Origin of the sequence: Halomonas sp. A3H3, from assembly GCF_000982975.1 — a bacterium.
Lineage (GTDB): Bacteria > Pseudomonadota > Gammaproteobacteria > Pseudomonadales > Halomonadaceae > Vreelandella > Vreelandella titanicae.
Genome location: NZ_HG423343.1, coordinates 4,306,672 through 4,363,579 on the forward strand (window position 1 = coordinate 4,306,672; position 56,908 = coordinate 4,363,579).

Below are 56,908 nucleotides of genomic sequence, written 5' to 3' on the forward strand. Positions count from 1 at the left end.
GATGACTTGGGCCACTTTCCGCCATTAATGCTGGAAGACATCGAGCGCCTGGATCTGGTCGCCATTGATGACCTGGAGTGTGTGATTGGTCGCAAGCGCTGGGAGGAAGCGCTGTTCCATGCTTTTAACCGGCTAAGAGATGCTGGCAAGAAATTAGTGATTGCCGCCAGTGCTTCACCGCGTCAATTAAACGTGGTGCTACCGGATTTGGCTTCGCGCCTGACCTGGGGGGTAACGTTTCATGTTCACCCTTTGGAGGATGACGAAGAGCGTTTGGCAGCGCTAAAGCTGCGCGCCAGTGTGAGAGGGATGCAACTCCCCGATGATGTTGGGCGCTATATCTTGCATCGTGGCCCCCGCGAGTTAGGTGAGCTGTGTCGCGCGGTGGAGACTCTGGATAAAGCATCGCTCTCAGCCAAGCGCAAGCTTACTATTCCCTTTGTGAAATCCGCCCTCGGTTGGTGAAACGGCTGGTACAGAAATGCTAAAGGCAACGACTAAAACGCCCCTGTCAGCGAGAGCCGACAGGGGCGTTTTATAAAACATGCTTGCTAGCTTACTGTTTCAATAAGCGATTAAGCGGTTAAGCGGTTTTGTTCAACTTGCTAGCAGCGGTTTGCGCCTGCTTAACGTTGTCTTCGGTAATTTTCTGGCTTTTCTGGATAAAGTCCTGCTGCAGAGATACGACTTTATCGGTATCGCCTTTAACACGCTCAGCCAACTCTTTAGCTACTTTTTGCTGGCCTTCCATGTAACTACGCAGGCCCTCTGCGTCTTTTACTTCCATCATTTGGCGCATTTGCGCAATGCCGGTGTTGGCATAAGCTTTGCTGGCGTTCATCTGAGCGTTAATCATTTTTTCGCTGTAATCGATGCTCAGCGCCATGTAAGCGCGTACTGGCGCCATGAACATGTTGTCAAACTGCTGAGTCATTTCGTTAGTATTTAATGTACGCATCGTCATACCCTCCTGGGGTTAGTCTTACCAAAAGCAGCTATCCAGAGGTTGGCGCTGCTTATTTAATTGGGTAGCTTTATTTATAAGCTATCTTGCAGTGCAGCATAGCAACTGTTTTTGTGCAGTGCAACATTTGGTTTTTGGCATTTTAAAGTGCACGGGGCAAGAGCCTGTTTACCCCTATGGTCTAACCAGCTAGCTTGAAGGCAGTGGATGTGGCTTTAGCGAGTGAACGATAGGTCGGCTATGCGCTCAGATAAGCATCACCATTAATCTTACTGATGGGAGAAAGAGCAATGGCAACACGGATGGAACGCGATAGCATGGGCGAGTTGGAAGTGCCTTCTGAGGCTCTTTATGGGGCACAAACCCAGCGGGCAATCAATAACTTCCCTGTCTCTCATTCGCCCATGCCCCCGGCCTTTATTCACGCTGTCACGCGTATCAAGCTAGCGGCAGCCCGGGCTAATCAATCGCTAGGAAGGCTTGATAGTGCGCGGGGGGAAGCGATTCAAAAAGCGGCGCGGGAAGTGTTAACGGGCAAGCATGACCAGCACTTTCCTATCGATGTGTTTCAAACTGGCTCAGGTACCTCCACCAATATGAATGTCAACGAGGTGTTGGCTACATTGGCAAGCCGTGAAGGCGTTGAGGTAACCCCGAACGATCACGTCAATATGGGGCAGTCCAGCAATGATGTGATTCCCACGGCCATTCACCTGTCGGCTGCCATCGCGGTGCACGAATCGTTGCGCCCAGCCCTTGTCCACCTGCGTGACACTATCGACAAGCGGGCCAGTGAGCTGAGCCATGTGGTAAAAACCGGTCGTACTCATCTCATGGACGCCATGCCGCTGCGTATGGATCAAGAGCTGGGTGCTTGGTCTAGCCAACTAGGTCAGGCCATTGAGCGCTTTGATAGTGCCATGAAACGGCTGTGCCGATTAGCTCAAGGTGGTACGGCCGTGGGGACCGGCATTAACGCTCCTATCGGTTTTGCTGAGCAGGTCGCCCAAGAGCTGAGCGAACAGACCGGGTTGATGTTTACCCCTAATGACAGCTTCTTTGCCAGCCTCTCGTCTCAGGATGCGGCGGTAGAGCTCTCGGGGCAGTTGAAAGGCTTAGCCTGCGTGATTATGAAAATAGCCAACGACCTGCGCTGGATGAATTCGGGGCCGCTGGCGGGGCTGGGCGAGATTGAGCTCGAGGCGTTACAGCCCGGTAGCTCAATTATGCCTGGGAAGGTTAATCCTGTTATTCCTGAGTCAGCCGCCCAGGCCGCTGCCCAGGTTATTGGCCTGGATACCGCGATTACCGTGGCCGGGCAGAGTGGTAACTTTCAACTGAACGTGATGTTGCCGTTGGTGGCTTCCAACTTATTAACGTCTATAAGCTTGATGAGTAATACCGCTCGATTGCTGGCTGATCGTGCGATTGCCACCTTTAAGGTTCGTGAAGATAACCTGGAAGGCCCGCTGGCCAGAAATCCCATTTTGGTAACGGCGCTAAATGGCGTGATTGGCTATAACGCCGCCGCCGCTGTCGCCAAAGAGGCTTACCAGGCGGGGAGGCCAATTATTGATGTGGCGGAGGAGAAAACTGACCTTGATCGGGAGACGCTAGAGCGGCTGCTGGATCCGGTCGCGTTAACGCACGGAGGCATTCCTGAGTAACACGTTTAAGGTCAGCTATCTTTAGGCCAACCGCGTTCAGGTTTCCTGCTTTTCGGTTTTACCTTCCTGAATCGTTTCGCTGGCCTCGCTGCGCTCCTCAGCATCGGCTTCGGGCGTTTCATGCTCATCTTGACGCGAAGGGCGGTAGCAAAAGGTGGCCAGTATCGGGAAGTGGTCGGAGCCGAAGTAACTCAGGCGCTGCATGCCGACTAAGGTGAAGTGTTCGGTCACAAAAATGTGGTCAAGGGGCCAGCGCAACACGGGATATTTGGCGTGGAAGGTGCTGAATAAACCACGTCCCCGGCGTGGGTCGAGCATGCCGCCAACGCGGCAGAAAAGTCGCGTAGTGCGCGACCACGCTACATCGTTCAGATCCCCGGCGACCAACGTTGCTTGGGGATCTTCATGAATTTTCTTGCCGACCAATAGCAGTTCAGCATCCCGCCAAAGGGATTTTTCACTCTCACTGGGGGCCGGTGGACGGGGATGTAACGCGTAAAAGCGAATGCTATCGCCGTTAGCAAGCGTCACTCGGGTGTGAATAGACGGGATGTCGTCCTGAATTAGCCACTCCACCGAGGTGTTAGAGAGCTCCAGGTGCGAGTAAAGGTGCATGCCGTAAAGGTTGTCGAGCGGGATTTTAACGCTGTGCGGCCACTGCTCTGCGAGAGCCGGATCTAACTGATCTTGCCACCACTGGTCTGACTCCAGGGTCAGTACTATGTCGGGCTGATGCTGTTTAATCATATCGATCAGCGCTTGGGCCTGCCGGTTAGGGGTCAGTACGTTAGCGATCAGCAGCGTGATCGTTTTATCTGAATCGTTACTCTTCGCCGCCTTGACCTGCACCGGCCACAGCGGTGTCCAGGGCAGAATATAGTAGACTTGAAACAGTAAAGTGATGCCTGAGGCGAGCAGGGCTACCCATAGCCAAGGGCCAGGCTCAACGAAGATAGCGGCTAATAGCCAAGTGATTAAAGCTAGGCAAGCGATCTGCAGGCGTGGAAATTCAAAACTGCGGATCCACCACCAGTGTAAATGTATTCTTGCAATCAGCGTCGCCAATAACAGTACGATCGCTATGCTTCCTAGCAAAATACCCAGCATGGTTTATCTCCCTATAGAACACCCAGCACCTTGAAGCGCTAAGCCTAGCGCTAGAAGGTCACAGGTGTCGAATTGAGCCTCTATTCGTAATGGGTTTAAGGCTGGCGGGAGAGGGCGCGCAATGGAAAAGAACTTGCAATTCAGTGATAAGAGCGTAAGATATGCATCCGTTGCAAGGCGCGCGGCTATCCAATAGCCCATCTCAGAAAGTGCAATAGAACAGATAGCGCAATAGAACCATAGCTCAGTTGGTTAGAGCGCCACGTTGACATCGTGGAGGTCGGCGGTTCAAATCCGCCTGGTTCTACCAGCCTTATGCCACACCCCTTTTCAGGACCATAGCTCAGTTGGTTAGAGCGCCACGTTGACATCGTGGAGGTCGGCGGTTCAAATCCGCCTGGTCCTACCAGCTTTTATCAGAAACGCCCCAGGCAGTGATGCTTGGGGCGTTTTTGTGTGGGTGTTATATGGCGTTTTTTATTTTGTAGACTATAGCTTTTAACTAGCTCTTTTGAATTAGGTCGGGTAGGTCAGTTTGGCGCATAAACGTTGCTACCAGGGCCTCAATGCCTGCTTGGTCTTGTTGTGTGAAGCGCGCCTCCAGCGGGCTATCCAAATCCAGTACGCCCCATAGGTTGTCATCGACTACGATGGGAATCACCAGTTCAGAGCGAGAGTTGGCGTCGCAGGCAATATGGTCGGCAACCGCGTGTACGTCGTCCACTCGCTGGGTAGTTTGTTGGCGAGCAGCCGCGCCGCATACGCCTTTGCTAAAGGGAATCGGGTGGCAGGCGGGCTGCCCCTGAAAAGGGCCTAGACCTAACACATCAGGCTGGCGTTGAAGGTAAAAGCCTACCCAGTTTAAGTCGCTAAGCTGTTGGTGAATAAACGCACAGGTTTGCGCGCTGTTGGTGAGCCAATCACGTGTATCGAGCAGCGCTTCAAGCTGTCGATTGAGAAGAGGGTAGTCAACACTGTTTTGCATGAGGGATCCTTTGCTACAAACGCAACAGGCCGACACTTTTGCATTTGGGGTTACCTATGCGTGTCGGCCTGACGTCATCTATTGATGGCTTGCGGTATTACTCGATCCAGCCAGGAACTGCTGCGCCTTTGAATAGTTCTTCGGCTTTCTCGATCACTTCATCACGCTGATAGGCGTCGACCAGTTGACGAATCTCTTCACGCTCTTCGTCACCGCCGCGAACCGCGATCAGGTTGACGTAAGGAGACTCGGGGCCCTCTTTGATTAAGGCGTCATCCAGGCTTAGGCCAGCAGGCTGAGCGAAGGTGTTGTTGATGAACGCCATGTCGACATCGGGCAGCACGCGGGGGAGCTGGGCGGCTTCAATTTCGCGGAAACGGAAGTCGCGGGGGTTTTCAGCGATATCGATCGGTGTTGATTCGAGAAATTCTGGATCGTTAAGGGTGATCAGGCCTTCGTTGTGCATCAGGATCAGCGCGCGACCTTCATTTGAAGGGTCATTGGGCAGTGCGATTTGTGCGCCGTCAGGCAGGTCGTCGATACTGTCGTATTTTTCTGAGTAAGCACCAATCGGGTACACGAAGGTGTAACCAGCGATTGCCAGGTCATAGCCACGATCGTCGACCATCGACTGCAAATAGGGCTCATGCTGGTAGGCATTGGCATCTAGGCTGCCGTCTGCAAGGGCTGCGTTCGGGGTAACGTAGTCAGTGAACTCGATGATTTCTACATCAAGGTCGTACTCTTCTTTGGCAATGCGCGCTGCAACTTCCATCACTTCTGTTTCAGGGCCCGCAACGGTGCCCATTTTGATGCTGCGCGTTTCAGCATTGGCGACGTTGACGGCAAGCGCCAGGGCGGTAAGGCTGCCAATAATCAGTTTTTGCATGAATCTCTCCAGTGGCATTTTGATAGATGGTGCAATGATGCGGCAATAAAAAACCGTTGTCTAATGCATTTTGGTTATAATGGATGACAAATAAACGAGTGGCTATTTGCGATCGCTTTTGCGTACCAAGTAGTCGCCCAGACTCTGAAAACCCTGCACCATGACGACCAAAATCACCACGGTAATCAGCATGATGGTTGGGTTGAAGCGGTTATAGCCGTAGCGGATACCTAAGTCGCCGAGACCGCCGCCGCCCACTGCGCCGGCCATGGCTGAGTAACTTACCAGTGTGACAACGGTAATGGTTAAGCCCGTCATGATCCCGCCGCGAGCTTCCGGAATCAGTACCTTGCGAATAATTTGCCAAGGCGTTGCGCCCATAGCTTGGGCGGCTTCAATTAATCCTGGCGAGATTTCATTAAGTGCAGCCTCGACAAGCCGAGCGACAAACGGAATAGCGGCAATCGTGAGCGGTACCGACGCGGCATTAATGCCAATCGAGGTGCCCACCAACATGCGCGTAAAAGGAATGATCGCTACCATCAAAATAATAAACGGGATGGAGCGACCAACGTTGGTAATAATGCTCAGTACTTGATTAAGTACGGGCTTCGCCAATATTTGCCGTGGGCGTGTAACGTACAGCATTACCCCAAGGGGCAAGCCGACGAGGGTAGAAATAAGCCCTGAAACGGCCACCATATAAAGGGTATCCAGCGTGGCCTGTAAAATGAGATCAATCATTGCGCTGGACATGGCCGAGTACCTCCACTTGCAGTTGATGAGATTCGAGATAGTGCATGGCTTGCTGGGTTTGCGTCGGAGAGCCGAGTAGTTCCGCAATCATCAGGCCCAGGGTGCGCTCCTGAATCGACTCTACTTTTGCTTGTAAAATGCTGACATCGACCCCGCACTCTCGAGCAAGGCGGGAAATCAGCGGCGTCGAGACTGCATCGCCAGAGAAGGTTAGGCGTACCACAGGGTGGGTGTTTTCGCCTGGGGCATCAAGGAGTCTCTCAATCAGCTCTTTGGGCGGTGTTAGCTGGAGGAAGTCGTTAAGAAACTCACGACCAAGCTGGGTACGCGGAGCGGTAAAGAAGTCGCCGACTTCAGCGTCTTCCACCAGTTCGCCGTCCGAGATCAAACTCACCCGGTGGCAAATCGATTTGACCACTTCCATCTCGTGGGTGATCAGCAGGATGGTAATGCCCAGTTGGTGGTTAATATCGCGCAGCAGTTCCAGTATTGAACTGGTGGTTTGTGGGTCTAGCGCAGAGGTTGCCTCATCACAGAGCAACACCTGCGGCTTGCTGGCTAGCGCCCGGGCGATCGCCACACGCTGTTTTTGACCGCCGGAAAGCTGAGCAGGGTACTGGTTGGCCTTATCTGCCAGGCCTACCATCTCCAGGAGCGGAATAACGCGATCGCGGACGGTGTGGCGTTTTTGCCCCATTAGTTCTAGAGGCAGGGCAACGTTGTCGAACACCGTGCGTGTGGTCAATAGATTAAAGTGTTGAAAAATCATGCCAATACGGTGACGCGCACGATTAAGCGCGGCGTTACTCAGCTGGGTCATTTCCTGACCATCGACCGTGACGCTGCCGCTCGTGGGGCGCTCTAAGAGATTAACGCAGCGAATTAGCGTTGATTTACCTGCGCCGGAGAGGCCGATGACGCCGTGAATAGTGCCTTTGGGCACACTGAGAGTGGCATTTTTGAGTGCATGAACGGCATTTGCGCCGCTGCCCTTGTTGTTACTGAAATAGGTTTTACTGACGTTGCTAAGTTCAATCATAGCGTCTGCCTTAACGGTAGGCCGAAGACGGAGTGCGGGATGCGAGCTGGGGGAGGGCCAGTATCGAATAGAAAATAAAAAAGGCCACCCCAATGGGTGGCCATCAACGCTGGACACACCCGTTTAGCTGCACTTCACTCAATCAGTAGGCTAAATACTAAGCCATAGACTAGGTGGACGCCCGCAATCTGGGTACAAATCGGCGTCATTACATTTGCGGCAAAATTTTAGAGATAGGTCGCTGCCTTGTCAATTTTATCCATTTGATTTTATGTTGTAAGTCGCCAAGTCAGCATTATTTTCTGATTTTTATAAATATTTAAGTTTTTAGTTCTGTGCGTGCGTTTTTAAAGATGTGCAGCTGGATGAAGTTACCTTGAGTTGAAAGCAGCCATAGAAAAGTCAATGGCGTAGAATGGCGGGATCAAGAAACCCTCAAGGCAGAATGCACGGCGGTGAGGGAGCAGTAGGAAGATTGCGCCATTCATTGAGCGCTTTTGCTACTTGCTCTTTACGACTTATTTGAATTACACGGCTTTTTTATTAGATGAGGAGAAAGCGCCTTATGTTTACTGGCATTGTGCAAGGGGTAGCCAGGGTTGTGGCGGTACGCGAGCTGGATGATTTTCGCGTGCATGTGTTGGAAATGCCCCCCGCGATGCGCGAAGGGCTTGAGGTCGGAGCGTCTGTTGCTCATAACGGCGTTTGCTTGACGGTAACGGCCATAGAGGGGGATAGCGTTAGTTTTGATTTGATGCGTGAAACGCTGCGATTGACTAATCTTGGTGCAATCACCCCTGGGCAATGCGTCAATATAGAGCGCGCGGCGCGCTTTGGTGATGAGATAGGCGGACACTCCATGTCAGGCCACATCATTTCCATGGCAGAAGTGGTGGCCATCGAAGAGGCGCCCAACAACCGTCGGCTATGGTTTTCGCTGCCGGAACGACTAGGCCGATTCGTGTTTGAAAAGGGCTATATCGGGGTGGACGGTATTAGTTTGACCATTGGGGATGTACGCCCCACTGAAAGTGGGGATGTGGAGTTCAGCGTCAATTTAATTCCTGAGACACTGTCGCGTACCACGCTTCAGGATCGAGCCCCCGGGGATCAGGTCAATATTGAAATTGACCCGCAAACCCAGGTGATCGTTGAAACCGTTGAGCGAGTGCTTTCTCAAAAAAGCGGCGTTTAGTAAGTGACGCGGCAATGGCAATAATCAGCTTTTTTGGTTAATGGGTTGACCGATCGGTTAGTTCATGGCCTAAAGATTGCTAGACATTAGGCGGCGGGCGATTTCCGCCAACATTGGTCGCTACGCTGAGGCGCTCGCATCACAGCGAGCGTTTCGGTAGTATGTGCGGCTTTTCTCAGCACCAGAACGCATACTCATGCGGTGTTAGCGCTAAGGATAAAAAGATTCATGAAACTTCTGGATAACTATTTCAAGCTCTCCGAGCACAAAACCAACGTGAAGACAGAAGTTATCGCCGGGATCACCACCTTCCTGACGATGGCCTATATCATCTTTGTCAACCCGAGCATTTTGTCTGAAGCGGGGATGGACTACGGCGCAGTGTTCGTCGCCACTTGCCTAGCGGCAGCGATTGGCTGTTTCGTCATGGGGATGTGGGCTAACTACCCGATAGCTCAGGCGCCAGGCATGGGTTTGAATGCCTTTTTCACCTACGGCGTGGTGCTGGGGATGGGCTATACCTGGGAAGCTGCGCTGGGGGCGGTGTTCTTCTCAGGTCTAACGTTCTTCTTGTTGAGTATTTTTAAAATTCGCGAGTGGATCATTAACTCCATTCCTATGACGTTACGGTTGGGGATCGCCGCTGGTATTGGCCTTTTCCTGGCAATGATAGCGCTTAAGAACGCCGGTATCGTGGTTGCCAACCCCGCGACCTTTGTTTCCTTAGGTGATCTTTCCCAACCCGCGGCTATTTATGCGCTGCTGGGCTTCTTTGTGATTACCGCGCTCTCTTACTTGCGAGTGACTGGTGCCGTCATGATCGGGATTTTGGGGATTACTATTGTTGCAATGGTGCTCGGCCATAATGAGTATGGGGGCCTGATGTCGATGCCACCCTCTATTGCACCTACCTTTATGGCGATGGATTTGATGGGCGCGCTGGATGTGGCGATGCTTAGCGTGATCTTTGCCTTCCTGTTTGTGGATCTATTTGATACCTCCGGCACCCTGGTAGGCGTTGCTCACCGCGGCAAGCTGTTGGACAAGGATGGCAAGTTACCGCGCATTGGTCGCGCCATGATGGCCGACAGCACCGCGTCAATGGCGGGTGCCGCCTTGGGTACTTCCACCACCACAAGCTACATTGAATCGACGGCGGGTATCGCTTCGGGTGGCCGTACTGGGTTAACGGCGGTAGTGGTTGGTGTTCTGTTCCTGATCAGCCTGTTCTTCGCTCCGCTGGCGGGTTCTATTCCGGCCTACGCTACCGCAGGTGCGCTGCTGTATGTGGCGGTATTGATGGCAGGAAGTTTGGCTCACGCGAACTGGGAAGACCCCACCGACGCCGCGCCGGTACTGATTGCCGCCCTGGCGATGCCGCTGACGTTCTCGATTGCCGAAGGTATTGCGCTTGGCTTTATTAGCTATGTAGCGATCAAGGCGTTGTCGGGCCGTTTTGCCGACCTGAATCCGGCGGTGATTATTTTGGCGTTGCTGTTTGCGACAAGATACCTTTTCTTGGTTTGATTGATCATTACCACTTTTTATTACTCAATGAGAGACGCGATGAGCATCTACGGCGACTACATTAAGTCCGTCATTCGCACGGTTCCCGATTGGCCTGAACAGGGCGTGAACTTTCGCGACATCACCCCGTTGCTGCAAAATAGCGCGGCCTTTCGCAAGCTGATCGATAGCTTCGTTCACCGCTATCAGGAAATGAACCTGGATGCCATCGCGGCCATTGATGCGCGTGGCTTTATTATTGGTGCGCCGCTCGCTTATGAGTTGGGTTGCAGCTTTGTACCGGTGCGTAAGAAGGGCAAGCTGCCTTTCAAGACCATCAGCGAGACTTATAAGCTTGAGTACGGACATTCAGAAGTGGAGCTGCACTCCGATGCGTTCCAGAAAGATGACCGTATCCTGCTGATGGATGACCTCATCGCCACCGGCGGCACCATGCTGGCCGCGGCCAACCTCATTCAGCGCAGCGGTGGTCAGGTGGTTGAGACCGCCACCATTATTGATCTGCCTGAGCTGGGCGGATCGCAGAAAATTCGCGATGCTGGTTTCAGTGTATTCGCAGTTTGTTCTTTCAACGAAGACGAGTAATGCCCCATGAGCAGCGATCGCTACCACCAACACTTCACTGTCTCCTGGGATCAGTTGCACCGTGATGTGCGCACCCTATGCCATCAAATGATCGAGCGTGATTTTAAAGGCATCGTAGCGATTACCCGCGGCGGTTTAATTCCCGCCGCGCTGATTGCTCGGGAGCTTAATATCCGGCTGATCGATACCGTGTGTATTAAAAGCTATGACCATATGGATCAGGGCGGTCTGGATATCATGAAGGGCGTCGATCATGACGGTGAAGGTTGGTTGCTGGTCGATGACTTGGTGGATACTGGCAAAACAGCGCGGGCAGTACGTAAAATGCTGCCTAAAGCTCACTTTGTGACTATCTATGCCAAGCCGGATGGTCGTCCCTTGGTGGATCAATACCTGACCGAAGTTGCCCAGCAGTGCTGGATTCAGTTCCCCTGGGATATGGGTGTTGCATACGTTGAGCCGCTTGTTGATCAAATGAAGAGGTAATAATGGCCAATCCACTTCCCGACGATTGGAGTCAGTGGCTGGGTAATGAGTTTCAGGCTGACTATATGCTGGCGCTAAAAGATTTTTTGGCGCAGCAAAAAGCTGCGAAGAAGATCATATATCCCCACTCAACGCAGTGGTTTCGTGCCTTTGAACTGACCCCGTTGAACGAAGTGAAGGTGGTTATTTTAGGCCAGGATCCCTATCACGGGCCCAATCAGGCTCACGGTTTATGCTTTTCCGTGCAGCCCGGCGTACCCGTGCCACCGTCGCTGGTCAATATCTACAAGGAGTTGGCCACTGATGTTGGTTTTACCCCCGTGCGCCACGGCCATCTGGAAGCATGGGCCAAGCAGGGCGTGTTGTTGTTAAACACTTCGCTGACTGTGGAGCAGGGCAATGCGGCATCTCATCGCGGTAAGGGATGGGAGCCCTTCACTGACCGCGCGATTGAAACCGTCAGCCAGCACGCGCCGCCGTGTGTGTTTCTGCTGTGGGGTAGTCATGCGCGCCAGAAGAAGGCGTTAATCGACCAAAGGCGCCATTTAATACTGGAAGCCCCGCACCCATCACCGCTCTCTGCGCATCGGGGCTTTTTTGGTACCCGGCATTTTTCCCAAGCCAATCAATTTCTTCAGGCGCAAGGGCGAGCACCTATCGAATGGCAATTGCCTGAAACCCCTTAACCTCGTAAGTGGTTGCGGGTAGAATACGCGCAATTTTGTGCCTAGCTGATGCAACCTTGGTTGCCATTCTGAATCCCCTGCAGTGAGGAAGTCCCATGAGTGTTTACGCCATTAACCATCCGCTTGTACAACATAAGCTGGGTCTGATGCGCGAAGTTGACCTGAGCACTAAGAGCTTTCGTGAACTGGCAGGTGAAGTCGCCAAGCTGCTGACCTATGAAGCAACTAAAGGTCTTGAGCTGGAAGATCATGAAATCCAGGGATGGAACGGTGAGCCGATTGCAACGCGCCGATTAAAAGGTAAAAAAGTCACCGTCGTACCGATTCTGCGTGCCGGGCTCGGCATGCTGGAAGGCGTAACGGATCTAATCCCGAGTGCGCGGGTAAGCGTTGTAGGTCTTTATCGCGATGAAGAGACGCTACAGCCGGTGCCTTACTTTGCCAAGTTTGCCAACGATATCGAAGAGCGCATGGCGATCGTGATAGACCCCATGCTGGCCACCGGCGGTTCGATGGTAGCAACACTGGATATGCTCCGTGAGCGTGGCTGTGAGCATATGAAGGTGATCGTTCTCGTCGCCGCCCCTGAGGGTATCAAACGGGTGCAGGACGCTTACCCCGATATCGAAATTTACACCGCCTCGATCGATGACCGCCTCGACGAAAATGGCTACATCGTCCCCGGACTAGGTGACGCTGGCGATAAGATTTTCGGAACGCGCTAAGCGTCCTTATATTGATTGCCCCTTACGCTTAGCGTCAGGGGCATTTTTTTGCACACCTACAATCGAATAATCACTAGGAATTCACTTATGCGTGAAGCTGCCAGTCAGGCTGAGTCGTGGCCAAAAGTCATTTTAACCGGCGCACAAATGCTATTTGTGGCGTTTGGCGCCTTGGTGTTAGTGCCGCTTTTGACAGGACTCGACCCAAGCGTTGCGCTGTTCACGGCTGGGGTGGGAACCTTGGTATTTCATGGGGTCACCAAGCAGAGCGTGCCGGTGTTTTTAGCCTCATCGTTTGCCTTTATAGCGCCTATTCAAGGCTCTGTGGCGAGCTTTGGCGTTTCGGCAACCATGGGCGGGCTAATGGCAGCGGGACTGGTCTATGTGGCGATCTCTCAGGTTGTGCGCTTAAAAGGCACCGCTTGGCTGCATCGCTTGCTGCCCGCTGTGGTGGTGGGCCCGGTGATTATGGTGATTGGCCTGGCGCTGGCGCCGGTGGCAGTAAGCATGGCGACCGGTGAAACCAGCGACAATATCGGCTATGGCGCGGCGATTTTCTTATCAATGACCAGCTTGCTAGTCACTCTTGTGTTGGCCGTTTTTGGTCGCGGGCTACTTCGCCTAGTGCCGATTATGGGGGGCATTATCACCGGCTATTTTTTAGCGTTGCTGATGGGGGTAGTCGACTTTACGCCAGTGCATGAGGCGGCTTGGTTATCGATACCCGGCTTTACCGCACCCAGTTTTCACTGGGCTGCCATTCTGTTTATGATTCCGGTCGCGATTGCCCCAGCGGTAGAACACATTGGTGATATGGTGGCCATTGGTTCGGTGACCCGCAAAAACTACCTGGAAAAGCCTGGCCTGCATCGAACTCTGTTAGGCGATGGGCTGGCGACCAGCGTAGCAGCGCTGTTCGGCGGGCCGCCGAATACTACTTACTCGGAAGTCACCGGGGCGGTAACGCTTACTCGGGCATTTAATCCCAAGTACATGATTGTTGCCGCGATTATTGCCATTGTGCTGGCGTTTGTGTCCAAGCTTGGCGCGTTGCTGCAGACCATTCCTGGCCCGGTAATGGGCGGTATAATGACGCTGTTGTTTGGCTCCATTGCGGTGGTCGGTATGAACACACTGGTACGTGCCGGACAGTCGCTGACGGCGCCGCGCAACTTGGTCGTGGTTTCGCTGATACTGGTGTTCGGGATTGGCGGCATGCAGTTTGGTGGAGGCCAGTTTACGCTGCAGGGCGTTAGCCTGGCCGCTTTGGTGGGTATTGCGTTGAACTGGCTATTACCCCGTGAGCAAGAGGGCGAGTAGAGTCATCCTCTATAACGCTGTGTGAATCGTTAGAATGGTAGCGTGAGTGATCATCAGGAGTTTCGGCAGCATGGAAAACGAACTAACCGCACCTTTTCCCATACTGGGGATTGCTGCCTGGAGCGGTACCGGAAAAACGACGCTGCTAGAAAAGCTGTTGCCACGATTAGGGGCGTATGGCTTGAGCGTCGCTGTCATCAAGCATGCGCACCACTCGTTTGATGTCGACCAGCCCGGCAAGGATAGCTATAAGCTGCGTAGCGCAGGTGCCGCACCGATACTGGTGGCTTCCCGTCAGCGCTTTGCGCTGATGCAGGAAACCCCTGACCAGGAAGAGCCTGATTTAGCCCAGCTAATTGCCATGATGGTGCCGCACAAACCTGACCTGGTGATTGTCGAAGGCTTCAAGGCTTGGCCGATTCCCAAGCTGGTGCTATACCGCGAAGGGGTTGGCGATGTGGATATTTTAACCGGCCGATGGGTTGAGGCAGTCGCGCTCAGCGCACCACCGCCTATCGACCTGGCGGCTTCGGTGGCTCAGTTAGATCTAGACGATAATGAAGCGATTGCACAGTGGGTAGTGACCTGGTTAAGCGCTAAAAACGATACGATGTCTTCAAAAAATACGTCTTCAAAACATATGTCTTCAAAACAGCAATGGTGACAACATGCATCTGACCCACCTTAATACCCGTGGCGAAGCCAATATGGTGGACGTCGGCGATAAGCTGGAAACCCGCCGCGAAGCAGTCGCCTCCGGGCGCATTATAATGCAGCCTGAAACGCTGAAATTACTTAGCGATGGTGAACTGCCCAAGGGCGATGTGTTGGCCACCGCGCGTATCGCTGGTATCCAGGCGGCCAAACGTACTCATGAGCTGATTCCTCTCTGTCACTCACTGGCGCTCTCCAAGGTTTCTGTTGAGTTCGATATTGATGTGGCCGAATCCTGCGTTCATGTGACCTCGCTGTGTCGCTTGAATGGACGCACCGGGGTCGAAATGGAAGCCCTTACCGCTGTCTCGGTAGCCTGTTTGACGCTTTACGATATGTGCAAAGCGGTCGATAAAGGTATGCGTATCGAGGCTATACAACTCGACAGCAAGCAAGGTGGTCAGCGTGGCGACTACCAACGTATGAGCACCCAGGCGCCGATTGTTACCGGTGACGGCGTAGCCGGAGAAGTCAGCTTGGGGGAGCGCTGCCCTTCACCCTGTGTGCGGGTTAAGTTTTTAGCCGAACTGCGCGAGCGGGTAGGCGAAAGTGAGACCGTCGTGAGCCTCGATCAACTGGCTAGCCGCGACATTAGCGGATTAAAAGCCGCGCTGGCCGAGCAGGATAGTCGCTTTAAACAACTCACCGACCAGCGTACGCTGTGTGCGATTAACCAGGTCATGGCCAATGACCAGGCGTTAGTGACCGATGATGACGAAGTGGCGTTTTTCCCGCCAGTAACAGGGGGGTAAGGGTGGATAATAAGCTGGATATTAAAGTAACGATTCAAGCAGCCCCGTTTCCAATGGACTACGGCTATGACGATGCCTTGGCTGGGCGTAGTGATATTGGCGCGGTGGTGAGTTTTACCGGCTTAGTGCGTGATTTTAATGAAACGCCGGACGTCACAGGGTTAACGCTGGAACACTATCCGGGAATGACCGAGCGTACGCTGACGGAGATTGGTGAACAGGCTTGGCAGCGCTGGTCGCTCCAAGCGGTGCGGATTATTCATCGTGTCGGTTACCTGGGGCCAGGCGATACGATTGTGCGCGTACTCGTAGCCAGCGCACACCGGCGTGAGGCGTTCGAAGCCTGCGATTTTATTATGGATTACCTGAAAACCCAGGCGCCTTTCTGGAAGAAAGAGCACTCTGCCCAGGGCGAGTATTGGGTCAAAGAGCGTCACTCTGATCAACAGGACGCAGCGCGGTGGGAGTGAAGTGCCGCGTCACTGTGCTTGTTGCACTGACACGAAACTGTCATTGCGAACGCAGTGAAGCAATCTCGGGGGTAGGCGCCACCGCTGGTTGAGATTGCCGCGTCGCTGCGCTCCTCGCAATGACATAATAAGAAGGCTCCTCGCAGTGACACGAAACTGTTATTGCGAACGCAGTGAAGCAATCTGGGTTTTATAGCCGTCGTTGAATGATGCCGCTCTAACGGTTAGCGGCACTTTCATACGCAGCAGGTTCTGGCATTTCGGCGGCCATAATCTGTAGATGCACGTCGGGCAGGTGCTGCATATGCTCCGCCAGCCACTGCACCATGCGAGGCTGTAATGCTTGGCGCAAGTCGGCAAGCGTCTCTGCTGCAATCTCCTCAAGCTGATCATCCAGCCAATCATTAAAGCTATCTTCATCTAGCGGGCTGGCCCCCGAGGCATCCAGCATCAAACGGCCAATACGCGCCCATCCAGTGTCAGTAGCCGTCACCGGCAGCGCTAAGTATAAGCTGCCGCGACGGGCCTTGTTGGCGTCGTGCACCTCAAGGCCAGGGTGGGGCACCACGCTGTTTTGACTGACTATGCAGGGCGGCTGCGGATAGCGCGACTCACAGCGCAGCCCGTGACTGTCAAAGCAAATTAGATCGCCATTCACCGGTGCCAATGGAGCGCTAATGCCTAGCTGTTTGGCAATAGTCTGATGAGCCTGCTGATGGCGTGCTTCGCCATGCACCGGTATGAGATGTTTTGGCCTGACCCACTGATACAGCTTGATCAGTTCATCCTGGGCGGGGTGCCCGGTAGCGTGCAGCTCAGGGTGGTTGAACTCGTCGTAGAGGTTGACACCTAAGTGCGCCAAACGCTTTTTAAGCTGTTCAATGGGGCGTTCATTGCCAGGAATGGCTTTAGCCGAAAAAATAACGTTATCGCCCGGCTGAAGATCCACAAAAGGGTGGCGACCCTGGGCGAGACGCTGTAGCGCAGCACGGGGTTCGCCCTGGCTGCCGGTGGCGATAATCACCACTTCATCCGGGGGGAGGTAGCCTAGGTCATGATTGGGCACCAGCGGCGGTAAATCATCCATATAGCCGAGCCCCCGGGCAACGCTGACCATGCGCTCCATTGAACGGCCCATCAAGCTAATGCGTCGGCCACACTTCTGAGCGGCGCGCCCTATCGCTAACACCCGGGCAAGGTTACTGGCAAAGCAGGAGACTACCACCCGGCCCTGGCAGTTGCTGAGGGTTTTTGTCAGGGCGCGGGCGACGTCCCCCTCGCTGCCGGAGTGCCCGGGCATGGGGGCGTTAGTGGAATCGCCCACTACCAAGTCAACCGGGGCAAGGGACTTGAAGAGGGCTGCACTGATCGGCGTGCCGATAATCGGTTCAGGATCGAGTTTCCAGTCGCCGGTATGTAAAACGCGATAGCCACCGGCCATCATTATTAGCGCACAGCTTTCGGGAATGGAGTGGGTTAAAAGTAAATAGCGCAGCGTGAATGGCCCGCTCTCTAGGGCCTCGCCAGGTTCAATGACATGGATAGCCGCACTGCTAAGCTGATGCTCGGCAAATTTTAGCCGCAACAGGCCTGCCGCCAGCGGGGTGGCGTAAATGGGGCAGTTCCACATCGGCCATAGCCAGGCTGCGGCACCAATGTGGTCTTCGTGACCATGGGTGATAAATAGCGCTTTGGGCACGATCTCTAGTGCTTTCGGCGTATCAAGATTGGGTACCTGCAGTGGCGAGTTGGGAAGATCCTGGCGGATCATCATGCCGCAGTCCACGGCTATCCAGTGATCGTCATAGCCGTATAGCGTTAGATTCATTCCAATCTCACCGCATCCCCCCAGCGGCAACATGCGCAGCGGTGGACGACGACGGGGACGAATTTGAACGCGTGGTGAATGCATCTGTTATGAAAAACCTAAAAAGTAGTGACTTAACTATACGGGAAGGCAGGGGCAGCTAACAATCATCCATGGCCTTCCGATACACTATGCGACCTAAGCCGCTGGTTTGTCATAATTAACTTAGCAATAGGTCAAGAGTAGCTCACATGTCTCATTATTATCGTTTAGTAGTTTCCTGTCCTGACCGGGTGGGTATTGTTGCACGGGTATCGAGCTTTATTGCCCAGCAGGGCGGCTCCATTACCGAAGCCAGCCAGCACTCCGATTTAGAAACCGGCTGCTTTTTTATGCGCTACGAAATTCTGGCGGATTCGGTAGGTATGTCGGCGGAAGCGCTGAGCGCGGCATTTGAACCGATAGCCAGCGAATTCAATATGCAGTGGTCGCTGGTGGATACCCAGCAGCGTAGGCGCGTAGTGCTGATGGTGTCGCGGGAGTCACATTGCTTGGTAGATCTACTTTACCGCTGGCAGGCGGGGGAACTGGATTGCGACATTGTCGGGGTTATCTCCAACCATGATGATATGCGTTCGCTGACGGAGTGGTACGGTATTCCTTATCACCATGTACCGGTCGACCCCGACAATAAGCAAGCATCGTTTGCCAAGGTTCAGGCCGAAATCGACAGTGCCCGCGCCGACTGCGTGGTGCTGGCGCGCTATATGCAAATACTGCCCCCTGAGCTGTGCGCGCGTTATGCGGGGCGAGTGATCAATATTCACCACAGCTTTTTGCCCTCTTTTGCCGGGGCTAAGCCCTACCACCAGGCCTACCAGCGGGGGGTTAAGCTGATTGGCGCTACCTGCCACTATGTGACCGAGGAACTCGACGCAGGCCCTATCATCGAACAGGATATCCATCGCGTTAGCCACTGCCATACACCCACGGATTTAGTGCGCTTTGGACGTGATGTAGAAAAAGCCGTGCTCGCTCGCGGTTTGCGCTGGCACTTGGAAGACCGCGTGCTGGTGCACGGTAACAAGACAGTGGTATTTAGCTAACGCTCATCAACCTGAGAGGCAGCCATGTCATTCGCGCAAAGTGTATTAGCGCCCTGGGCGCTGCTGCTCACCTGGCTACTCTCGTTAGCAGTGATCGCATGGGCGCTTTGGGGGCGGCCCTGGCAGGTGTTGATAGCGGATTCAGCGCTTCAGCACCGCTGGCTGGGTGCTACGCTGGCGGTGATGCTGATGTGGCAGCTTCGTGCCCAGGCTGTTGATTGGCTAACGCTACACCTTGTTTTTACAGTATTGATGACACTCGTTTTTAAAGCGCCATTAGCGCTGATTAGCAACGTGCTGATCAACATTGCCATGGTGGTGATTGGCAGCAATGAGTGGATGTTGCTGGGGGCAAATGTGCTGGTTACCGGGATCGTCCCGGCGGCCGTTATTGGCACGGTATGGCGGCTGGTAGATCGCCGCCTGCCGGATAACTTGATGGTATTTCTGTTTGCCTGCGGCTTTTTTGGCGCGGCGCTGGCAACGCTGGGAGGAGGCTTGGCGGCGGTAGTGCTGATTATCGTCGCGGGTACAGACCCTGAGGCGATCTATCTCGCCCAGGAGTATGCGCGTTTTTTACCACTGCTAATGCCTTCAGAGGCATTTATTACTGGCATGCTGCTGAGCATCCTGCTGGTCTATCACCCAAACTGGGTGGCCACCTTCAATGACCACCGCTATATCGACCTGCAGTAGCGGATTTATTAGCCGAGTGCCTGGCCGTTGCCACCACGAATTACGCCGACTCCAACGCCTTCAATATCGAGCGCTTGAGAGCGCAGGTCGATTTCAATGGGCGCAAAATCAGGGTTCTCTGCAAACAGCGTCACTTGGTGCCCCTGGCGTTTGAAGCGTTTAACCGTTACTTCATCGTCCAGGCGGGCAACCACGATCTGGCCATCGCGAACCCGGTCAGTGCGATGAACCGCCAGTAAATCACCTTCCAAAATGCCAATATCCTTCATGGAAAGGCCGCGTACGCGCAGCAGATAGTCAGCTTTGGGAGTGAAGTACTCGGCCGGTAGCGGGCAGTAGCGATCAATATGTTCGGCGGCCAAAATGGGGCTGCCGGCAGCTACTTCCCCGATCACAGGCAGGCCAGTGGGTGGGGCTTCCACGTTGGTTGTGGGTAAGGCGGTGACTGCGCTATCCAGGACTTCTTGAGGTTCCTGGTTGGGCAGGCGGATGCCGCGAGAGGTGTTGCGGATAATGCGAATAACACCTTTGCGTTCCAGCGCGCGCAGGTGCTCTTCAGCCGCATTGGGTGAGCGGAAGCCAAGTGCTTTGGCAATCTCGGCGCGGGTAGGAGGGTAGCCAAATTCGCCCATGGTCTTAACGATAAAATCAAACACGTGCTGTTGGCGAGCGGTTAGCGGACGCGACATACCAGACTCCATAAATAGTGAATAGACAGTAACAAGTTAAATGTCGACTTAATCAATAAGTGTTTAAGTATACAGTATGTTCCTCTGTCCAGTATATGGCTTGTCAGTGCCTATTGCCGATGTCTATGCAATTTTTCTAATCGTTTGAAACTAAGTTTCTGCTTATTTAATACGTCACATTTTGTCAATAAATCAAGCGTTGAGCCCGCCTACGTTATGGCATAGTATTTTGCTATGTTTTAAACAACTGTTTCCCTGGAGAGCGACATGGCTCAATCTGATACGGTGACCCGTATACTCGACACCGCCGAGGTGCTGTTTGCAGAGCGGGGTTTTGCTGAAACTTCGCTGCGCAACATCACTAGCAAAGCGCGGGTTAACTTAGCCGCTGTTAATTACCATTTTGGTTCCAAAAAAGCCTTGATTCAGGCCGTTTTTGCCCGCTACCTGGATCCGTTTAGTCAGCGCTTTCATACTGCTCTAGATGAGCTCGAGGGCCAACACGCCGGGCGCGTTATCCCGCTGGAAACACTGCTCGAGACCATGGCAACTACCGTTCTCGCGGTGCCCGCCGAGCGCAATAGTTTGAAAGTGTTTATGCGCCTGCTGGGTCTTGCCTACAGTCAAGCACAGGGACATCTAAGACGTTATATCCAGGAAGAGTATGGCGATGTGTTTACACGCTTCACCGAGCTTGTGCGCAAAGCAACGCCGGATCTGCCTGACGCCGAGCGTTTTTGGCGGCTACACTTTGTGCTCGGCACGGTAATCTTTACCTTGTCTGGCCTCGATGCGCTACGCGATATCGCGGAGAAGGATTACCACGAGCAGGTCTCTGTGCGTGATTTGGTCAGGCGATTGCTCCCGGTAGTGGTGGCTGCTATGAATGCGCCGTTACCCATAGCCCTTGACGGTGCCAAGCCAGAAGAAGGAAAACATGCGAACTCCTACGCTAGCTGAGCTACCTCCAACGGAACATATCTGGCTGGAGATTGATACTACCGAACAGTTGCTGCGCTGTTGGCGAGGGCCAAAAGTGCTCCATGAGTGTTCTATTTCATCCGGTGCTGCCGGAAGCGGGGAGCGCAACGGCAGTGGTAAAACCCCTCGCGGGTGGCACTATGTGCGCGCGGCCATTGGCGGTGATATGCCCGAAAATGCGGTGTTTCGAGGTCGCCGCTGGACGGGCGAGACATTTTCGCCCGAACTCGCCGAAGAGCATCCAGAGCGTGACTGGATTCTGACCCGCATACTGTGGCTGTGTGGCTTGGAAAAGGGCGTGAACCGCGGTGGTCAGGTGGACTCGCAACGGCGCTATATTTACCTGCACGGGACGCCGCCTGACGAGCCCATGGGCGTTGCTGCGTCCCACGGCTGTATTCGTTTACGCAATAGTGATTTGCTCTATATCTTTTCGTTAGCGTTGCCGGGCACCCCTGTTTGGTTGCACGGTGGACGCCAGTCCTTTGACTGATCAGATTTTGACACCGCTAGACGATCGTCTAGAATCATCGCCCCTTTTCATGGACCTATCACGATGACTCAACCGTTAGGCCCGGTCATGCTTGACCTTGAAGGCCCAAAATTGACGGCTGCAGAAAAACGCTTGCTGCTAGAACCGACGGTAGGGGGCGTAATTTTGTTTGCCCGCAACGTTGAAAATGGCTATCAGGTTCGCAAGCTCTGCAGCGATATTCGCCGTGTGCGTGCTGATTTACTGCTTGCCGTGGATCAAGAAGGCGGTCGCGTTCAGCGCATAAAAGAGGGGTTAACACGCCTGCCTGCCATGGCGCGTATCGGCGAGTGTTACCGCGCTGCCCAGGGAGAGGGGCTGGCGTTAGCTAAAGATGCCGGCTGGTTGTTAGGGATGGAGATGGCTGCCTGCGGTCTGGATCTGAGCTTCGCCCCGGTACTTGATGTGGAGAGCGGTCTATCCAGCGTTATTGGTGATCGTAGTTTCAGCAGTGACCCACAGCACGTAGCCCAGCTGGGCAATGCATTTATTCAGGGGCTTCACGATGCCGGTATGGCCGCTGTGGGTAAGCACTTTCCCGGCCACGGTGGTGTCGCGGCGGACTCACACGTTGCATTGCCGATAGACGATCGCCCGCTAGAAGTGATGAAACAGCACGATCTTGTGCCCTTTACCCAGTTAGCTTCACAGTTAGATGGGATTATGCCTGCACACGTTATTTATAGTGCTTTTGATACGCGCCCAGCAGGCTTTTCACCCAACTGGTTGGGCATGCTGCGGGAATCGCTAGGCTTCAAAGGCTGCATTTTTTCAGATGACCTGAGTATGGCCGGCGCCCACGAGGCGGGAGACCCCAAAGCGCGTGCCCAGGCAGCGCTGGCAGCAGGCTGCGATATGCTGCTGGTATGTAATGACCGAGCCTCCGCGCTTGAAGTGATGGAGGCATGCCACGGAATCAATTCTAAGCGCCCCGCTAAGTTGCGCTATAGCCGTGCGCGCCCAGACCTAGATGCGCTGAGTGCATTGGGCCGTTGGCGTCGTACTCACGCTAAGCTGGAAGCGCTAGCGGATAAGCCCCAGTTCAGCGCAGAAGCCGAGTAAGCCCAGTGCGGAAGCAGAGTAAGCCCAGCGCTGAATAAATCTCTTACTTAAATAAATGAAGTTTTAACCCGCCGTGGAGTTGGTAGATGTCAAAGTTGGATAAAGAAGCATTAGAGTCGCTGGACTCGATGCGTGAGCTGATGGATAACGCCGACTGCCTAATTTCTCAGCAAGAGGTAGAGCGGGCGCTGGATCGTATGGCGGAAGAGATTACTCGGGATTTAGGCGATAAACTGCCGGTTTTTTACTGCGTAATGAATGGTGGCTTGATTACCACCGGTCATCTGCTTACCCGCTTGGGCTTTCCGTTGGAAGTAGATTATTTGCATGCCACTCGCTACCGCAACGAGCTGCGCGGCGGCGAGCTTTTTTGGCGCGTTTCCCCTGAAGTGCCCATGGCGGGCCGTCACGTAGTGATTGTTGACGATATCCTGGATGAGGGGGCGACCCTGGCGGCCATTTTGGCTTACTGCGAAGAGGCCCAGGCCGCCAGCGTTACCACAGCGGTGTTGGTCGATAAACAGCACAACCGCAAAGCAGTGCCTGGGTTGAAAGCCGACTACTGCAGCCTGGAAGTTGCCGACCGTTATGTGTTTGGCTTTGGTATGGATTACAAAGGCTACTGGCGCAACGCGCCGGGAATTTTTGCCCCCAAAGGCATGTAATCCACTGGGGGCTTGCGTAGTTTTTGTAGTAGTTTTTACATTAGCGGGGCGAGAAACGCCTCGCTAAGCCGGTTTCAGCAATCATCCGCGTTGAAATCTCCTCCACCGAGAAGCGTGTCGCATCGATGAAGGGAATGTGCATGGTGCGGTAGAGCGACTCGGCCTGTTCCACTTCTTGTAGGCACTGATCCATCGAGCTATAGCGGCTATTGGGGCGTCTCTCGTTGCGAATTGCCGACAAGCGTCGCGCATCGATGGTTAACCCAAACAGCTTTTGCCGATGGGGCACGAGCGCCTTGGGTAGCTTCAGCATGCCATCTTCGTCTAAATCGTCTTCCGTCAGCGGGTAGTTAGCCGCCCGAATGCCAAACTGCAGCGCCAGATAAAGCGAGGTAGGTGTTTTGCCGCAGCGCGAGACGCCAACCAGGATGATATCCGCTTTATCGTATTGGTGGGTGCGTGCACCGTCATCATTATCTAGCGCGAAGTGGACGGAGTGGATACGATCCATGTAGACATCATCGCTGCCTATCGAGTGAGTGCGCCCAACGCTGTAGGAGGAGTGGGTCTCTAGTTCTTGCTCTAAGGGCTCCAGAAAGGTGGAAAAAATATCGACCTTAAAGCCGGACGCCTTACGAATAACGTCGCGTATTTGTTGATCCACAATGGTGTCAATGATAATGGGGCGATGACCATCCCGGTTGGCTGTCGACTCAATAATCGCTGCTAACGCCTGCGCTTTTTCCAACGTATCGATATAGGGCTTGGTCTGCATATCGATCTCAACATCGCTGAACTGGGCCAGCAAGCTACGTCCTAAACTTTCCGCCGTGATGCCGGTACCATCTGAAATAAAAAAAGCCGTACGTTTCATAACTAAGTCCACGGGTGAGTGATACGGCTATTGTGAGCCGAGCTGTTTGTCAGCACAACGTGTCATCATTGGGCGTTTTGGCGGGCTCAAATGTATCTGACTACATAAATAGCCCAAAAAGCCCTGCTGTTGTAAAAATCCTCCACTCTCTTCGCTATTAGACCAATGGCGAATATATTGGCGTGGTGCTAGGGTGTCTCAATCAATTATCCATGATCGTCAAGGTCATGCAGATATCTATGAGCGAGGGGGTTACGTGGAAGAGTACATTCTGTGGTTCGATCAGCTGGGCATGGCGGACGTCGAACGCGTAGGTGGTAAAAACGCCTCGCTGGGTGAAATGATTTCTAACCTGTCCGGTGCTGGCGTGACGGTTCCTGGCGGTTTTGCCACCACCGCCCACGCTTATCGTGAATTTCTCTCCCACGAAGGATTAAACGAGCGCATTAATGCCACCCTGGCCCGTCTGGACGTCGATGACGTTAAAGCGCTGGCTGAGGCGGGCCGCAATATACGCCAATGGATCATCGATACGCCGCTACCTCCTACCTTTGAATCGGCCCTGCGCGATGCCTACGGCCAGCTGCAGCAACAGCACCCGCAACTGAAAGTAGCCGTGCGCAGCTCAGCCACCGCGGAAGATCTACCCGACGCTTCCTTTGCAGGCCAACAGGAAACCTTCCTGAATATCGAAGGCTTCGACAATATCAAGCGTGCAGTGCACGAGGTTTTTGCCTCGCTGTTTAACGATCGTGCGATCTCCTACCGAGTGCACCGTGGCTACGCCCACGAAAATGTTGCCTTGTCGGCGGGCGTTCAGAAAATGGTGCGTTCAGAGACCGGTGCGGCAGGCGTTATGTTTACCCTGGACACCGAATCCGGCTTTAAAGACGCCGTTTTTGTCACTGGCTCCTGGGGCTTGGGCGAAACCGTGGTGCAGGGTGCAGTCAATCCCGACGAGTTCTACGTGCACAAGCCGACCCTGGCGGCGGGCCGCCCGGCGGTGCTGCGCCGTAATTTAGGTTCCAAGCTGATCAAGATGGTTTATGGGCAGGATGCCAGCGCCGGTAAATCGGTTGAGACCGTCGATGTGCCCCATGCCGACCGCGGCCGCTTCTGTATCAACGATCAGCAAGTGATGGATCTGGCCCGACAGGCGATGACTATCGAGCAGCACTACCAGCGGCCCATGGATATTGAGTGGGCGTTGGATGGCGATGATGGTCGGCTTTACATCGTCCAGGCGCGTCCTGAAACGGTGGTCTCTCAGCAGGAGGGCGGTAAACTCGAGCGCTTCCAGCTGCGTGAAAAGGGTCGTACGTTAATAACCGGCCGAGCGATTGGTCAACGTATTGGCCGGGGTACCGTCAAAGTCGTGCTCAGCCCTGATGACATGGATAAGATCCATGATGGCGATATCCTGGTCACCGATATGACCGACCCGGATTGGGAGCCGATCATGAAACGTGCTTCCGCGATCGTCACCAATCGCGGTGGGCGTACCTGTCATGCGGCGATTATCGCCCGTGAGTTGGGTATTCCCGCTGTCGTTGGCTGTGGTGATGCGACTACCCAGTTAAAAGAGGGTATCGATGTCACGGTTTCTTGTGCGGAAGGCGATACCGGCAATGTGTATGAAGGGTTGTTGGAGTTTGATTGCAAAGTCTCCAGCGTCGATGCGATGCCGGAAATCCCCTTTAAAATTATGATGAATGTGGGCAACCCTGACCGCGCCTTTGGGTTTGCCAGTCTGCCTCACGCAGGCGTGGGTTTAGCGCGTTTGGAATTTATCATTAACCGCATGATCGGCGTCCACCCTAAAGCGCTGTTGGAGTACGACACGCTGCCGGTTGATTTACAGCAGGTGATCGATTTACGTACTGCGGGTTACACCGACCCGGTCAGCTTCTATGTCGATAAACTGGTTGAAGGTATCTCCACGCTAGCGGCAGCGTTTCATCCCCAGCGCGTCATCGTGCGGCTGTCCGACTTTAAGTCCAACGAATACGAAAACCTGATTGGCGGCAAACTCTATGAGCCGGGGGAAGAGAACCCCATGCTCGGTTTCCGGGGGGCATCGCGCTACATTTCAGAGGCGTTCAGGCCCTGCTTTGAACTCGAGTGCCAAGCGCTCAAGCGGGTGCGTGAAGAGATGGGCTTCGAGAATATCGAAATCATGGTGCCCTTTGTGCGTACCACCGACGAAGCACGTGAGGTGGTAGAGCTGTTGGCGGCTAATGGCCTCGAACGTGGCGGCCCCACAGGGCTTAAAGTGATTATGATGTGCGAGCTTCCCGCCAATGCACTGCTGGCCGATGAGTTTCTGGAGTATTTTGATGGTTTCTCCATTGGCTCAAACGACCTGACCCAGCTAACGTTAGGGTTGGATCGTGATTCCGGCATCGTGGCGCATCTGTTTGACGAGCGTAATGGGGCGGTTAAAAAGCTCCTGGCCATGGCCATTCAAGCCTGTAAGGCGAAGGGCAAATATGTTGGTATCTGCGGACAGGGGCCGTCAGACCATCCTGACTTGGCTAAATGGTTGATGGAGCAGGGTATCGATTCTGTATCACTCAACCCCGATGCGGTGCTGGAAACCTGGTTTATGCTGGCAGGGCAAAAAATCGAGTAGTTATATTTATTTTAACTAATTTACGCCCGGCCATTGTGCCGGGCGTCGCTGTTTTTATAGGCTACTCTTTTGGAGTGGTTTTTTAACTTGTCATGGAGAGCGCTGAGATGTCACCAAAATCGGTTAAGTATGCGCTACCTGTTCTGCTGGTAGCGCCATTGTATAGTTGGGGGTTTAGCTATGAGACACCCTCCATTTCCCCTGAAAGCGAATCGGGCTATGAAGAGAAGCCCGGCTGGGAAGCCGAGTCATTTGCGGTGGCAGCAGCTAACCCGCTCGCCACCGATGCCGGTTACCAAGTACTTAAAGCCGGTGGTAACGCCATTGATGCGGCCATTGCGGTGCAGATGGTGTTGAACCTGGTTGAGCCTCAGTCCAGTGGTATTGGTGGTGGTGCTTTTTTGATGTACTTCGATGGCGATGAAGTGCGTGCCTACGATGGTCGTGAAACCGCGCCCCAAGGCGTTAACGGTGAGCTGTTTATGCAGGATGGCGAGCCGCTGGCGTTTAATGAAGCAGTGGTTAGCGGCCTCTCAGTGGGAGTGCCAGGCACGCTGCGTATGCTTGAGAAAGCCCACGCTGAGCACGGTGAGCTGGCCTGGGAAGAGCTGTTTATCCCGGCAATCACCCTGGCCGAGGAGGGCTTTGAGGTTAGCAATCGGTTGCATACCAGCTTGGCTGGTGATGAGTTTCTGCGCCAAGACCCAGTAGCGAGCCAGTTTTATTATGATTCAGACGGTGAGCCTATCGCCGTTGGTGAAACGCTCAAAAACCCAGCGTTGGCAGCCGTTCTTCGCCGCGTCGCTGAGCAAGGCAGCGTCGCCTTGTACGAAGGAGCCGTGGCACAAGACATCGTTGAGCGCGTTCAGAACCACCCTGAGCGTCCAGGCAGTTTGACGCTTGAGGATATGAGTGGCTACCAGGCGCTTAACCGAGAACCGCTGTGTACGCCTTGGCAACAGTGGGAAGTATGTGGTTTCCCGCCACCCTCATCGGGTCATCTGACCGTGATGCAGATTTTAGGCATGCTTGATCAGCAGCCACTGCTTGAAGCCCCGTTAGACAGTGGTGCTGCAAGCAGTGGGTGGCTGCATCAATTCTTGGAAGCCTCACGCCTGGCCTTTGCGGATCGTGGCCGTTACATCGCCGATCCTGACTTTGTCGAGGCGCCGGGAGGCGATTGGTCATTGATGCTAGCCCCGGAATACTTGGAGCAGCGCAGTGCACTTATCGAAGAGATGAGCATGGGCGACAGCGCTGAACCGGGTAACCCTGGGGAGCTTGACGTGAGCTGGGCTAGCCAGCCCGAACAGCCCGAGTACGGTACTAGCCATATCAGTATTGTCGATGAGGAGGGCACCGCGGTGGCTATGACCACCACCATCGAGCAGGCGTTTGGCTCGCGAGTTATGTCCGACGGTGGCACGGGGCTAGCGGGTGGTTTCCTGCTCAATAACGAGCTCACCGATTTTTCATTTACCCCTGAAGTGGATGGCGAGCCCGTAGCGAACCGGGTAGAGCCCGGCAAGCGTCCCCGCTCCAGCATGAGCCCGACCCTGGTATTTGATCAAGAAACCGGCGAGCTAGTAGCCAGTTTGGGCTCACCAGGTGGCGCCGCCATTATTCATTACACCGCCCGTACATTAGTCGCACTGCGCGACTGGGGGTTAAGCGCTCAAGAGGCGCTCAACCTTCCCCATGCTATTACTTTGGGTGGGGATGTCTATGTGGAAGAGGGGCGTTTTCCTGAGGCAACCATCGAATCCCTGCGTGAGCGTGGTCATACGGTCAGCGAGCGGGAGCTAACCAGCGGCCTTCAGGCCATTATGCGCCTTGAAGATGGCACTCTGTTTGGTGGTGCTGACCCTCGGCGTGAAGGGGTGGTAATGGGCGATTAGGCCAACCTCTATTGGCGAAGCCAGTTGCGCAGCTTCACTAGCATTAGCGCACCGTCGCTTAATTCGCGGCGGACTTGAATAAGTTCGTTTAAACGATCTGGGTAGTCGGTGATAATTGCATCGACCCCCAGATCAATCAGCGTTGACATGCGAGCTCGGTCATTGACGGTCCAGGCGTGTATTTCGTAACCGTATAGTCGCGCTAAGCGAACTTCCCCTTCCGTGATGCGGTTATGGCGTAGCCCAAGGGCATCAAAGTCACGCCGGTTTAGCGTGCCGGGCAGTATAAGCTGGGCCAGTAAGGTAACGCGCAATTCAGGTGCTTGGGCTTTGATATGTTTAAGTAATGATGGGGACATGGTAGCCATGCGCATATCCATTAGCGCATTGGGAAAACCGCACGCTGTATAGCCGTCGAAGGCGCTTTGTTGGGTCGCCCAGCAGCGATAGCGCACGTCACTCTCTGCATTCAAAGTCTCGATAACAGCATCGGCTAGCGCCTGTTCTTGCCCCGGCAGAGGCTTGATGTCGATCATTAGTCCGGCTTTTCCGCGCACTCTTTGCAGCGCTTCATCCAAGCCTGGAATGTTCTCACCTTGATAAGCATCACCAAACCAGCTTCCTACATCGAATTGGCTGAGTTGTTCTCTGGTTAGCTCGCCAAACTCACGGGGGTCGCCGGTTAGCCGCGCCATGCTGCGATCGTGGTAAAGCATAACCTGTTGGTCACGGCTCAAACGTACGTCTATTTCGATATAGTCGGCGCCATCAAGTAGTGACTGCTCCAGCGCGGCAAGGGTATTTTCGGGGGCCACCATGGAGCTTCCACGGTGGGCAATCACCGCGACGTTGTCACGTATCTCAAAGCTATTGAGTATCCACCATGCTTGAAGGCCGGCAAAAATGAGTACGCTAAGCTCTACCGCCCAGGCCAGTTTGCCTGCATTAAAATCCTCAGGTGGCGGTGCGGGTCGAGCTTCTCTGTGGGCCAGCTGCATATAGAGGCAGGCGGAAAGCAGCGCATTGGTGGCAATACCGATGAAGGTAATGGCCAGGGTGATCAGCACATAGCCGAGTAAGTAGGCCAGCATGGCTGGGATGAGCACGGCATTATGCTCAGGCAGCCACCACAGAAGTGGCGTGAATAGGCGGTCAAAGAGCAGTGTCACCAGTAGCGGCAGGCTAACGATCACGACCAATAGCAGAAGTACCGCAGCGCCAATGGAGCGGCGCCAGCCGCGGGTTAAGCTAACGCTTCGTTTAAGTGCCTGCCAGGGGTTACAGCTTTCCAACGCAACGAGGGGGAGCGCCAATAGCCAGCGCAGGTAGAGCCATGACGCTACCCATACCCAGGCAATAATCAGTGGCAGCGCGCACGCCATGAAATACCACAGTGCAGGGGGACGCACGCGCTGAAGATAGTAGGGGTCTATACCACTCAGCCAGAAATCGTAAAGCCACGCGAGCCCAGCCATAAAGGGCACGAGCAGTACTAAGTGGGTGCCTACCTGGAGTATGACAAGACCCGCGAGGGCAGGTAGCCGACGGGTGCTTAGCCAGAGCGCTTCAAGGGCCAGCCGATAGTGATTGTCACGGGGCCTGACGGCGACCTGCAGCATGCCTGCCTGCTGCCAGTAAATAATCAAAAAAGCGAACCCAAGCCCTACCAGCATGCCTACCAAACCCAGCGGGCTAAACAGTAGTGCGATCAATTCATCGTTGGTGACCACTGTACGGTTGAGTTGGGCAAGCAGCCAGCGTGTCATCCAGGTGATCGCTGGCAGCAGCAAGGCTGAGGCAAGTAGGGTAAAAAACAGGTGGTAGGCGATCAGTGGGCGAAGATGATCGCGCAGCGTGTGTAGTAAGGCAGAGCCAAGGTAGGTCAAAGGCTGCATCGTCATTAAACGGTAAGAATGAGCCACCAGGGTGGCAGTAACCGCCACACCTGGCAAGAGGCTCTTTTAAGACAAATTTAATGACTACGGAGGTCTTTGTTAGGAAAGTGGCAGCTCTTGCTCGGCAACAATAATGCCGTTGTTATCTGCATACAGCCACTGTCCAGGCTGCAGAGTAACACCAGCAAAGGTGACGTCAATATCGCGTTGTCCTTCGCCGCGTTTTTCGCTTTTGCGCGGATGGCTGCCTAGCGCCTGAACGCCAATCGGCAGGGCGGCTAGTATATCCACATCGCGCACGCAGCCGTACATAACGATCCCTGCCCAGCCGTTGGCGACGGCCTGCTCGGCGAGCATATCCCCCAGCATGGCGCAGCGGTGCGAACCACCCGCATCCACCACCAGCACCGCGCCGTTACCCGGCTCGGCAACGGCCTGTTTCACCATGGAGTTATCTTCAAAGCATTTGATTGTACGAATAGGGCCATAGAAAGCTTCAAGCCCGCCAAAATTGGCAAATAACGGGTCAAGCACCGCAACCTCTGGATGCGCATCGCAGAGATCGGGCGTCACTATATCAATCGACTTCGTCATCACAAGCTCCTAAGGGTAAACACTGTTGGATTACCGGACAGTTTAGAAAGGTAGAGCATAAAAAACGCCCCGCCCTGTAAAACAGTGGCGGGGCGTTCGGTCATCGACTCAGAAAATGCAACGTGTCACATCTTCTGCGATGGTGCGAGCATCGGCGATGGGGCGGTCTATCTCAAGTGCTTAACAAGCGTTAGGCTTCTTGAGCGACCGGAATCACGTTTGAGGCTATCTTTTGATACTCCTCAATCTCGTGAAAGTTCATATAACGATAAATCTCGCCCGCCATAGCGTCAAACTCACCCATATAGCGTTGATACTCTTCAACGCTGGGTAGGCGTCCTTCTACTGCGGCAACGGCCGCCAGTTCCGCAGAGGCGAGGTACACATTGGCACCGTCACCCAAACGGTTCGGGAAGTTACGTGTAGACGTAGACACCACGGTGCTCTTAGCGGCAACGCGGGCCTGGTTACCCATACACAATGAACAACCCGGCATCTCCATACGGGCACCGGCACGGCCATAAATACCGTAGTAGCCCTCTTCAGTCAGCTGATGCTGATCCATTTTCGTCGGTGGTGCCAGCCACAGCCGGGTTTTTAAGCTACCGGCAGGCTGCTTCTCAAGCAGTTTGCCAGCAGCCCGGAAGTGGCCGATGTTGGTCATGCATGAACCGATAAAGACTTCGTCGATTTTCTGGCCAGCGACTTCAGACAGCAGGCGCGCATCGTCCGGGTCATTCGGTGCACAAAGAACCGGCTCTTTAATTTCAGCCAGATCAATTTCGATAACTTCGGTGTACTCGGCATCCTGGTCGGCACGCATCAAGCTGGGGTTGGCCAGCCACGCTTCCATGCCTTCAATACGACGGCTAATGGTGCGTTCATCGCCATAACCGTTGCCCATCATCCACTTCAACAGGGTGATGTTGGACTTCAAGTACTCGGCAACGCTCTCTTCAGACAGCGTAATGGTACAGCCAGCGGCGGAGCGCTCGGCGGACGCATCAGAAAGCTCGAAGGCTTGCTCAACGGTTAAATCTTCAAGTCCTTCGATTTCCAACACACGCCCGGAGAAGGCATTTTTCTTGTTGGATTTATCAACGGTCAGCAAGCCTTGCTTGATGGCGTAGAGCGGAATAGCGTGAACCAAATCGCGTAGCGTAACACCAGGCTGGCGCTTGCCCTTGAAGCGAACCAGTACCGACTCCGGCATATCCAGCGGCATAACGCCGGTGGCCGCGGCAAACGCTACCAGGCCTGAACCCGCCGGGAATGAGATGCCGAGCGGGAAACGGGTGTGCGAGTCACCGCCGGTGCCCACCGTATCAGGCAGCAGCATGCGGTTGAGCCAGCTGTGGATGATACCGTCACCGGGGCGCAGCGAAACGCCGCCACGGTTCATGATGAAGTCGGGCAGGGTGTGGTGAGTATCCACATCTACGGGCTTCGGATAAGCCGCGGTGTGGCAGAACGACTGCATGACTAGGTCGGCTTGGAAGCCCAGGCAGGCAAGGTCTTTCAGCTCATCACGGGTCATCGGGCCGGTGGTGTCTTGCGAGCCAACGGTAGTCATCTTGGGCTCGCAGTACATGCCGGGACGAACGCCCTCTAAACCGCACGCTTTACCGACCATTTTCTGCGCTAAGGTGAAGCCTTTGCTGGTATCTTTAGGCTGGTCAGGTAGGCGGAAAACGTCAGAGGTGGGCAGGCCCAGTGACTCACGCGCCTTGCCAGTCAAACCACGGCCAATGATCAGGGGAATACGGCCGCCAGCGCGTACTTCATCCAGAATCAGCTGCGTTTTAAGCTCGAAGGTGGTGATTACCTCGTCGCTATCGTGCTTGCACACTTTACCTGCGTAGGGGTAAACATCGATGACATCGCCCATATTCAGGTTGGTGACGTCCATCTCAATCGGCAAGGCGCCCGAATCTTCCATGGTGTTAAAGAAAATAGGCGCAATTTTACTACCAAAGCAGAAACCGCCAGCGCGCTTGTTAGGAGCGTAGGGGATATCGTCGCCGAAGAACCACAGTACCGAGTTAGTGGCTGACTTACGCGATGAGCCGGTGCCGACTACGTCGCCTACATAAACGACGGGAAAGCCTTTGGCTTTAACGTCTTCGATCTGCTTGAGCGGGCCAGTGGTACCTGGAACCACTGGCTCAATGCCGTCGCGCTCGTTTTTGAGCATGGCGTTGGCATGGAGCGGAATATCCGGACGTGACCAGGCATCCGGCGCGGGAGACAGGTCATCGGTATTGGTTTCGCCCGGGACTTTAAACACGCTCAAGGTGATTTTTTCAGCCAGTGCCGGCTTAGACAGGAACCACTCGGCGTCTGCCCAGGACTGAATAACCTCTTTAGCGACGCTGTTGCCGTTCTTGGCGCGGCTTTCCACATCATGGAAGGCGTCGAACATCAGCAGTGTGTGCTTGAGCTGCTCGCCTGCTTCTCGGGCAAGCTCCTCGTTATCGAGTAGCTCTACCATTGAAACGATGTTGTAGCCACCCTGCATGGTACCCAGTAGCTTGACGGCGTGAATCTTGTCGATCAGCGGAGAGCTCGCTTCACCTTTCGCAATGGCGGTAAGAAAGCCTGCTTTTACATAAGCTGCCTCGTCAACGCCCGGCGGAACGCGGTTGGTGATTAAGTCGAGGATAAACTCCTCTTCACCGGCCGGTGGCGTCTTCAGCAGCTCAACCAGTAAGGCTACTTGTTCGGCGTTTAGGGGTTTGGGCGGGACGCCCTCAGCTGCACGTTCCTCGACATGTTGGCGGTAAGCTTCAAGCACGTTGGGGCCCTCTCATTCACGTTTCATTTACTTTATGGTGATGGCCTGCACGGTGCACGGTGGTGGCCGCGCAGTGGGTGTAGAGTGGAGCCGATCACATATGACATACGCTTGACAAACAGCGTGTGGTTGGATGGCTGCGATTCTACGGCAAACTGTCGACAATGTTAAGCTGGCAAGCAAAGACGACTCTTGTACTTTATGTTGATACCTTGATTTAAACGGATCAAAAAAACGCTTTTTATTAGCCTATTGGCGTAAAAACAGGAAAGTTTTTTCCCCATTTACGGGCTAACCACAGGTTGTGCAGGTGTGATTGTCGTTACAGCGCGTTACCATAGTCCTCACTTTATGACCTTAGCGCTATCTAACTGCTGTGGTACTTACGTAAGCGAGCTGATTAAAAGTGTGTGGAGCATTTTTAAGCGCGCAACTACATTAGTAATAAGCGATTCAGGGTATGAAGAACGCAATTCAACAGGGAACTGTAAGCGCCTTGCGCGCTTATATGTTGTACAATAGTGAGATATAATCTCGGTAATGGTGTTATGTTGATACAACCCGGTACACTTCCGCCCTCTAAACAAAAGAATGCCTTACAAACGGCTGATCATGCGGTGAAAGCGGATGATCTGCTGCCGGAAAGTTTGCACCAGTTTTTGGCCTGTGCAACACCTGAGGCGTGGCTGCAATGGGCGTTAGAGAATCCTGAAACGCTGCTGGTCGACCACGCTCAGTGTGAAAAAAAAGCCGCTTCCACCGCCATGAGTTTGCTCTATCGCTACGTCGATCAGCCACTTCTGCTAAGCAAAATGTCGCAATTGGCGCGCGAAGAGTTGCTCCATTTCGAGCAAGTGGTTGCGCTCATGGAGGCGCGTGGGGTGACCTACCAACACTTGACCGCTTCACGCTACGCGGAAGGCCTTAGGCGACACCTGCGCAGCAATGATCCCGAACGGTTAATCGATGTGCTCATCATTGGCGCCCTTATCGAAGCGCGTAGTTGCGAACGATTCGCTTGCTTGATTCCGTATTTAGATGAAGAGCTCGCCAAGTTTTATCGCACCCTGGTGAAGTCAGAAGGCCGTCACTTTGAGGACTACCTATTACTGGCTCGCCAGCAGACATCGGGCTCTATTGATGAGCGGATCGCTTTTTTTGTAGCGCGTGAAGCGGAGCTGATTACTACGCCCGATACGGCTTTTCGTTTCCATAGCGGTGTGCCAGCTTAACCCGCTTAGCCCGGCAGGATGTTTATCATGCGCGATGCTCGTGAGACAGACCAGTTAACTCTCTTTGGTCACTTTTCGCTTACCCAGGGCGAAGACGTATTAACCCACTTTAGCTACGACAAAGTGAAGGCGCTGCTCGTTTATCTGCTGCTGCATCGTCAGCCGGTTAACCGCGCCGCGCTGGCCGAACTGCTGTGGCCTGACCAAGGGTTATCCTCAGGCAGAACTAACCTGCGTCACGCGCTGCACTGTTTACGCCAGTCGTTGGGGGAGAGCGCCGACCAAGTATTAAGCGTCTCCCGGCAAACGATTGCCTTCCAGCTTCCGGCCAATTGGAAAGTCGACCTGCATACACTGCAACAACTGCTTGAAGGGCCGCGCGACTTGGATACCCTGGAAGCACTGATGACCTGTTACCAAGGTGACCTGATTGAAGAACTTCAATTGGCCACCTGTAGTGAGTTTCAGCGCTGGTTAGTCCAGGTGCGCAATGAGTGGCGCCAGCGCGTCATTCGTTTTGCTGAACAAGTACTCGAAGCACATACCGATGTGCCTGATCTGATCCTGGAAACACTGGTCAGTCGCTTTTCCGGCTATGGCCCGTTTCATGAGCGCTTGGTTCGCCAACTGGTTGAACAGAATCAAATGGCCGCCGCGCACGAGCAGTATAATAGCTACTTGCAGCTATTGGCGTTGTCAGGCCAGCAGCCTGAACCTAGCTTCTTACAGTTGGCAAACTACTGGTCTGACGGCCACCATGATCCGCGCATGATGAGTCCCCAGGGCGCGTTTTCCCGCGCGCTGGCGGCAGACAGTAAACCGCTGCGTGAAGATGAGATTGAGCTGCGCCAACTTTCCGTGATGGCTATCCGGCTGCGCCTGAAAGGGGAGTGGCAAGACCGAGCCGCGACCCGACATTGCCTCACTCTGCAGTTAGAGCTGTTGCGATGGCTAGAGCAGCAGTGCCATCACTTGGGCGGCTTCTGGCTGCCTGGCGCCACTGGCGGCTTGGGGCTGGCGTGTTTCGGTACCCATGGGCCTGCTCACCAACTGGCTGAGTTAGTGGCGCTCTATGAGCACTGCCGTCAGGCGCTTCCCCAGGAGAGTGCTCGCCACTGGTCTGGCGAAGGCGAAGTGCCGCAATTTGAGTTAGCTGCTGGTTTGCACAGTGGGCAAGTCGTCTACTTGCCCGAGCGGCAATTGGCGGACCCGCTGGGGCAAGTCACCCAAACCTCGCTGGAGCTAATGAGCGCAGCTGAAGGCAGTGAGCTGGTTATCTCACAAGAAGCCAGTCAGCACATGCCGCCCGCGCTTGATCTACAGCCACGCTTGGTATCGCGTTTGGTGGCTAGCGATGGTCGCGTTCGACTGCGCGCTTTAGTGCTGGGCCTAAACGAAGGCGGTCGCGATGCACTGCCGCCTAGCCTGGTTGGGCGTGAAACCTCGCTGCGTACGCTGCGCGATGCGTTGGCGCGGGCAGGTATAGGTTTGCGTCAAAGCGTGTTAGTTCGTGGGGCATCTGGCATGGGAAAATCGGCGCTGATGGTCGGTTTCCGCCAGTTAGAGCTTAGTCGCGATGCGGCAATTTGCTGGCAGCCCACCACGAGGCTGTCGGTGCTAGATCCCTACGGCGTTGCCCGGACTCTGGTGGGCTGGTATCTCAAGCAACCGCTGACTATCGAGGCGATTCACGAGCTACAGGCAACGCTTGAGTTTGACCAGCTTACGCCCGAGCGTCAGCACCTGTTGGAAGAGGCGCTTGGGGTGCACGAAGTTCAGGAGATCACCCAGCTTGCCCAAAGCGGTGAAGCCGTTGAATTGGTGGTGATGTTGCTGCACCGCTTAATCGAGCGCCAGGCGACCACTCATACCCTGGTGCTGATGGTCGATGATTTACAGTGGCTTGATGAGCCGTCGTTTAAAGTGCTCGCGGGGCTTCAGGCACGTTTACCTATCAATACCGCCTTCATGTTGGTGGCTAGCCACCACGGCCGAGAACTGCTGCCGGTGAAGCTACATTGGGATCAACAGATTAGTTTGGGGAATCTGGATCCGCAGCAGTCTTCACGGCTATTGTCACAGCTGTCACGGCGCTACCGCATTCATTTGAGCCCACGGTTACGTAACCAGATTATTGAGCGCTGCGATGGCGTGCCGCTCTATATGCAGGAAATTTGCCGGCGTCTGGATATGGATCGTCGCGAAGGGCGTAGTGTCCAGTTCGATGAACTGCCCAAGGGGTTGTTAGGGCTGCTGGCAAGCCGTATTGATCAGCTTGAGGGTGACCGCGAAATTGCCCACGTAGCGGCAGTGCTGGGTAAGCGTTTCCGGTTGGATTTCCTACTGGAGTGTAGCGGCTGGGAAAAAGGGCGACTTAACCAGGCTCTCGAACATATGCGGGCGCTGGAGATTGTCGAGCCGGTCGATAAAGAGAGCGGCGAGCACGAATATCAGTTTAGCCACCAGTTGCTGCAAGAAGCTGCCTACCTTTCTTGCCCGCGGGATGTGCGGGTCAAGCTGCACCAACAGGTAGTGACCCTAATAGAGGAGCGCTTCCCTGTCTGGATTAGTCGCCACCCCGGCGATTTTGCCACTCACCTGCGCCGGAGCGGTCATTATGCCCGTGGTGCACGCTATTTCGAATTGGCCGCCCGTGAAGCGCTCAAGGTGAGCGCCAACCGAACCGCGCTACGCATGGCCGATTTCGGTTTGGCGAGCTTGCGCCACGTTGAGCATGAGATTGAGCGTGAAGTAAGTCTGCTCACCGTGCGTGGTCAGGCGGCGTTCTCACTTGAGGGCCACGGCTCGCCTACCGCTCACGAAAGCTTTGTGCGTGCGAGGGAACTGCTGCGCGAATCGGGTACCGATAGATTGGAGGATCCAGAAGATCTTGAGCAGATATTCCTAGTCAAATGGGGGCTTTGGGTGGGGCGTAGCCAGCGCTATGCTCATGCCGATGCCTTTGCACTGGCGTCGACGCTCGCTGATCTTGCTTCACGCCTTGAAGACCCTCGCTATCGTCGGTTGGCCGATTATGCCCGGGCCAACTGTGAGTACTGGGCGGGTCGCATTCAGCAGGCTCACGACCATTTAGATGAAATCGATCCGCTCAATGCGCAAATGATGATCGAGTGGCTACCGTTCTCTGATCATCCACAAGTTTCAGCCGCCTGCTTTCAGGGCTGGGCGCTCTGCCTGCGTGGTGATTATCAGCGTGCCGAGCGGCAAGTTTCGGCGGCGATTCGGCTGGCGGAGAAGATTGCTCACCCCGGTACCTTGGCGCTGGCGCTGCTATTTGCCGCTGCGCTCTATCGTCAGCTAGGCCACGTCCATTTGGCCGCGCGGCATGCGGAGCGGGCGGCGGCAATGACCGGAACGCCCGATTTACAGCTGTGGCAAATATCCAGCCAGTGTATTCTTGGTTGGCAACGAGCTTTGGCTGGTGATACTACCGGGTTGACTCAGTTACGCGAGAGCCTGGATCAGATGGCGGAGCTGAACGGCCGTGACCGCTACCAGCGGCCGGTGCTGTGGTACTCGGATGCCTGCATTGAACTAGGCGAGTTAAATGCCGCAGAGGAGTACCTCGATCAGTGCTTGGTGATTGCCCGTGAGCGTACCACGCTATTTTTGCCCGAATTAGCCACCCAACTGGCTAAAGTGCGTGATCTGCTTGGACACCCCGCCAATGAAGTCAAGGCATTGGCTGAGATGGCGATAAACCAGTCCCGCGAGCACGGCAATCGCCACCAGGAGCTAGCGGCCCTTGAACTATGGCTGACGCGTATTGAGCCCAACGACCAGCAGGCGAAAGAGAGTTTTAGGCAGTTATTGAGCGAAGTCAGCCACAGCGATGCGCCGGTGCTAACCCGTTGGATCAGCTTGTTGGATCGCCGTTTGCCTCGGCCGGTAGGCGCTGAAGGTTGATAAGCTAAAGCAGGGTGCTCTTTAACGGGTGTCCTGCTCCAGCCACGTCAAGGTGGCGAGCGCCTCTTCCCGGTTCTCGCCGCACACACTAGCGTCAAAGTTAAACCGCTCGCAGACCCTGGGGCGGCTCGGATCCCCGAACAAACGGCACAGGTTATCCTCGTCTAACTGCACGCAGCGAACGCCCGCCGGCTTGCCCTCAGGCATGCCGGGGATAGCTGAGCTAATTGAAGGCGCGATGCAGCAGGCGCCACACCCCGCACGACACCCTTCACTCATAGCCTAGCACTTGGACTAGGTGAACATACGGCAATCGCGCCCTTGTTGATGCCCTCAAAGGCCTGGATACGCGTGGTTACGCCGCTTTGCGTGGCAACCTCTTTTGCCAGCCAGGCGGCGATATTTTCTACCGTGGTGGGGCCGGGGAGGACTGCGCATAGCGACTGTGGCAGCGTAATGGAGAAATCACCTTGGGCGGCGCGATAGCCGCAGGTAAGGAAATCGTTATCCCGTGAGGTGATATCCGCCTCTTCAAGCAGGTAGCGATTTTCCAGCCATGCGGCCCACTGTTGTTCGAGCGTAGGTTGACGCAGCTCTTGCTGAAAGATGTGTAGCCGTGAACGGTGGCCGTGAGCGATACGCTGGCAGTTGCCTAAATGGCGCTTCAGGCCGTGCGAGTAGCCATAGGCAGCGCCATCGACGGCCTCGTCGCTAAGCGTAAGGGTAACCTGATGGACATTCTCAGGCCGTTCTTCAGTCAGCTGCTGACTTAAGTGCTCCGCGACCGTGTCAAGCTCAATGGTTTGCCACGGCAGCAGGCTAAACGCCTCCTTGGGGCCGCGCACTTCCATCGGATAGGGCGTGGTGGTTCGCACGCACACACCTTCGGGGCACTCCGTCACCGTGACCCCAGGCGCCTGAGTAGGTACCAGCAGAGTATGATCGAGGCCGCTGTCTAGCGTGCGCTTGATCCACGGCTTGACTTCACCAAAATCGAACAGCATGCCATCTTCGCCCAGCTCGCCATCCAGCACTGCGTCCACCTGCCAGCTGCAGCCTACTAGGCCGCGCTCGGAACACCAAAGGGAAACGTCAATATGGGTCAGTTGGTTCACGAATAGGGACATTAATCAAAACCTGCTAATTTGTGCATTTGTAGCGATAGGCGCCACTGGGGGTTAGCCATGCAGTAGGCGGTCGCTTCAGCAACGGTGGTCTTATCCTGATTGAGAGGGGCAAGATCCATCGGCTGTAGAAAGAAGTGGCGAAACCCTAGGCCTGAAAACTGCTCCGGGGGAGCGTCCACCTGAGGGTAGACAAGCTTTAACTCGTCGCCTTGGGTAATGGCTAGCGGATTGCTACCCTTAGGGCTGACACATAGCCAGTCAATACCTGGTGGCGGAGCCAGCGTACCGTTGGTCTCGACGGCCACCTCAAACCCATGGCTATGCAGTGTGGCAATCAGCGCTGCGTCAAGCTGCAGCAGCGGCTCGCCGCCGGTAAACACCACATAGGGCGTCGCGTGCGACTTGGCGTCACCGAGTTGGCTGGGCCAGAGCCCGGCAATGTGTTCAGCAAGGGCGGTAGCAGTAGCAAACTTGCCGCCATTGATGCCGTTAGTGCCAATAAAGTCAGTATCGCAAAAGGTGCATTTAGCCGTCGCCCGATCAATTTCACGGCCCGACCACAGATTGCAGCCGCTGAAACGACAGAAAACGCTCGCTCTGCCCGCTTGAGCACCTTCCCCCTGGAGGGTGTAAAAGGCTTCTTTGACCTGATACATCAGCGCTGACCTACTGCGCTGTCTACGCTGTAAGCCAATGGATCGGTAACACCGTTGGCGGCAAAGGCGTCCAGCCGCTCGCGGCAGCTGCCGCATACGCCGCAGGCAAGTTCACGGCCTTCGTAGCAGGTCCAGGTATGGCGGTAATCCAATCCCATTGCCAAGCCTTCACGCAGTATGTCGGCCTTGCTTACTTTGAGATAAGGGGCGTGTAGCTTCACTGGCTCGAAGTTGGCGATGCCCGCGACATGGTTCATTGCCTCGACGAATTCGGGGCGGCAGTCGGGGTAGAGAATGTGGTCGCCGCCATGGGCACCGTAGTCGACTCGTTCTGCGCCAATGTTCACAGCCTTGGCAATCGCCAGGGAGAGCAAGATCATATTGCGATTGGGTACGACGGTAGCGCGCAGGTTGTCCGCATCATAGTCGCCCTGTGGCATTGCTTGGTCTGGATTGGTGAGCGCCGAATGATCAATCAGGCCGTGTATGGCGCGAATATCGACTACTTGATGGGGTAGCCCCAGCGAGGCGCACACTTGGCGTGCAGTGTCGAGTTCGCGAGCATGCCGCTGACCATAGTCAAACGAAAGCGCGTGTACGCTAAGCCCTTCTCGCAGCGCGCGATGAAGCACGGTAAAAGAGTCCATTCCACCGGAATAGATAACGACGGTTGTGGTGGCTGTATCAGCCGCCACTGGGGGTATTGATGACATGAGAAAACACTCTTTGTCGGAGAATTTATTAATCGCGAGCAGCGTTTAGCTGACGCGGCGTTCCGGGGTCCGGTCCGGAAGGGCGGCAGTTTACGCAATAGCCGTTAGTCTGACCAGTTCTAGCGCTGACCATGTACCTGGTTGAAGTAAAAAAGTGCGTAGGCGGGCAGCATGAATATCAACATGCTACGCTATCCATCCATGTCGTTAGAGGCGAACCAATGGCAACTATTGAACATAGTGAAATCATTAACGCTCCGCCCGAACGAGTGTTTGAACTATTGCGTCGTGTCGAGGATTTTGCCGATTACTCGGATCTGATTCGCTCAATAGAAACGCTGGGCGAAAACCGTTACCGCTGGCACGTACGTGCCGTGGGCATGGACTGGGCGTTTGATGTCATGGTTACCGAGGTTCAGCCGCCTTATGTGCTTGCCTGGGAGTCCTTGGATGGTGTGAAGAACCAGGGACGTTATCGCCTTCGCGAGGTGCCAGAAGGTACCGAAGTGGCATTAACGTTGAGCTATGAAATTCGCAACCGCTTAATGGAGAAAGCCGTCAACAAAGCGGCCAAGCCACTAGTCGGCAAAGTCAGCCGACAAATTCTTGAGCGCGTTGAGGCACGTTTAAATCAGTAGCGCCGCTTAGCAGCGCATTGGTGATCAGGCCACCGACTTATTGTGGTTTATGCATTGAGGCGTCAAGGTGGTCAACGACCTCTGCCCAGTCGGCATCTTCATCTACGGCTTCTTTCAGAAATTCTGCCTGGCCCTCGTTCCAGCAGGGAGCTTCAGACAATGGCATCGTTTCCGGAAGTGGGGCGTTGCGCTGGATAAAGCGCTCGATTGAAGCTGCATCAGATGCCAATCCCAACTGCTCGAATAGTTCGCTGAAATGGTGTACCGGCTTTTCCATAATCTGTTGCTCCTTCAAACGGTTAGAATGCTCCCTATAACATAGCTTGATTCTCAGTCTGCGCCAGCACACAAAAGCCTTTGTTTGATCAACGTTCGCCAACCAGTGGTGTTAAAAAGCGCTGTCGTTGATCTTCTAACGCGAGTGGCTGGGCCAGTAAATGGGCTAGCTTGGTGAACGCCGCCTCCGGCGTCATATCATCGCCTGCCACAACGCCTGCATCGCTCAGGCCGTGACCTGCCGCATAAGCACCCAGGTGGACACTGCCCTGCGGGCACTGGCTAATGGCGGCAAGCAGTTTGCCTTCGCCGGTGGCTCTGGCAAGTACGTTAAGCAAGTGGGGATCGTCGGGGAGGTTGCCCGCGCCCCAGAGCTGAAGTAACGCCCCTTTTACCCGTGAATCACTCAACCAAGCATCCAGCTGCCAGGCTGCTACGCCCGGCCAAAGAGCGATGCGCACGATCTCTCCCTGATTGACCAGGCGGTAGTCGGGGAGCTCGAAACGTGGCGCGCCACGCTGCTGCAGGCCAAGCCCACGGCTGGGGTAATAAACGAAATCGTCGCCTACCCGCTCGCCGAGCAGTGGGTAGTTAGGGCTTGCGAAGGCGTTGGCTGCTTCGCTGTGCTGCTTAATGGCGCGGGCACCCCGCAGCAATTGCCCTGCAAAGTAAATCGCCACTTCTTGGAGCTCAGGCTTGTCAGCGAACTGCAGCGCGCCGTGCAAATTGTGCAAGGCATCGCTGTCGGGCGATTCTAGTGGCAACATCGAGCCCGTGACGACCACTGGCCGATCTAGCCCCTGGAGTTGATAGGCGAGGCTGGAAGCGGTCCAGCTGAGTGTGTCAGTGCCGTGAATAATCACGAAACCGGCGAAGGCCGTTAGCCGGTCGTCGATATCCTGGGCGAGCTGTTGCCAAGTGAGCGGGGTGGCCGCACTTGAGTCAATCAACGTGGTGTAGCTGACGACCTTATAAGGTGGAAGGGATTGCTGTTGGGCAAGCGGTAGCTGGCTCAGGGCCTTTGCCATGCGAGTGGCAAAGTCACCGCTAGGCGCAAGCCCTTCAGCATGCTGTTGCATACCGATAGTGCCGCCGGTGTAAATGACTAATATTCGCTCTTGGGCGGGAACGCTGCTGGCAAGAGGGGAGTGAGGGATCATCGCCATCTCCTGGGGCTTTGTGCGAAACCTGCTAAGTGGGTCTTACGCGCTGTATCAAAAGTTCGCCGCTCTGGTCATCTAGACGCTGATTACGGCCCGCCAGTAGCGCAAAGCCACAACAAACCGTGATCAGAATAATCAATAACCAAGCGATTTGTGATGTGTTGGCGCCTGTTTGCAGCATAACTCCCACACCAAAAGGCCCAAGTGCTGCCAGTGTATAACCACCGCCCTGAACCAGCCCAGAAAGCTGACCGGCAAGGCGGGAGTTGGCCGTGCGTAAGACGAGTAGGCTCAGTGCCAGGCTAAAGCTGCCACCTTGACCGATACCCAGTAAAGCGGCGCCTGGCCATTGCCACACTAATGGCGCAATAAGTAGCATCCATAGGCCAATGGCGGTGCTAAGCAGCACAGCCAATAGCGCGGGACGCTGGTCACGCCCCATTCGTGCAAGCCAGGGCGCGCCTAGCGCGGAGGCTAGCTGGCACATAATCGACACCGCCATTGTCCAGCCCGCATCGGCCTCGTTATAACCGCGATCAACCAGCAGAGTAGGCAGCCAGCCAAATACGATGTACGCCATGGACGATTGAATGCCCATGAACAGCATGACGTGCCAGGTAAGCGGTTGCTTAAGAAGCCGTAAAATACCGCTTTTGGGCGCTGTCGGCGTGTTGGTCATTGTGGTTCGGGGCATTTGGAAGTGCCAAAGCACCAGTGCGAGCAGCGCCAGCAGTGACCAGCTCATCAAACTCGCCTGCCAACTGCCGAGCAGTTGCGTTAATGGGACGCTAAACCCAGCCCCTAAGGCGCCACCTAAGCAGAGCGCCATGGTGTATAAACCGGTAAGCAGGTCGGCACTATCGGGAAGTTCACGCTTAACCAGGGCCGGTAGCAGGGTGCCGCCAATGCCGATCGCACAGCCTGCCATCGCCGAGCCAATAAAGAGCCCACCGGGGAAAGGTAAACCACGTAAAACCAACCCCGCAGCCAGTAGCGCCAATGCCGAACTTAGCGCCCGTTCACTGCCTATACGTCTAGCCAGGGCAGGGGCAAGCGGGGCGGAGAGGCCTAAAAACAGCACGGGTAGCGTGGTGAGTAACCCCGCAGCGGTAGCGGAAAGCCCCGCGCTTTCTTGCAGGCGAGTAAGCAGTGGGGCAACCGAAGACATGGCGGGGCGTAAATTAAGCCCCACCACGACCATCAGCAAAATAAACGTAATCGAGCGACGCGTTGCCATACGAGTACTTACTTAAGCTGGGGACGCAAGTCTCCGCGAACGGCATCGAGTAGCGTAATAAAGTGGTAATCCTGGGGAGTGTCCAGACAGTCGACCCTGACGTTTGTGCGCATGCCTTTATCCATATTCAACTGGTCAAATATTTCTAATGTAAGCTTGCGAGCAGGTTTATCGCCCGGCGCCATGATGCCATCTTCAAGGGTAAAAGTTTCAAGCAGGGTGACACGTACGCGGGTGCTATTGCCTTCGCTCAGTACTCGGCGTACAAAAAGCCAGCCTTCGCAGGGGAGGGCGTGGTTGTCATCCCGTTGACGCAAGAAAATCGTGCGGTAGCAGGCCCCTTCGGTCGAGGCCTTTTCAGCCATACTGCGGTAGGCTTGAAGCACCTGATTAGCTGACGCACGGGCGTCCTCTAAACGCTGCACGATCCCTTGATGTTCGCGGCTGAGTTGCTCTTGACGTTGGAACGTCAGCCATTGGCGATACTCGGCCATCAGTTGAGAAGACGCCATAATCACTCCGTGAAAAGTATTGGCTAAAATAGCTGCTGGAAACAGCGGCTTGGAATATGCAAAGGCGACACCTTCGCATATTCCTGCGCTCTGAGCTAGCGCCGCGCGCGGCGTTTACGCTCGCCGCCGGTATTGGCACTCTGGCCTTCGGGCTTGCGTTTGGCGCGAGGCTGACGTTGGTTGCGTCGACCATTCTCGATGGGCTCAGGTTTGATACTGGGGTCGGGCTCAAAGCCAGGTTCAATGTGCTTTGTTAGCTTCTGCTTGATTAGCCGCTCAATATTGCCCAGCAGGGCATCTTCATCGACACACACCAACGAAACGGCTTCGCCATTGCTGCCCGCACGGCCTGTGCGGCCAATGCGGTGGACATAATCTTCCGCCACGTTGGGTAGGTCAAAATTGACGACGTGGGGCAACTCATTGATATCCAGGCCGCGAGCAGCGATATCGGTGGCCACGAGTACCTGCAGGTCGCCGCTCTTAAATGCCGTTAGCGCGCGAGTGCGAGCTCCCTGGCTTTTATTGCCATGGATCGCCATGGAAGGGATGTCCTGCTTGGAGAGCTGCTCTGCAAGGCGGTTAGCGCCATGTTTGGTGCGCGTAAATACCAGAACCTGGAACCAGCCGTTCTGTTGAATTAAGTGAGCCAGCAGTTCGCGCTTCTTCTCGCGGTCGACACGGTAAATGGCCTGCTCAATTTTGTCGGCTGTGGCATTCCGTGGCGCTACCTCAATCATCGCCGGGTTATCCAGCAACTGTTGTGCCAGGGTTTGGATCTCGTTAGAGAATGTCGCCGAGAACAGCAGGTTTTGGCGCTTTTTAGGCACCAGGCGCAGCAGGCGCTTAATGTCGTGAATGAAGCCCATATCCAGCATACGGTCAGCTTCATCAAGCACTAAAATCTCAACGCAGGAGAGATCCACATGCCCCTGCTGGTGAAGATCCAGCAGGCGGCCAGGGGTAGCTACAAGTACATCCAAACCGGCTTTTAGGGCATCGATTTGAGGCTGCTGGCCAACGCCACCAAAAATAATGTGGGAGCGCAGTGCCAGATGTTGACCGTAGGTCGACACGCTTTCGCCTACTTGAGCGGCAAGCTCACGGGTAGGGGTTAGCACCAGTGCACGTACCTGACGCTTTGTAGGTCGTTTGCCGGTATTTAGACGTTGCAGCATTGGCAGCGTAAAACCAGCGGTTTTACCCGTGCCGGTTTGGGCGCTGGCCAGCATGTCACGACCTTCTAGTACGACGGGGATAGCCTGTCGTTGTATCGGGGTAGGCTCGGTGTAACCTTGCGCTGTAACAGCGCGTAATAAATCGGCGTGCAGGCCAAGTTCAGAAAAGCTCATGCGTTCTCCGCAGTCACCTAGTGAGTTAATACCGGTAAGTGGCTGTTATCACTAGATGTAATGTTCAAAAAGCGAGGTTGATTCACCTTCGCGGCAGCGAAGTCTGCCAGATAATTCAGTGTGCCGCGATGGTCGTTGGGTAGCCGTGGATGACCGTGACAGGAGACGTGAAGGTTATAGCGCCAAGCAGCACTATCATCCTGGTGTGCACGGACACACCAGAAAACTACGTGTCAGTAATAAGCCGAGTAGTGTAACACGGTTATAGGGCCTCAGCTTGTTTCGCTGAATCGTTCCAGCGATGGGGCCTGGGCATGCAGTGGGATTAACCGCGCTAAAGTAGCCGCAGGCAAATCAAGCTGGGCCACTTCCTTGGGGGCTAATGTAAAAAAGTGCTCAGGGGTGAAAACACCAAGTTGAAACAGTTGGCGGGCCGTGGCTGGTCCTATGCCGTCGAGCCCCAGTAGTTGCCGCGCAAAGAGGGTGAGAAAACGACTGTTTTGCTGTTCATCAAAATCGACGCTAGCCATTTGATAATAGTGCCCAGCTTGAATAGTAATAAACTGCTCAATGCGCTGAAGCGCGGCTAGCGTTGTGGCATCGTGAGCCTGGGCTGCTAACTGATCGCGCAGAGCATCGTGGCTATTTAAAGCCGTTTCGAGGACTCCTTGAGTCGGTTCGCCCTCAAGCAGTGCCGTTACGGTATGCATTAGGGCGTTAATGGCATCGCGTAGTTGTTCAGCGGGCAGACCCGTGGTCTGGCTTGGTTCAGCTGGCATATTGACATCCCTGAGAGGGTTAGCATTAAGCGTAGTGCAGCAAACTCAGTTTAGAAAAGCACTGATTAATCAAAATAATCGCCCTGACGTATTTTAGTGGCGATAAGTTCGGCAGCTTGATCCCAGCTATCACTTAATGCACGCACCAGGGCGGGATAGCCATCTTCTGCAAGAGGCGTTTCGGCATAGAAAGTTTCCATCTCTAACAGCTCGCCGGCATCGTTTAGCAATTGCCATTGGCCGCTAGCCACGGCGATACCATCAAAGCGGCCCTGGAATTGATCTACGTTCAGGCGCAGGGTGAGGGCGTTGGATTGATCACCTTCACCACGCATAACCCTAAGTGTTGGCAACGCTTTGGATAGATTGGCGCGCACTCTCCGCTCTAATTGCCTGCCTAAGCCTTCTGCCCACTGGTGTTCCCGAGCGGCATTCAGTGTAATGTCGTCTAGCTGCATCACAATGCCGTCGACATCCAGGTAGTGGGCTAGCCGTGGTGCGCTCACTATAAGCGTACCCTCGGGCTGGCGGGGTGTGCTAGCCAATGGGTCGCTTGGCAGCATATAGCGAGCGGGGGGCGTGACACTGCTGGCGCAGGCGGATAGCAACAAGCAGATCAGCAGCAGTGAATATCTCATCCATGTAAACATCGTTCGCTCCTTAATCACGTGGCGCACGCGGTATGGGGTCTTGAGCATCCAGATTATCAAACAACAGTGCTCTGGGATTGTCGTTGAGCGTGCGAGTCAAAGGCTGCAGGTCACGCATCAAGCGATCCAGTCGCTCAATGGCGGTTGTCAGCTCTTGATAGGCCGGCGATGACGGCGATAGCCCCTGTAGCGTGCTGCGCAATTCCTCCAGGGTTGCGTTGAGGTTGCCGCCCACAGCCTGGGTTTCAGGATCATTGAGCAATTGATTAAGAGAGGCGCTCACGTCGCGAACCTCATTCAGCATGCTCTCAGAAGCTTGAAGGTTACTATCCAAACCGGTTAACAGCGGTTCAACCTCAAGGGCGTTTAGTTTCTCAAGTAGATCGGTTACCTGGGCCTGTATCTGAGCAAAGCCGCCGGCTACGGTGGGGAAGACATCTCGATCTGAGAAGCGCTCGGCGACATACTCATCGGCAAGGTCGCGGTGGAAGTTCAAGTCTACAAACAGAGCGCCCGTTAACAGGCTGCCACTTTTTAGCGAGGCGCGTAGTCCGAGGCCGAACATGCGTTGGAATCTCGCCTTCCACTCTTCCAGGTCAATATCGCTATTTTCGATCCCTAGGCGCTGAGGTTCGACTCTGATCAGTACGGGGATGGCAAAGCGTGCCCGTGAGTCGGGCTGCGGAGCGGTAAAGTTCCAGGGTACGGCAGCAACGGTGCCCATGCGTACCCCGCGAAACTCTACCGGTGCGCCTTTAGAGAGTCCGCGTACCGTTTCATCGACCAGCAGTACATACTCCAAATAACGATTAAAGGTTCCTTCCCGAGCGGCATCCTCATCAGCGTAGAGAGTGAACCGTGTGTTGGCTTCAACCGGCTGACCCATGGGCAGATCTTCGGGCACGCCGAAAGTAACGCCGCCACCCAGCAGCGCTTCCAATGACTCAACGTTAACCCGAACGCCGTCGGCGTCTAAGCGGAAATCGACACCGCTAGAGGTCCAGAAGCGAGTGCTGTCGGTGACTAAGTCTGTATATGGCTCCTCAATAAATAGCTGGTGCTGCATGGTGCGTGACTCAGGCTCGAAACTATTTTCTTCGATGCGTCCCACGGTGTAGCCCTGATAGGAGACCGGGTCACCGACGCGTAGTGAGTTACCTAACTGGCTCGTCAAGCTAAGACGCAGTCCCGCTTGGCCAGCGGGTGCAACAGGGGGGATATCGCTAACGGGGAATTCTCGCCGTGGTGCTTCCTCTGTGCCTGGCTCAAGCTGTATATAAGCGCCAGAGAGCACGGTACCCAACCCACTAATACCTTCACGGCCAATGCGCGGTTTAACCACCCAAAAGCGGGTATCTTCGCGCAGAAGGTCCTCCACTTCCGGCTGAATACGAGCGGTCAGCACTGCATGGGAAAGGTCGTCAGACAGGCGCACGCTTTGTACGCGGCCTACTTCAACATTACGGCTGCGAATCAGCGTATTGCCCGCCTCAATGCCTTCAGCACTCTCCATGGTCAGCGTCACCTGAGTTCCACGACTAGCGTAATTGTCGTAAACCAGCCATAACCCAATAGCAATCGCGACGATCGGTACCACCCAAATGGGCGATAATCTGGTCTGGCGCGATGTTTTAGCCTTATTTAGCTCCTGATCGTTAATCGGGTCAGTGTTTGACGATTCTGTTTCGTTAGCCATCAACAGGTTCCTTGGTGGCCGCTTTACGGCGAAGAAGAGGGTGACGATGTGGAAGAGGGGTATCCCAAATTAAGCGCGGGTCAAAGGTCATTGCTGCAAGCATGGTTAACACAACCACGGCGCCGAAGGCGAGCGACGCAGGGCCTGGCGTAATCGACATCAGGGAGCCTGCGCGAATCAGTGCCACTAAGATAGCCACCACGAAGACATCGACCATTGACCAGCGACCAATAAACTCTGTTAGACGATACAGCCGCGTGCGACTTTGAGCATTGAACGCACTGCTACGTTTAACCACCAAACAAAGCCAAGTTAGTGCAACGAGTTTACCTACAGGTACGATAACACTGGCGATAAAGATAACCGCTGCGATCGGCCAGGAGCCCATCTGGATCAGTTGAACAACGCCACCAATAATCGTAGAAGGCGAGGAGTTGCCTAGGCTAGTAGTGGTCATAATGGGGTAGATATTGGCTGGAATATACATAATGGCAGAGGCGCCCAGCAGTGCCCAAGTACGTTGCAAGCTGTTAGGAAGACGCTGATGAAGCTTTTCATGGCAGCGAATGCAATGCCCACGGCCCTGGGGCGATAGGCGGTTAATCAGTCCGCAGGTTGGGCAGCCGGTCAGCCCTTGTTCACCAGCGGGTAGGCCTGTCCGGGTACCTTCGGGAGCCAGTGGTTCTCCCTCAAGCGAGAACCACATCCAATCGGCATCCAGGGACTGGCTTGTCATCAGCAACAGCAGCGCAAATGCACAAAACGCCCAGAAGGAGATGCCTATTTCCACATCGGCCAGGCCCGCTATTTTTATCAGGCTCACCAAGGCGCCAATAATAAAGACATCGGCCATCATCCACGGCGTTAAATGCGCCAGTGAGCGTGCAATATCGCGACTAAAGGGCAGGGGGCGATCGCGAAGTAGTCCAAATTGAAGCCAAAGAACGCCAAGCAAATACACGGCTGGCAGCACCACTATGGTCATAATAACGGCGATAGCCACCACGGGTTGGTGAAAGCCAATCAGTGTGGTGGCGGTCTGGGTCAGCTCGATGCGGTTGCTTACTCCGCTGACCGTAAAGCTAATAAACGGAAACGACACTGCCAGCATTAGTGCGACAAGCGAGGCGATGGCCAGGGCCATACTGCGCTGAGCGGGGTAGCGATGGCGCTTAACCAACACGTGTGAGCAGCGTGGGCAGCTTGCTTTCTCGCCAGAATTTAACGGCGGTAGCGCGGATACCCAGTCGCATTCGTGGCAGGCACGCAAACGCCGTCGCTGAGTTCTAACCTCAGGCGGCAAGCTGTCAACAAGGGGGGCGTTGACGGGCAGTGGACGGCGCTTAATCAATTTTTGTGGGCGCAAAAACCAAAACTCTCAGTGCGAACCCCTAGCAAAACTACTAGGATGTGGCGGATTAAGCATGTCAAACACGCATTTTAGCAAGTCTATGTCACTGAAATAATGTTTAAAAACATAGTCTGGCCGCTTGACCAATGGGTTAGTTTAGACAACGATGCTGCGGCGCAATGGCGAACAGTTAGATTCGACCTGATTGGCCGCGTACTTCCGCGTCAGGTTTACGTGCTAGTGTCGCCATATAGTGGCAGGCATTGCTAGTAATAGCATCTTACTGCCGTTGCAATGAAGTGTTGCTCAGAAGCACAACCTATAAAACAGTACCGATCATTATGTCATGAAGGAAATGAAATGTTGCTTCCCACATTAGCAGTTGTAGTTGGATTGATCTTACTGGTTTGGAGCGCCGAGAAATTTATCGACGGTGCGGCGGCAACCTCTCGTTGGCTTGGTTTGTCACCCCTATTGATCGGTATGCTGGTGATTGGATTTGGTACTTCGGCGCCGGAAATGATGGTGTCCGTGCTGGCGGCGATGGACGGAAATCCAGGTTTGGCTGTGGGGAATGCCTACGGCTCGAATATTGCCAATATCGGTTTAATCCTCGGTTTGGTAGCCCTTGTTGCACCACTGTCGGTGCACTCTAGCGTTATCCGTAAAGAGATGCCGATATTGATGCTGGTCATGTTAGCAACGGGCCTAATGCTGCTGGATGGATTCGTCGCGCGTTGGGAGGCCGTTGGCCTGTTGCTGGCATTGGTTGTCTTTATCGTTGTGAGCATTCTGCGTTCTCGCAATCAGTCCGACGATGCGCTGGTGTCTGAGGTCGCTGAAACCCTGGATAGCAAGCCGATGTCCCGCGGTAAAGCCATCATGTGGACGCTGGTGGGGTTGGTGCTGCTCATCGCTAGTTCGCGGCTTCTGGTGTGGGGAGCCGTTGAAATTGCACTGCGCTTTGGTGTGAGCGATTTGATTATTGGTTTGACCGTAGTCGCCATCGGGACGTCGCTCCCTGAGCTTGCTTCCTCGATTACTGCCCTGCGTCGAAAAGAGCACGATATGGTGCTGGGCAACGTGGTTGGGTCTAACCTGTTTAATAGCTTGGCGGTGGTCGGCCTCGCCGGTGTCATTGCGCCGATTGAGGCGGGGCGAGAGGTGCTCATGCGCGACTGGAGCGTGATGACCGGTATGACGCTGCTGATGATCCTGTTTGCGTTTTCTTGGCGTGGTCGCCCGCGGCGCATTAATCGCTTGGAAGGGGGGATTCTGCTGGCGCTGTTTGTCGCGTACACCAGCTATATGGTCAGCGTCGTTATCATGTCGCGATAGCGCCTACTTTGCCATACCGCACCGCAAGGGTAATTGGTGCGTCAATGCGACTCATCTTGGACATCCGGCGACTATAATACAATGGTTGTCCAAGAGGGCGCTAGTGACGGGAAGCTAAGCTGTGTGAAGCAAAGTAACGCAGGAAAAGTAACGCAAGCAAAGTAGTGTAAAAAACTAGCGTAAAGAAATAAGCTTAGTGCTTATAACTAAAAGTGTCGTGCCATGAAGGCTCAACTAAGCTTGTGTTAACCCATCCATGGGATGCCAATTCAGGTCTTAGGAGAGTGAAATGGAACTTGATCCGCTGGTGTTATCGCGACTGCAATTTGCATTCGTCGTGTCGTTTCACGCTATCTTCCCAGTATTTACGATTGGTCTAGCGTCCTATATTGCGCTGCTCCATGGTCTGTTCTTCACAACGAAGAACCCTGCATGGGATCGTCTCTCACTATTCTGGACAAAGGTGTTTGCCGTTGTCTTTGGGATGGGGGTTGTGTCGGGCATCGTTATGTCGTTCCAGTTTGGCACTAACTGGAGCAATTTTTCCCAGGCCTCTTCGAATTTCCTCGGCCCCATGCTCAGCTATGAAGTTGTCACCGCGTTCTTCTTAGAGGCAGCCTTCCTGGGCGTCCTGCTATTCGGCCGCGGTAAGGTGCCTCAAGGGGTTCATTTATTTGCTGCCATTATGGTGGCGGTGGGCACCTTTATTTCTTCTTTCTGGATTCTATCCGCTAACAGCTGGTTGCATACCCCTGCGGGCGTAGAGTTAGTTGACTTCCGCTTCCACGTGACCTCCTGGAGCGAGGCGATCTTTAATCCGTCGTTTCCTTACCGCTTTATGCATATGGCCGTTGCCTCATTCTTGACCGGTGGCTTCGTTGTCGCTGGGGTGAGTGCTTGGTTTCTGTTGCGCGATCGAGACCCGGAAGCGAATCGCCGAGCTCTCTCTATGTGCCTCTGGCTGCTGCTTTTTTTGGCACCGACTCAGGCCGTCATCGGCGATTTTCATGGCATAAACACCCTGGAGCACCAGCCGACTAAAGTGGCTGCCATGGAAGGGCACTGGGAAACCTCTGGCAATGTGCCGCTGCTGCTGTTTGCCATTCCTGACCAGGAAGCACAAACCAACCACTTTGAGCTGGCTATTCCGAACTTGGCCAGCATTATCTTGACTCACTCTGTTGATGGGGAGGTGCCGGGGATTAGTGAAGCGGCGCCTGAAGAGCAGCCGCCAGTGCTGATCGTCTTCTGGGGCTTCCGAGTTATGGTAGGGATTGGTCTGCTAATGATTGCGGTGGCGCTGACGGGGCTGGTGTTGCGCCGCAAAGGGCGTATCTATGACCAACGTCTATTCTTAAAAGGCCTAACGGCAATGATTCCCATGCCGTTTATTGCTGTTTTGGCGGGCTGGATCGTCACAGAGTCAGGACGTTCCCCCTGGTTGGTTTACGGCATGATGACCCATGCCGAGGGGTTAACACCCTCGCTCACTGGCCCTATGGCACTGTTTACGCTGATTGGCTATGCCTTGGTTTACGGTGTGGTGTTTTATGCGGGCATTTATTACCTCACGCGCGTGGTGCGCAACGGTATGCTGCCGGAAGAAGAGCGTGAAACGACTGACGAGAACTTCAAGCGCCCCATGCGGCCTATGTCGGCGGCGCATACACCTTTTGATGATGACGTTGACCCGGTGAGGAGCTAGACATGGAAATGTTTGATCTAACGTTAGTTTGGGCCTTCATCATCGGTTTCGGCATCATGATGTATGTGCTTATGGATGGGTTTGATTTGGGGTTGGGTATTCTCTACCCCTTTGCTCCCGATGAAGATGCTCGGGATGTGATGATGAATTCGGTGGCGCCAATTTGGGACGGCAATGAAACATGGCTAGTGCTCGGCGGGGCTGGGCTGTTAGGCGCTTTCCCACTGGTCTACTCGGTGTTCTTGCCTGCGCTTTACATCGGCGTTTTCTTAATGTTAGCAGGCTTGATCTTCCGTGGCGTGGCCTTTGAATTTCGCTTTAAATCTCGCCGTAACCGCCGCTGGTGGAACCGCGCTTTTTGCTGGGGGTCGGCGGTTGCCGCCTTTGCGCAAGGTGCCGTGGTAGGGGCCTATATCCAGGGCTTTCCGGTTGAAGATTTTGCCTATGTGGGCGGTGCCTTTGACTGGCTAACGCCTTTCTCGGTGCTAACGGGGCTTGGCTTGATGGCAGGCTACGCGCTGTTAGGAGCAACTTGGCTAATACTGAAATCAGAGGGGCATGTGCAGGATTGGGCCTATAAAATCACTCCACTGCTGCTGGCACTGGTGCTGTTTGTTTTTGCGGTGATTAGCCTCTGGACGCCGTTTGTGAATCCTTTGGTCTGGGAGCGCTGGTTCGGCAATATTCAACTGATTTGGGTTTTCCCATTTGCTGCCTTGGCTTGCGCTTTTGTGGTTTTCCGTTCGGTGCAAAAACGGCGTGAAGGGGTGCCTTTCCTGGCCACTATCGGCATTTATGTCTTCACCTATTTAGGCCTGATCGTCAGTAAATGGCCGGTGATCGTGCCGCCGGATTATACGCTGTGGGATGCGGCTTCTTCGCCGGAGTCACAGCTGTTCCTGCTGGTAGGTATGGTATTCGTTATCCCGATTATATTGACCTATACCGCTTGGACCTATTGGGTGTTCCGCGGCAAGGTACGTGTAGGCGAGGGATACCACTGATTCATGGTAACTGAAGACACGCTTTCTCTTACGCCGCGCAGTTGGCTGCATGCGTTGGCTAAGGGAGAGCGTAAACGCCTGCTTGGTTCAGCGCTTTGTGGCGTGTTGGCAGGTAGTCAAACGATAGTCGTGGTGGTTGGGCTTGCGTGGCTTATTGATCAGCTAGTGGTGCATCATCGGTCACCCATTTCTCTATTACCGATATTTTCCCTTCTGGTGGGCAGTGTGCTGTTACGCGCTGCCTTTCAGTGGGGGCATGAAACATTAAGCCTGGAGGCAAGCCTGCGAATTCGACAGCGTGCCAGAGCTCAGCTGTTGGATAAACTGTCTGCCTTGGGCCCGGTGTGGCTTACCAATCAGCATAGCGGCTCGCTGGCAAATCAGGCGGTTGAGCATATAGATGCGCTGGAAGGTTATTTCGCGCGTTTTTACCCTCAACTGCGCATTACGTTCTGTTTGCCGCTATTGATTCTGGCGGTGGCGGGTTGGCTGGATTATCTGGTGGCGCTGTTCCTGCTGCTTTCTGCACCGCTTATTCCACTTTTTATGGCATTGGTTGGCATGGGAGCTGAGCGCCTTAATCGCGACCAGTTCGTTGCGGTATCGCGATTGTCAGCGCATTTTATTGACCGTGTGCGCGGTATGACCACACTGCAGCTTTTTGGCCGTACGTCAGCCGCACAGCAGGATGTTTGGTATGCCACGGATGGTTATCGACGTCTTAGCATGCGTACCCTTCGGTTGGCTTTTCTCTCATCGGCAGTGCTGGAGTTTTTTTCCTCGGTCGCGATTGCGGTTGTGGCTATGTATGTCGGTTTCGGCCTGCTGGGCTACATCGAGTACGGGCCGGCAGCATCGTTGACGCTTTTTTCGGGCTTAGCGGTGTTACTGCTCGCGCCTGAATTTTTCCAACCGCTGCGCACGCTTTCTCAGCATTACCATGATCGCGCGGCGGCACTCGGTGCCGCCGAGAGCGTGGTGAATATCCTCAATCAGCCAAGTTTGGTGAGTGGGCATCACTATATGGCTCCGCGGTCAGATAGGTCGGCCATTGAGTTAAAGGCTGCTTGCGTTGCTTATCCTAGCCGTGGGCAAGTGATAGGCCCTATCGATCTCACCATTCAGCAGGGTGAGGTAGTGGTGCTTAGCGGTGTCTCCGGTAGCGGCAAGTCAACGCTGTTAGCGCTGCTCGCGGGCTTTATCGCCCCAAGCGCTGGCAAGTACCTTCGACAAGAAAGTAGCCGCTATGCCTGGCTGGATCAGCAGCCCTGTCTCTTGCACGGCAGTTTGATCGATAACCTACGGTTGGCGGCGCCCGAAGCTTCCCGTGGAGAAATGCTTGCCGCACTCCATCGCGCTGGTTTTGGGCCTCTGTTAATTCAGCTACCCGAGGGTCTGGATACGTTAATCGGCGAGCGTGGGGTAGGGTTATCGGGTGGCCAAGCTCAACGCCTTGCCCT

Annotated in this window: 52 protein-coding genes and 2 tRNA genes (2 of these 54 running past the window's edge); 29 read left to right on the forward strand and 25 right to left on the reverse strand. The window is 54.6% G+C overall.

All coding sequences use genetic code 11. The annotated features are described in order from the left end of the window. On the forward strand, positions 1-465 hold the 3' portion of the coding sequence (hda, locus tag HALA3H3_RS19510; protein ID WP_009286940.1) for a DnaA regulatory inactivator Hda. Its footprint begins 243 nt before the window's first position; 465 of the gene's 708 nt are visible here — the last part of the coding sequence; its start codon lies off the left edge, out of view; it ends in the stop codon at positions 463-465. Positions 466-583: 118 nt separating this feature from the next. Here the strand turns inward: hda and HALA3H3_RS19515 are convergent, their stop codons facing one another. Further along, complete coding sequence (locus tag HALA3H3_RS19515; protein WP_022523236.1) at positions 584-958, reverse strand: phasin family protein; 375 nt, start codon at positions 956-958, stop codon at positions 584-586. Positions 959-1,254: 296 nt separating this feature from the next. On the opposite strand from HALA3H3_RS19515, the gene HALA3H3_RS19520 reads away from it, so the two are divergent. Continuing rightward, positions 1,255-2,631: a class II fumarate hydratase gene (locus HALA3H3_RS19520; RefSeq protein ID WP_022523237.1), complete on the forward strand. Its 1,377-nt coding sequence runs from the start codon at positions 1,255-1,257 to the stop codon at positions 2,629-2,631. A 36-nt stretch (positions 2,632-2,667) separates the two neighbouring features. Here HALA3H3_RS19520 and HALA3H3_RS19525 read toward each other — a convergent pair whose 3' ends face one another. Beyond that, positions 2,668-3,738 carry an endonuclease/exonuclease/phosphatase family protein gene (locus HALA3H3_RS19525; protein WP_009286938.1) on the reverse strand — a complete coding sequence of 357 codons (1,071 nt, stop codon included), beginning with the start codon at positions 3,736-3,738 and terminating at the stop codon, positions 2,668-2,670. Between the two features lie 233 nt (positions 3,739-3,971). Here HALA3H3_RS19525 and HALA3H3_RS19530 point away from each other — a divergent pair. After that, positions 3,972-4,048, forward strand: a tRNA-Val gene (locus tag HALA3H3_RS19530). Between the two features lie 22 nt (positions 4,049-4,070). Further along, a tRNA-Val gene (locus HALA3H3_RS19535) sits at positions 4,071-4,147 on the forward strand. A 93-nt stretch (positions 4,148-4,240) separates the two neighbouring features. Here HALA3H3_RS19535 and HALA3H3_RS19540 read toward each other — a convergent pair. The 4 genes from HALA3H3_RS19540 to HALA3H3_RS19555 form a co-directional block, all read right to left on the reverse strand. Further along, positions 4,241-4,723: a GAF domain-containing protein gene (locus tag HALA3H3_RS19540; protein ID WP_022523239.1), complete on the reverse strand. Its 483-nt coding sequence runs from the start codon at positions 4,721-4,723 to the stop codon at positions 4,241-4,243. Between the two features lie 97 nt (positions 4,724-4,820). Further along, positions 4,821-5,612 carry a MetQ/NlpA family ABC transporter substrate-binding protein gene (locus HALA3H3_RS19545; RefSeq protein ID WP_007114419.1) on the reverse strand — a complete coding sequence of 264 codons (792 nt, stop codon included), beginning with the start codon at positions 5,610-5,612 and terminating at the stop codon, positions 4,821-4,823. A gap of 102 nt (positions 5,613-5,714) precedes the next feature. Continuing rightward, positions 5,715-6,368 carry a methionine ABC transporter permease gene (locus HALA3H3_RS19550; RefSeq protein WP_022523240.1) on the reverse strand — a complete coding sequence of 218 codons (654 nt, stop codon included), beginning with the start codon at positions 6,366-6,368 and terminating at the stop codon, positions 5,715-5,717. Beyond that, on the reverse strand, positions 6,349-7,407 hold the full coding sequence (locus tag HALA3H3_RS19555; protein ID WP_022523241.1) for a methionine ABC transporter ATP-binding protein: 1,059 nt from the start codon (positions 7,405-7,407) through the stop codon (positions 6,349-6,351). The genes HALA3H3_RS19550 and HALA3H3_RS19555 overlap by 20 nt, the downstream gene beginning before the upstream one ends. Before the next feature lie 565 nt (positions 7,408-7,972). On the opposite strand from HALA3H3_RS19555, the gene HALA3H3_RS19560 reads away from it, so the two are divergent. The 10 genes from HALA3H3_RS19560 to moaE all read left to right on the forward strand — a co-directional run bounded on the left by HALA3H3_RS19560 (position 7,973) and on the right by moaE (position 15,867). Beyond that, complete coding sequence (locus HALA3H3_RS19560) at positions 7,973-8,602, forward strand: riboflavin synthase (RefSeq protein WP_022523243.1); 630 nt, start codon at positions 7,973-7,975, stop codon at positions 8,600-8,602. Positions 8,603-8,830: 228 nt separating this feature from the next. Continuing rightward, positions 8,831-10,129 (forward strand): NCS2 family permease, encoded by a 1,299-nt coding sequence (locus HALA3H3_RS19565; RefSeq protein WP_009286934.1) that lies wholly within the window; start codon positions 8,831-8,833, stop codon positions 10,127-10,129. Positions 10,130-10,168: 39 nt separating this feature from the next. After that, positions 10,169-10,714, forward strand: a complete 546-nt coding sequence (locus HALA3H3_RS19570) for an adenine phosphoribosyltransferase (protein ID WP_022523244.1) — start codon at positions 10,169-10,171, stop codon at positions 10,712-10,714. A 6-nt stretch (positions 10,715-10,720) separates the two neighbouring features. Further along, a complete protein-coding gene (gene gpt / locus HALA3H3_RS19575) occupies positions 10,721-11,200 on the forward strand; it encodes a xanthine phosphoribosyltransferase (RefSeq protein WP_009286932.1) in 480 nt (159 codons plus the stop codon). Between the two features lie 2 nt (positions 11,201-11,202). Beyond that, positions 11,203-11,886, forward strand: a complete 684-nt coding sequence (ung, locus tag HALA3H3_RS19580) for a uracil-DNA glycosylase (protein WP_009286931.1) — start codon at positions 11,203-11,205, stop codon at positions 11,884-11,886. A 95-nt stretch (positions 11,887-11,981) separates the two neighbouring features. After that, positions 11,982-12,611: a uracil phosphoribosyltransferase gene (gene upp, locus HALA3H3_RS19585; protein ID WP_009286930.1), complete on the forward strand. Its 630-nt coding sequence runs from the start codon at positions 11,982-11,984 to the stop codon at positions 12,609-12,611. Positions 12,612-12,698: 87 nt separating this feature from the next. After that, positions 12,699-13,931 (forward strand): uracil-xanthine permease family protein, encoded by a 1,233-nt coding sequence (locus HALA3H3_RS19590; RefSeq protein WP_022523245.1) that lies wholly within the window; start codon positions 12,699-12,701, stop codon positions 13,929-13,931. A gap of 70 nt (positions 13,932-14,001) precedes the next feature. After that, on the forward strand, positions 14,002-14,595 hold the full coding sequence (mobB, locus tag HALA3H3_RS19595) for a molybdopterin-guanine dinucleotide biosynthesis protein B (protein WP_022523246.1): 594 nt from the start codon (positions 14,002-14,004) through the stop codon (positions 14,593-14,595). Positions 14,596-14,599: 4 nt separating this feature from the next. After that, entirely contained in the window at positions 14,600-15,397 is a 798-nt protein-coding gene (gene moaC / locus HALA3H3_RS19600) for a cyclic pyranopterin monophosphate synthase MoaC (RefSeq protein ID WP_022523247.1), read from the forward strand. A 2-nt stretch (positions 15,398-15,399) separates the two neighbouring features. Next, positions 15,400-15,867 carry a molybdopterin synthase catalytic subunit MoaE gene (moaE, locus tag HALA3H3_RS19605; RefSeq protein WP_022523248.1) on the forward strand — a complete coding sequence of 156 codons (468 nt, stop codon included), beginning with the start codon at positions 15,400-15,402 and terminating at the stop codon, positions 15,865-15,867. 217 nt (positions 15,868-16,084) lie between these two features. On the opposite strand, the gene HALA3H3_RS19610 is transcribed toward moaE, so the two are convergent. Continuing rightward, complete coding sequence (locus HALA3H3_RS19610; RefSeq protein WP_053857048.1) at positions 16,085-17,695, reverse strand: ribonuclease J; 1,611 nt, start codon at positions 17,693-17,695, stop codon at positions 16,085-16,087. A gap of 230 nt (positions 17,696-17,925) precedes the next feature. Here HALA3H3_RS19610 and purU point away from each other — a divergent pair, with 230 nt between their 5' ends. Together purU and HALA3H3_RS19620 are read left to right on the forward strand one after the other, a co-directional pair. Then, complete coding sequence (gene purU / locus HALA3H3_RS19615) at positions 17,926-18,780, forward strand: formyltetrahydrofolate deformylase (RefSeq protein ID WP_009286925.1); 855 nt, start codon at positions 17,926-17,928, stop codon at positions 18,778-18,780. A gap of 24 nt (positions 18,781-18,804) precedes the next feature. Next, positions 18,805-19,476 carry an energy-coupling factor ABC transporter permease gene (locus tag HALA3H3_RS19620; RefSeq protein WP_022523250.1) on the forward strand — a complete coding sequence of 224 codons (672 nt, stop codon included), beginning with the start codon at positions 18,805-18,807 and terminating at the stop codon, positions 19,474-19,476. A gap of 8 nt (positions 19,477-19,484) precedes the next feature. Here HALA3H3_RS19620 and lexA read toward each other — a convergent pair whose 3' ends face one another. Then, a complete protein-coding gene (lexA, locus tag HALA3H3_RS19625; RefSeq protein WP_022523251.1) occupies positions 19,485-20,165 on the reverse strand; it encodes a transcriptional repressor LexA in 681 nt (226 codons plus the stop codon). Between the two features lie 267 nt (positions 20,166-20,432). Between lexA and HALA3H3_RS19630 the strand changes: the two genes are divergently transcribed. The 4 genes from HALA3H3_RS19630 to HALA3H3_RS19645 all read left to right on the forward strand — a co-directional run bounded on the left by HALA3H3_RS19630 (position 20,433) and on the right by HALA3H3_RS19645 (position 23,405). Beyond that, positions 20,433-21,125 (forward strand): TetR/AcrR family transcriptional regulator, encoded by a 693-nt coding sequence (locus HALA3H3_RS19630; RefSeq protein WP_022523252.1) that lies wholly within the window; start codon positions 20,433-20,435, stop codon positions 21,123-21,125. After that, positions 21,103-21,639 (forward strand): L,D-transpeptidase, encoded by a 537-nt coding sequence (locus HALA3H3_RS19635; RefSeq protein WP_022523253.1) that lies wholly within the window; start codon positions 21,103-21,105, stop codon positions 21,637-21,639. The genes HALA3H3_RS19630 and HALA3H3_RS19635 overlap by 23 nt, the downstream gene beginning before the upstream one ends. Before the next feature lie 63 nt (positions 21,640-21,702). Next, positions 21,703-22,740 (forward strand): beta-N-acetylhexosaminidase, encoded by a 1,038-nt coding sequence (nagZ, locus tag HALA3H3_RS19640; protein WP_022523254.1) that lies wholly within the window; start codon positions 21,703-21,705, stop codon positions 22,738-22,740. Positions 22,741-22,826: 86 nt separating this feature from the next. Beyond that, the gene (locus HALA3H3_RS19645; RefSeq protein WP_009286922.1) at positions 22,827-23,405 is read left to right on the forward strand and encodes a hypoxanthine-guanine phosphoribosyltransferase; all 579 of its coding nucleotides are present in this window, start codon (positions 22,827-22,829) and stop codon (positions 23,403-23,405) included. Positions 23,406-23,445: 40 nt separating this feature from the next. Here the strand turns inward: HALA3H3_RS19645 and ppsR are convergent, their stop codons facing one another. Continuing rightward, a complete protein-coding gene (ppsR, locus tag HALA3H3_RS19650) occupies positions 23,446-24,279 on the reverse strand; it encodes a posphoenolpyruvate synthetase regulatory kinase/phosphorylase PpsR (protein WP_022523255.1) in 834 nt (277 codons plus the stop codon). A gap of 256 nt (positions 24,280-24,535) precedes the next feature. Between ppsR and ppsA the strand changes: the two genes are divergently transcribed. Then, complete coding sequence (gene ppsA / locus HALA3H3_RS19655) at positions 24,536-26,911, forward strand: phosphoenolpyruvate synthase (protein ID WP_022523256.1); 2,376 nt, start codon at positions 24,536-24,538, stop codon at positions 26,909-26,911. A 107-nt stretch (positions 26,912-27,018) separates the two neighbouring features. Then, positions 27,019-28,809: a gamma-glutamyltransferase gene (gene ggt, locus HALA3H3_RS19660; RefSeq protein WP_022523257.1), complete on the forward strand. Its 1,791-nt coding sequence runs from the start codon at positions 27,019-27,021 to the stop codon at positions 28,807-28,809. An 8-nt stretch (positions 28,810-28,817) separates the two neighbouring features. On the opposite strand, the gene HALA3H3_RS19665 is transcribed toward ggt, so the two are convergent. From HALA3H3_RS19665 to acnB, 3 genes are all read right to left on the reverse strand, one after another. After that, positions 28,818-30,761, reverse strand: a complete 1,944-nt coding sequence (locus tag HALA3H3_RS19665; RefSeq protein WP_053857049.1) for a glycerophosphodiester phosphodiesterase family protein — start codon at positions 30,759-30,761, stop codon at positions 28,818-28,820. A 42-nt stretch (positions 30,762-30,803) separates the two neighbouring features. After that, positions 30,804-31,298 carry a ribonuclease E activity regulator RraA gene (gene rraA / locus HALA3H3_RS19670; RefSeq protein WP_022523259.1) on the reverse strand — a complete coding sequence of 165 codons (495 nt, stop codon included), beginning with the start codon at positions 31,296-31,298 and terminating at the stop codon, positions 30,804-30,806. A gap of 190 nt (positions 31,299-31,488) precedes the next feature. Further along, positions 31,489-34,092, reverse strand: a complete 2,604-nt coding sequence (gene acnB, locus HALA3H3_RS19675; protein WP_009286917.1) for a bifunctional aconitate hydratase 2/2-methylisocitrate dehydratase — start codon at positions 34,090-34,092, stop codon at positions 31,489-31,491. A gap of 548 nt (positions 34,093-34,640) precedes the next feature. Between acnB and miaE the strand changes: the two genes are divergently transcribed. After that, positions 34,641-35,324: a tRNA-(ms[2]io[6]A)-hydroxylase gene (gene miaE, locus HALA3H3_RS19680; protein WP_022523261.1), complete on the forward strand. Its 684-nt coding sequence runs from the start codon at positions 34,641-34,643 to the stop codon at positions 35,322-35,324. Positions 35,325-35,351: 27 nt separating this feature from the next. Then, a complete protein-coding gene (locus tag HALA3H3_RS19685) occupies positions 35,352-39,251 on the forward strand; it encodes an AAA family ATPase (protein WP_022523262.1) in 3,900 nt (1,299 codons plus the stop codon). Between the two features lie 21 nt (positions 39,252-39,272). On the opposite strand, the gene HALA3H3_RS19690 is transcribed toward HALA3H3_RS19685, so the two are convergent. From HALA3H3_RS19690 to queC, 4 genes are read right to left on the reverse strand one after another with little or no spacing between them, the layout of a single operon-like run. Next, positions 39,273-39,530 (reverse strand): YkgJ family cysteine cluster protein, encoded by a 258-nt coding sequence (locus tag HALA3H3_RS19690; protein ID WP_022523263.1) that lies wholly within the window; start codon positions 39,528-39,530, stop codon positions 39,273-39,275. After that, entirely contained in the window at positions 39,527-40,378 is an 852-nt protein-coding gene (locus HALA3H3_RS19695; RefSeq protein ID WP_022523264.1) for a 6-carboxytetrahydropterin synthase, read from the reverse strand. The genes HALA3H3_RS19690 and HALA3H3_RS19695 overlap by 4 nt, the downstream gene beginning before the upstream one ends. Beyond that, positions 40,378-41,034 carry a 7-carboxy-7-deazaguanine synthase gene (gene queE, locus HALA3H3_RS19700; RefSeq protein ID WP_022523265.1) on the reverse strand — a complete coding sequence of 219 codons (657 nt, stop codon included), beginning with the start codon at positions 41,032-41,034 and terminating at the stop codon, positions 40,378-40,380. The genes HALA3H3_RS19695 and queE overlap by 1 nt, the downstream gene beginning before the upstream one ends. After that, positions 41,034-41,747: a 7-cyano-7-deazaguanine synthase QueC gene (gene queC / locus HALA3H3_RS19705; RefSeq protein ID WP_022523266.1), complete on the reverse strand. Its 714-nt coding sequence runs from the start codon at positions 41,745-41,747 to the stop codon at positions 41,034-41,036. The genes queE and queC overlap by 1 nt, the downstream gene beginning before the upstream one ends. Before the next feature lie 221 nt (positions 41,748-41,968). Here queC and HALA3H3_RS19710 point away from each other — a divergent pair, with 221 nt between their 5' ends. Further along, positions 41,969-42,385, forward strand: a complete 417-nt coding sequence (locus HALA3H3_RS19710) for an SRPBCC family protein (RefSeq protein WP_022523267.1) — start codon at positions 41,969-41,971, stop codon at positions 42,383-42,385. Positions 42,386-42,422: 37 nt separating this feature from the next. On the opposite strand, the gene HALA3H3_RS19715 is transcribed toward HALA3H3_RS19710, so the two are convergent. The 9 genes from HALA3H3_RS19715 to HALA3H3_RS19755 form a co-directional block, all read right to left on the reverse strand. Continuing rightward, positions 42,423-42,662, reverse strand: coding sequence for a DUF2789 domain-containing protein (locus tag HALA3H3_RS19715; protein WP_022523268.1), 240 nt, complete (start codon positions 42,660-42,662; stop codon positions 42,423-42,425). Positions 42,663-42,750: 88 nt separating this feature from the next. Next, positions 42,751-43,827, reverse strand: coding sequence for an asparaginase (locus HALA3H3_RS19720; protein WP_009286913.1), 1,077 nt, complete (start codon positions 43,825-43,827; stop codon positions 42,751-42,753). Between the two features lie 25 nt (positions 43,828-43,852). Beyond that, on the reverse strand, positions 43,853-45,061 hold the full coding sequence (locus HALA3H3_RS19725; protein WP_022523270.1) for an MFS transporter: 1,209 nt from the start codon (positions 45,059-45,061) through the stop codon (positions 43,853-43,855). Between the two features lie 8 nt (positions 45,062-45,069). Further along, positions 45,070-45,573 (reverse strand): hypothetical protein, encoded by a 504-nt coding sequence (locus HALA3H3_RS19730; protein ID WP_022523271.1) that lies wholly within the window; start codon positions 45,571-45,573, stop codon positions 45,070-45,072. A gap of 95 nt (positions 45,574-45,668) precedes the next feature. Then, positions 45,669-46,925 (reverse strand): DEAD/DEAH box helicase, encoded by a 1,257-nt coding sequence (locus HALA3H3_RS19735; protein ID WP_009286911.1) that lies wholly within the window; start codon positions 46,923-46,925, stop codon positions 45,669-45,671. Between the two features lie 272 nt (positions 46,926-47,197). Continuing rightward, a complete protein-coding gene (locus tag HALA3H3_RS19740; protein WP_022523272.1) occupies positions 47,198-47,704 on the reverse strand; it encodes a helix-hairpin-helix domain-containing protein in 507 nt (168 codons plus the stop codon). Positions 47,705-47,769: 65 nt separating this feature from the next. Then, on the reverse strand, positions 47,770-48,354 hold the full coding sequence (locus HALA3H3_RS19745; RefSeq protein ID WP_022523273.1) for a PqiC family protein: 585 nt from the start codon (positions 48,352-48,354) through the stop codon (positions 47,770-47,772). Between the two features lie 10 nt (positions 48,355-48,364). Next, a complete protein-coding gene (pqiB, locus tag HALA3H3_RS19750) occupies positions 48,365-50,050 on the reverse strand; it encodes an intermembrane transport protein PqiB (protein WP_022523274.1) in 1,686 nt (561 codons plus the stop codon). Further along, positions 50,043-51,416 (reverse strand): paraquat-inducible protein A, encoded by a 1,374-nt coding sequence (locus HALA3H3_RS19755; RefSeq protein ID WP_022523275.1) that lies wholly within the window; start codon positions 51,414-51,416, stop codon positions 50,043-50,045. The genes pqiB and HALA3H3_RS19755 overlap by 8 nt, the downstream gene beginning before the upstream one ends. A 345-nt stretch (positions 51,417-51,761) precedes the next feature. On the opposite strand from HALA3H3_RS19755, the gene HALA3H3_RS19760 reads away from it, so the two are divergent. The 4 genes from HALA3H3_RS19760 to cydD all read left to right on the forward strand — a co-directional run. Beyond that, positions 51,762-52,739: a calcium/sodium antiporter gene (locus HALA3H3_RS19760; protein ID WP_022523276.1), complete on the forward strand. Its 978-nt coding sequence runs from the start codon at positions 51,762-51,764 to the stop codon at positions 52,737-52,739. A 289-nt stretch (positions 52,740-53,028) separates the two neighbouring features. Beyond that, positions 53,029-54,444 carry a cytochrome ubiquinol oxidase subunit I gene (locus HALA3H3_RS19765; RefSeq protein WP_022523277.1) on the forward strand — a complete coding sequence of 472 codons (1,416 nt, stop codon included), beginning with the start codon at positions 53,029-53,031 and terminating at the stop codon, positions 54,442-54,444. 2 nt (positions 54,445-54,446) lie between these two features. After that, positions 54,447-55,448, forward strand: coding sequence for a cytochrome d ubiquinol oxidase subunit II (gene cydB / locus HALA3H3_RS19770; protein WP_009286907.1), 1,002 nt, complete (start codon positions 54,447-54,449; stop codon positions 55,446-55,448). Positions 55,449-55,451: 3 nt separating this feature from the next. After that, positions 55,452-56,908 carry the 5' portion of a thiol reductant ABC exporter subunit CydD gene (cydD, locus tag HALA3H3_RS19775; protein WP_022523278.1) on the forward strand. 217 nt of this gene lie beyond the right edge of the window, so the window shows 1,457 of its 1,674 coding nt (coding positions 1-1,457); the start codon lies at positions 55,452-55,454; its stop codon lies off the right edge, out of view.

Excerpts from the sequence above, each read along its gene's own strand:
- HALA3H3_RS19515 (WP_022523236.1), bottom strand. The coding sequence starts at position 958 with ATGCGTACATTAAATACTAACGAAATGACTCAGCAGTTTGACAACATG.
- HALA3H3_RS19520 (WP_022523237.1), top strand. The coding sequence starts at position 1,255 with ATGGCAACACGGATGGAACGCGATAGCATGGGCGAGTTGGAAGTGCCT.
- HALA3H3_RS19525 (WP_009286938.1), bottom strand. The coding sequence starts at position 3,738 with ATGCTGGGTATTTTGCTAGGAAGCATAGCGATCGTACTGTTATTGGCG.
- HALA3H3_RS19540 (WP_022523239.1), bottom strand. The coding sequence starts at position 4,723 with ATGCAAAACAGTGTTGACTACCCTCTTCTCAATCGACAGCTTGAAGCG.
- HALA3H3_RS19545 (WP_007114419.1), bottom strand. The coding sequence starts at position 5,612 with ATGCAAAAACTGATTATTGGCAGCCTTACCGCCCTGGCGCTTGCCGTC.
- HALA3H3_RS19550 (WP_022523240.1), bottom strand. The coding sequence starts at position 6,368 with ATGTCCAGCGCAATGATTGATCTCATTTTACAGGCCACGCTGGATACC.
- HALA3H3_RS19555 (WP_022523241.1), bottom strand. The coding sequence starts at position 7,407 with ATGATTGAACTTAGCAACGTCAGTAAAACCTATTTCAGTAACAACAAG.
- HALA3H3_RS19560 (WP_022523243.1), top strand. The coding sequence starts at position 7,973 with ATGTTTACTGGCATTGTGCAAGGGGTAGCCAGGGTTGTGGCGGTACGC.
- HALA3H3_RS19565 (WP_009286934.1), top strand. The coding sequence starts at position 8,831 with ATGAAACTTCTGGATAACTATTTCAAGCTCTCCGAGCACAAAACCAAC.
- HALA3H3_RS19570 (WP_022523244.1), top strand. The coding sequence starts at position 10,169 with ATGAGCATCTACGGCGACTACATTAAGTCCGTCATTCGCACGGTTCCC.
- gpt (WP_009286932.1), top strand. The coding sequence starts at position 10,721 with ATGAGCAGCGATCGCTACCACCAACACTTCACTGTCTCCTGGGATCAG.
- ung (WP_009286931.1), top strand. The coding sequence starts at position 11,203 with ATGGCCAATCCACTTCCCGACGATTGGAGTCAGTGGCTGGGTAATGAG.
- upp (WP_009286930.1), top strand. The coding sequence starts at position 11,982 with ATGAGTGTTTACGCCATTAACCATCCGCTTGTACAACATAAGCTGGGT.
- HALA3H3_RS19590 (WP_022523245.1), top strand. The coding sequence starts at position 12,699 with ATGCGTGAAGCTGCCAGTCAGGCTGAGTCGTGGCCAAAAGTCATTTTA.
- mobB (WP_022523246.1), top strand. The coding sequence starts at position 14,002 with ATGGAAAACGAACTAACCGCACCTTTTCCCATACTGGGGATTGCTGCC.
- moaC (WP_022523247.1), top strand. The coding sequence starts at position 14,600 with ATGCATCTGACCCACCTTAATACCCGTGGCGAAGCCAATATGGTGGAC.
- HALA3H3_RS19610 (WP_053857048.1), bottom strand. The coding sequence starts at position 17,695 with ATGAATCTAACGCTATACGGCTATGACGATCACTGGATAGCCGTGGAC.
- purU (WP_009286925.1), top strand. The coding sequence starts at position 17,926 with ATGTCTCATTATTATCGTTTAGTAGTTTCCTGTCCTGACCGGGTGGGT.
- HALA3H3_RS19620 (WP_022523250.1), top strand. The coding sequence starts at position 18,805 with ATGTCATTCGCGCAAAGTGTATTAGCGCCCTGGGCGCTGCTGCTCACC.
- lexA (WP_022523251.1), bottom strand. The coding sequence starts at position 20,165 with ATGTCGCGTCCGCTAACCGCTCGCCAACAGCACGTGTTTGATTTTATC.
- HALA3H3_RS19630 (WP_022523252.1), top strand. The coding sequence starts at position 20,433 with ATGGCTCAATCTGATACGGTGACCCGTATACTCGACACCGCCGAGGTG.
- HALA3H3_RS19635 (WP_022523253.1), top strand. The coding sequence starts at position 21,103 with ATGCGAACTCCTACGCTAGCTGAGCTACCTCCAACGGAACATATCTGG.
- nagZ (WP_022523254.1), top strand. The coding sequence starts at position 21,703 with ATGACTCAACCGTTAGGCCCGGTCATGCTTGACCTTGAAGGCCCAAAA.
- HALA3H3_RS19645 (WP_009286922.1), top strand. The coding sequence starts at position 22,827 with ATGTCAAAGTTGGATAAAGAAGCATTAGAGTCGCTGGACTCGATGCGT.
- ppsR (WP_022523255.1), bottom strand. The coding sequence starts at position 24,279 with ATGAAACGTACGGCTTTTTTTATTTCAGATGGTACCGGCATCACGGCG.
- ggt (WP_022523257.1), top strand. The coding sequence starts at position 27,019 with ATGTCACCAAAATCGGTTAAGTATGCGCTACCTGTTCTGCTGGTAGCG.
- rraA (WP_022523259.1), bottom strand. The coding sequence starts at position 31,298 with ATGACGAAGTCGATTGATATAGTGACGCCCGATCTCTGCGATGCGCAT.
- miaE (WP_022523261.1), top strand. The coding sequence starts at position 34,641 with ATGTTGATACAACCCGGTACACTTCCGCCCTCTAAACAAAAGAATGCC.
- HALA3H3_RS19685 (WP_022523262.1), top strand. The coding sequence starts at position 35,352 with ATGCGCGATGCTCGTGAGACAGACCAGTTAACTCTCTTTGGTCACTTT.
- HALA3H3_RS19690 (WP_022523263.1), bottom strand. The coding sequence starts at position 39,530 with ATGAGTGAAGGGTGTCGTGCGGGGTGTGGCGCCTGCTGCATCGCGCCT.
- HALA3H3_RS19695 (WP_022523264.1), bottom strand. The coding sequence starts at position 40,378 with ATGTCCCTATTCGTGAACCAACTGACCCATATTGACGTTTCCCTTTGG.
- queE (WP_022523265.1), bottom strand. The coding sequence starts at position 41,034 with ATGTATCAGGTCAAAGAAGCCTTTTACACCCTCCAGGGGGAAGGTGCT.
- queC (WP_022523266.1), bottom strand. The coding sequence starts at position 41,747 with ATGTCATCAATACCCCCAGTGGCGGCTGATACAGCCACCACAACCGTC.
- HALA3H3_RS19710 (WP_022523267.1), top strand. The coding sequence starts at position 41,969 with ATGGCAACTATTGAACATAGTGAAATCATTAACGCTCCGCCCGAACGA.
- HALA3H3_RS19715 (WP_022523268.1), bottom strand. The coding sequence starts at position 42,662 with ATGGAAAAGCCGGTACACCATTTCAGCGAACTATTCGAGCAGTTGGGA.
- HALA3H3_RS19720 (WP_009286913.1), bottom strand. The coding sequence starts at position 43,827 with ATGGCGATGATCCCTCACTCCCCTCTTGCCAGCAGCGTTCCCGCCCAA.
- HALA3H3_RS19725 (WP_022523270.1), bottom strand. The coding sequence starts at position 45,061 with ATGGCAACGCGTCGCTCGATTACGTTTATTTTGCTGATGGTCGTGGTG.
- HALA3H3_RS19730 (WP_022523271.1), bottom strand. The coding sequence starts at position 45,573 with ATGGCGTCTTCTCAACTGATGGCCGAGTATCGCCAATGGCTGACGTTC.
- HALA3H3_RS19735 (WP_009286911.1), bottom strand. The coding sequence starts at position 46,925 with ATGAGCTTTTCTGAACTTGGCCTGCACGCCGATTTATTACGCGCTGTT.
- HALA3H3_RS19740 (WP_022523272.1), bottom strand. The coding sequence starts at position 47,704 with ATGCCAGCTGAACCAAGCCAGACCACGGGTCTGCCCGCTGAACAACTA.
- HALA3H3_RS19745 (WP_022523273.1), bottom strand. The coding sequence starts at position 48,354 with ATGTTTACATGGATGAGATATTCACTGCTGCTGATCTGCTTGTTGCTA.
- pqiB (WP_022523274.1), bottom strand. The coding sequence starts at position 50,050 with ATGGCTAACGAAACAGAATCGTCAAACACTGACCCGATTAACGATCAG.
- HALA3H3_RS19760 (WP_022523276.1), top strand. The coding sequence starts at position 51,762 with ATGTTGCTTCCCACATTAGCAGTTGTAGTTGGATTGATCTTACTGGTT.
- HALA3H3_RS19765 (WP_022523277.1), top strand. The coding sequence starts at position 53,029 with ATGGAACTTGATCCGCTGGTGTTATCGCGACTGCAATTTGCATTCGTC.
- cydB (WP_009286907.1), top strand. The coding sequence starts at position 54,447 with ATGGAAATGTTTGATCTAACGTTAGTTTGGGCCTTCATCATCGGTTTC.